This is a genomic window from Paraburkholderia sp. GAS38 (genome assembly GCF_050434965.1).
Taxonomy (GTDB): domain Bacteria; phylum Pseudomonadota; class Gammaproteobacteria; order Burkholderiales; family Burkholderiaceae; genus Paraburkholderia; species Paraburkholderia phenazinium_A.
This window is the reverse complement of the sequence record NZ_JBNDJO010000008.1, coordinates 282,715-326,238: the sequence shown is the minus strand read 5'-3', so window position 1 is coordinate 326,238 and position 43,524 is coordinate 282,715. Positions and strand designations below refer to the sequence as shown.

The following is a 43,524-nucleotide window of genomic DNA, read 5'->3' as shown; positions in this document are numbered from 1 at the left end:
TTCCCCGGAGCAAACCGGGATGGCTCACTACGGGCTAGCGGTGGCAGCCCGCTTTCTTTGCTTACTTTCTTTGCGGCGGCAAAGAAAGTAAGTGCTGCCCCGCACAGGGGCGAAGCTAATAGACCGATAAGAAAACAAGGAGAGGCCAACACCGCAGGAACAACGCCAAAACCAAGGCGCCGCAGGCAAAATCAGCCAGAGAATGGCAAAGAATCGCTAAGCTAAGCTAACCCTGCACTTGCCGAAGGCAATACAGAGCAACAGCATCAATCACAGACTCATCCTCCCCAACAGCGATAGCACAATGAATATCCACCCCAGGATGCGCACAGCGACAAACATCAAGCACCGCAGGTAAATCCCGCCTGACATGCCCACCTTGCCCAAAAAAAACAGGCACAACGGTAACAGCATCACACCCTTGATCAACTTGCTCGGCAACAGCCGTAGGCAAATCCGGCTCCATCAACTCGAGAAACGCCAGCGAAACAGGCCCGGCGGAGCCATGAGACGCCCGCACCTTCTCAACAAGCCGAAAAAAAGGCTCACCCCACCGAGCGTCCCGAGCCCCATGTCCAAACAGCACGATCCCATGCAACGCCATGGCACAACCCCTAATGCCGATCCACCCACTTCAACCCAACCAACCCAAGCACCAGATACACTAACCCAGGCGTAGCCGCAGTCAAAGGCGCAGGCCAGGTATTCAACATCCCCATGTGCGAGAACAAGGTATTAAAGAGCTGGAAGCTCATCCCCAACATGATCCCGCCAAACACCTTCACCCCCACCACGCCCGCGCGCGTATGCAGATACGCAAACGGCAACGACAGCACCAGCATCACCAGCACCGCAAACGGATACAGCAGCTTGCGCCACAACGCAATTTCATACCGCTGCGTGTCCTGATGGTTCTGCTGCAAATGCTGGATGTAGCGGAACAGGTTGAACATCGACATATTGTCCGGCGACACCAGTAGCACCGACAGAATCTGCGGCGTCAGCTCCGAACGCAACGAGTACTCCGGCACGGTCGTCTGGCTCGCCCGGTAGACCGGATTGAGCGCATCCTTCGGCGTTCCCGCCAGCGGCGGCACGTCGAGCAATTGCGTATCCGTCACGTCCTTCAGCAACCAGTGGCCCGGCGGCTGATACTTGCCGCTCTCCGCAATCCGTACGTTCGACAGGCGGAACTTCGAATCGAATTCGTAGATGCGCACATTGGTGATCGACGCGTCCGGTTGCAGCTTGCCCACGTTCACAAAACGCGTCACCTGCTCGCCGTCCGCCCGCGCCGTCAACGTGTCCTTCACCCACACGCCCGACTCGAAGTTGGTCGACACCGCCGAACCTAACGCCTCCAGCCGCACCCGTTCGGACAACTGATCCGTATAAGGCCCGACCACTTCGCCGATCACGTAAGTGAGGAACACCAACGGAATGCCGATCTTCAGCAGCGAACGCAGCGCCTGATTCGTCGCGAGACCCGATACCCGGAAAATCGTGTACTCCGAGTTCGCCGCCATCTGCGCAAACACGTAGATCGAGCTGATCAGCGCGGCCACCGGAATGATTTCGTAGAAGCGCGACGGCGTCTGCAGCGCCACCCGCAGCACCGCATACTGGAACTTGTAGTTGCCGTGACCCACCGAGTTCAGTTCGTTGATCAGGTCGAAAAAGAAGAACAGACCCGAAAACGCAAACAGGACGAAGAGAAACGTAAGGTAGACCTGACTCGCGAAGTACTTTTCATAGATCCGCATCGGTCAGGCTCCCTGCGACGAACGGTGGAACATCGCCCGCGAAAACAGCGGCCGATTGCGCACGCGCAGCCAGAAAATAAACGCCACAATCCCCGCCACGATGACGTGCAGCCCAATCAGCCCCACCGGGAACGACATCTTGCCTTGCTCGACCCACGACTGCACCACGTTCAGAAGATTCGAATACGTCAGATAAATCAGCACCGCCATCACCAGATTGAGGGTGCGGCCGCGCCGCGGGTTCTGGTGGGCGAGGGGGATGGCCAGCAGCATCAGGTTGATCGCAATCAGCGGCAAGCCCGCGCGCCACGCGAATTCGGCGAGGTTGTCCTTGGTCGGGTTGCGCAGCAGTTCCAGCGTCGGCGTGCCGGTAGTGGTCGGGACGTTGACCACCGGCTGGCTCTGGATCTTCACGCCGTACCGTTCGAATTCCATGATGCGGAAATCCGGCTTGCCCGGCTCGCCGTCGTAACGGCGGCCGTTTTCAAGCACGACGAAGCGGTCGCCGTTCTTGTGCGTCTCGGTATGGCCCGTCTTCGACACCACCACGTTGACCTTGCCGTTTTCCGTGCTGGTCACGAACACGTTCTCGACGCGCGACTGGTCAGGCGACATCTTCTCGATGAAGAAGACCCGGTGGCTCACGGCCGATTCGCGGAACTGGCCCGGCGCGAGCAGCGAGACCTCGTCGCGCTGCTGGAAGCGCGCGCGGATCAGCTTGCTCTGCTGGTTCGACCACGGCCAGCCGACGAACACGAAGAACATGATGAGGATGATGATAGGCGTCGCAAACACGCCGATCGGCCGGATAAAGCGCGTGAGACTCACGCCCGAGGCCAGCCAGACGACCATTTCCGAGTCTTTGTACCAGCGCGTCAGAACGAACAGGATCGACACGAACAGGGTCGCGACCAGCATGATGGCCAGATAGCCGATCACCGTCAGGCCGATCAGGACCAGCACGTCGCGTGGATCGATTTCCCCGGAGGCCGCGAAGCCGACGATCCGGATCATCATCGTCGTCAGCACGAGCGTGAGGAGAACCATGAACACGGCACCAGCCGTGTACGCGAGTTCGCGCTGGAGGGAGCGTTCAAAGATCATTGTTGATGAAGAGAGTGCGTGCCTTGAGAGTGCCGCCCAACCTGCCGCTTCGCGCCAGGCCCCTCGAGAGGGCGAAATACTTGGGGCGGCCCGGCCTTTTATTAGGCGCCGGGTTGGTCCCGCCAGCTTACCGTGCAGCCGCCGCGGGAAAAATAGCGGATAATTGCGGCTTTCATCCTAAGCCCAGATTTTATCCGAGGACAAGCGCGATGGACTTTAGCATAAAAGCCTGTGATTGGAGCAAAGGCTCGTCAAACGGGTTCCTGACTGGAAAGTCCGATTGCATCGTGATCGGCATTTTCGAGTCGCAAACGCTGTCGGGTGCCGCACTGGAGATCGATGCGGCCACCAAAGGTCTGTTGACCCGCATCATCAAAGCCGGTGACATGGACGGCAAGAGCGGTACCACCCTGTTCCTGCACGAAGTGTCCGGTATCGGCGCTTCGCGCGTGCTGCTGGTTGGCCTCGGCAAGCAGGACGCCTTCAACCAGAAAGCCTACGGCGACGCCGTGCGGGCCGCCTGGCGCGCCATTCTCGCCACCAAGATCGTTCAGGTCACGTTCACGCTCGCCCAGTTGCCGGTGCTCGAGCGCTCGGCCGACTGGGGTGTGCGCACGGCCATCCTCGCGCTGCGCGAACTGTCGTACAAGTTTACCCAGATGAAGAGCAAGCCGGACACGACCCCGCGCGCCCTCAAGCGCGTCGTGTTCAGCGTCGACACCGGCGACGAGAAAACCGCCAAGGTCGCCGCCAAGCAAGGCGCGGCGCTCGCCAACGGCATGGACCTGACGCGCGACCTCGGCAATCTGCCGGGCAACGTCTGCACCCCGACTTACCTCGCCAATACGGCCAGGAAGCTCGCCAAAGACTGGAAGCTGAAGGTCGAAGTGCTGGGCCAGAAGCAGCTCGAAGCGCTGCGCATGGGTTCGTTCCTGTCCGTCACGCGCGGCTCGGTCGAACCGCCCCAGTTCATCGTGCTGCAGTACCAGGGCGCCGCCGCCAAGGCCGCTCCCGTGGTGCTGGTCGGCAAGGGCATCACCTTCGACACCGGCGGCATTTCGCTGAAGCCGGGCGAGGGCATGGACGAGATGAAGTACGACATGCTCGGCGCCGGTTCGGTGCTCGGCACGCTGCGTGCGGTCGCGGAAATGGGCCTGAAGATCAACCTGGTGGTCATCGTCCCGACCTGCGAAAACATGCCGGCCGGCAACGCCACCAAGCCGGGCGACATCGTCACCAGCATGAAGGGCCTGACGATCGAAGTGCTGAACACCGACGCCGAAGGCCGTCTGATCCTGTGCGACGCGCTGACCTATGCCGAGCGTTTCAAGCCGGCTGCGGTGATCGATGTGGCAACCCTGACCGGCGCTGTTGTGATTGCGCTGGGCCACCACAACAGCGGCCTGTACTCGAAAGACGACGCGCTGGCGGGCGAGCTGCTCGACGCTTCGCGCGAAGCGTCCGATCCGGCATGGCGCATGCCGCTCGACGAGGAATACCATGATCAGTTGAAGTCGAACTTCGCGGACCTCGCCAACATCGGCGGCCGTCCGGGTGGCAGCATCACGGCGGCGTGCTTCCTGTCGCGCTTCACCGAGGCCTATCCGTGGGCCCACCTCGACATCGCCGGCACGGCATGGAAGAGCGGTGCAGCGAAGGGCGCAACCGGCCGTCCGGTGCCGTTGCTGTCGCAGTTCTTGATCGATCGCGCTGCACAATGATCCATCGCAGGACCGACGCGCGGATCGTTGCGCCGAGGCGGAGCCGCCGATGACGAGAATCGATTTTCACTCGAACGTCGGCGATTCGCTGTTGTACGCGTGCCGCCTGGTCCGCAAGGCGTACCAGGCCGGCCAGCCCACCATCGTGCTGGCCGAGCCGGCGCGCCTGCGTGTTTTCGATGAGCAGTTGTGGACCTTCGCGCCGCTCGAGTTCGTGCCGCACTGCATGGCGGACAGCGCGCTCGCCGCGCAAACGCCGATCGTGCTGGCCGCGAATCTCGACAACGTGCCGCACTACCAGGTGCTGCTGAATCTCGGCGCCGAGGTGCCGGCGCAGTTCGCGCGTTTCGAGAGATTGCTGGAAGTGGTCGGTAACGCACCAGACGAACTGAGTGCGGGCCGCGAACGCTATCGCTTCTACCGCGATCGCGGCTATGCTCTCAACAACTACAAGCAGGGCGGCTAGCGTTGCCGTGCCGCCGTGCGAGGACGCCGCCAACCGGCGCGGTTCGCGCCGGTTGGCGAGGCGGCGTTGCCTCATCGCCCGATTCATCGACGGAGTCTATTCGTGCCCGATTCGTCCGATACATCCTTCGATACTTCAATACCGGTTCTGAACGAGATCCTCGTGCCAGGCAAGCCCGCGCACGCGCGGCCGGGCCATGGCGCGGATGAGGCGCTGGCTGCGGCTGCGGCTGAGCCAGCGGGTGCAGAAGAAGCGCCGGCCGCTGTCGCTGCGGAGCCGGCCGATGGCGTCACCGTGCACTCGGTCACGCCGGCCCAGGTGCAGGCTTTCGAGCTGCCCGAGCCGCCGGCGCCGTTCGAGCTGGCCTCGGCGCCGCAACCGTTCGAACTCGCGGCTCCGCCTGAACCCGTTGAGCCCGTTGAGCCCGCCGAGGCGTTCGAACCCAGCTCAGCTTTCCACTTTGGACGCGCTCCCGTTCCGGTCGCGCCGGTTCACAACCTCGATGCCGACGTGCTGGCCGATCGTCTGCGCGGACGTTTTGCCAGTTATCTGACGGGCGAAGGGCGCGCAGTGATCGAAGCGCGCTGCCGTGATGCACTGCAAGATCACACCACGTGGCTCGTCAACCAGATCACACGCGAAGTCGCGCTGGCGCTCGAAACGGAAATGACCGGCTGGGTGCGTGAAGCGGTCAACGAAGAAATGGCGCGGCGTTCGACCGAGCATTGAACGCGCGGGGTGGTGAAGGAGGCGCGCGGCTTATTTCAGCGTCAGGATCCAGCCGGCCAGCACGGCGGCCTGATCGGGCGTGAGCTGGGTGTTCGCGGGCATCGGCACCTGACCCCAGACCCCCGTGCTGCCGTCGATGATCTTATGGGCGAGGTAAGTTTCCGCGTCGGCGCGCGACGCGTATTTCGCGGCGACGTCATGCAGCGCCGGTCCCATGAACGGACGGTTCACCGAGTGACAGCTCATGCAGTTCTGCTGCTGCGCGAGCGCGAGGCCGGGAGCCGATTCCGCCTGCGCCGAAGCGCTGATTGCGAGCGTGCCCGCCAACGCTATTGCTGCATACGACATTGATTTCATTCTGGTCTCCGTCGGTGCAGGTGCCCGACTTGTGGTGCAGGCATTATAAAAGGAAAGGGGCGCACGGTTTTTCGTGCGCCCCCTTCGGCTTTTTGTGGCGGTGCGGACGTGGTCCGCTCAAGCTCACCCCGTGACCGCCCCCTTGTTGGCCGGCAGCGCCAACGCCGAATACTTCGCCAGCACGCCGCGCGTGTAACGCGGCTTCGGCTGTTGCCATGCAGCACGGCGGCGCGCGAGTTCGGCGTCGTCGATATTCAGTTGCAGGAGCAGCGTGTGGGCGTCGATGGTGATCGAATCGCCTTCCTGAACGAACGCAATCGTGCCACCCACAAACGCTTCCGGCGCGACGTGCCCCACCACCATGCCCCATGTGCCGCCGGAGAAGCGGCCGTCGGTGATCAGACCCACGCTTTCGCCCAACCCCTTGCCGATGATCGCCGAAGTCGGCGCGAGCATTTCCGGCATGCCGGGGCCGCCTTTCGGGCCGAGGTAGCGCAGCACGACCACGTCGCCGGCCTTGATCTTGTCGGCGAGAATCGCTTCCAGCGCGCTTTGCTCGTCGTCGAACACGCGGGCCGGTCCGGTGATGACCGGGTTCTTCAGGCCGGTGATCTTGGCGACGGCGCCGTCGACCGCAAGATTGCCCTTGAGGATCGCGAGGTGGCCTTCCTTGTACAGCGCTTTCTCGATCGGGAAGATCACCTGCTGATCCGCACGCGGTTTGGCCGGCACGTCCTTCAGTTCTTCGGCAAGCGTCTTGCCGGTGATGGTGATGCAATCGCCGTGCAGCATGCCCGCGTCGAGCAGGATCTTCATGACTTGCGGAATGCCGCCGGCCTTGTGCAGATCGGTCGCCACGTACTGACCCGACGGCTTCAGGTTGCAGATCACCGGCACCTTCTTGCGCATGCGCTCGAAGTCTTCGATGCTCCATTCCACCTCCGCCGCATGCGCGATGGCGAGGTAGTGCAGCACAGCGTTGGTCGAGCCGCCCGTGGCCATGATCACGGCCACGGCGTTTTCGATCGACTGCTTCGTGATGATGTCGCGCGGCTTCAGGTCTTGCCTGACCGCTTCGACCAGCACGCGTGCCGATTCGGCCGCCGAATCCACTTTCTCCTGATCGGGATTGGCCATCGTCGACGAGTACAGCAGCGACATGCCGAGCGCTTCGAACGACGAGCTCATGGTGTTGGCGGTGTACATGCCGCCGCACGAACCCGTCGACGGGCAGGCGTTCTGTTCGATCCCGTCAAAATCTTCCTGCGACATCCGGCCCGCCGTGAACTCGCCCACCGCTTCGAACGACGACACGATGGTCAGATCGACGCCCTTCCAGTTGCCCGGCCGGATCGTGCCGCCGTACACGTAGATGCCCGGCACGTTCATGCGCGCGAGGCCGATCATGCCGCCCGGCATGTTCTTGTCGCAGCCGCCGATCACCACCACGCCGTCCATCCACTGACCCTGCACGCAGGTCTCGATGCAGTCGGCGATCACCTCGCGCGAGACGAGCGAGTACTTCATGCCTTCGGTGCCCATCGACATGCCGTCGGAGATCGTCGGCGTGCCGAAGATCTGCGGGTTGGCGTCGGCGCCCCCGACTGCGACGACCGCCGCGTCGGCGAGGCGCTGCAGGCCGGCGTTGCAAGGCGTGATCGTCGAATGGCCGTTGGCGATGCCGATCATCGGCTTGTCGAAGTCTTCCTTTTGATAGCCGATGGCGTAAAACATCGAACGGTTCGGCGAGCGTGCGACGCCTTGCGTGATGTTCTTCGAGCGACGGTTGTGCGGCATGGGGAGCTCCAGTGTGTTTTGATCCGTGGCTCCGGTCCCACAGGTTGGGACCGGACCATCGAGGCAAGCTCAACTCGGTTCATGTCCAGTTTAGGTGGTGGCGCCTCTGGCAAGAACGCCGTTTTTCGCTGGGCGTGTTCAATGTATTATTAGCGGCCTATTAGGTCGTAAAATATATTGATGACACTCCCTGTCACGCCCGATCTGCGCCAGTTGCGCTATTTCATTGCCGTCGCCGAAGAGAAACACTTCGGCCGCGCGGCCACGCGCCTCTCCATGACGCAGCCGCCGTTGTCGCAAGCCATTCGCGCGCTGGAGGAGACGCTGGGCGTCGAACTCTTCGCGCGCACCAAGCGTTCGGTGGAGCTGACCCAGGTGGGCGCCGACCTGCTGCCCGAGGTGCGGCGACTGCTGGCGAGCGCGGAAAGCCTGCGGCCGCTCGCGCAGAGCCTTGCGCGCGGCGAGGCGGGGGTGTTGTCGCTGGCCTTCGTTTCGACTGCGGATTACGGCCTTTTGCCCTCGCTGCTGCGCGACTTCGGCGGGCGTCATCCGCGCGTGCGCCTGCAACTGACCGAAGCCACGAGCGACGTGCAGATCGACGAACTGGTGGCCGGCCGCATCGACGCCGGTCTCGTGATCGCACCGCTGCCGCCGCGTCATGCCGCGCACCTGTCGTGGTTGCCGATTGCCCGCGAGCCGTTGGTGATTGCCATGTCTTCGGAGATGGCCGCGCGGGTCGAAGGGCGGATCAAGGGGCGGGGTTGCGACGCCGACACGCCGGCCGGCGCCGAGTGGCTCGACGCGCCGATCAGCCTGCGCGATGTCGCCGATGCCCCGCTTGTGATCTTCCCGAGGCGTCTCGCGCCAGGCTTTTATGACATCATTATGGATTGCTACGGCGTGGCCGGCCTCACGCCACGCATCGGCCAGGAAGCGATCCAGATGCAGACGATCGTGAGCCTGGTATCGGCGGGCATGGGTGTCGCACTGGTGCCGCAATCGCTGCGTAACCTGCGCCGCACCGGTGTGGTGTACCGGCCGCTGCGCGAATCGGTGCCGGCCATCGAGACGGGGCTGGTGTGGCGCACCGCGCAGGTGAGCCCGGTGTTGGCCGGGTTTATCGACATCGTGCGCGCGCATGCCGCCACCGTCGAAGCGCAGGCCGGCTTGCCCGCCGGGTGAGGGGAGTGAAAGCTACGGGGCTTACACTGCGCCTTTTTGCCTGGCGTGACCCACTTGCGGCGAACCCATCGCGTCGTGGCCCGTCCAATGCCAACAACGCCAATCTGCCTGGCCTTATCGAATCCGCTTTTGAACCTGAACTGCCCATAACAATACGATGCACATTCATCCCAACTTCGACCCGATCGCAATCCATCTAGGGCCGCTCGCCGTGCGCTGGTACGGCCTGATGTACCTGGTGGCCTTCATCATGGCGATCGTCGTCGGCCGGCTGCGCCTGCGTCTGCCGTACGTCGCCGCGCAAGGCTGGACCGCCAAAGATATCGACGACATGCTGTTCTACGGTGTGCTCGGCACGATCTTCGGCGGCCGGCTCGGCTATGTGCTGTTCTACAAGGCCGACTACTACTTCGCGCATCCGCTCGACATCTTCAAGGTCTGGGAAGGCGGCATGTCGTTTCACGGCGGCTTCCTCGGCGTCACGCTCGCGATGGTGCTGTTCGCGTATCAGCGCAAGCGCTCGTGGCTGCAGGTGACCGATTTCGTTGCGCCGATGGTGCCCACCGGGCTCGCGGCGGGCCGGCTCGGCAACTTTATCAACGGCGAGTTGTGGGGCCGCGTGACCGATCCGAACGCACCGTGGGCGATGATGTTCCCGGGCGCCTCGAACGACGACGCCATCTGGCTGACGAAGCACCCGGAACTGGCGGCGAAGTGGCATCTGAACGATATCTTCGCGCAATACCACATGCTGCCGCGTCATCCGTCGGAGCTGTATGAGATCGCGCTCGAAGGCATCACCTTGTTCTTCGTGTTGTGGTTCTTCTCGCGCAAGCCGCGCCCGCTCGGAGCGATCTCCGCGGTGTTTCTGATCGGCTACGGTCTCGCGCGCTTCACGGTGGAATTCGCCCGTGAGCCCGACGATTTCCTCGGCTTGCTGGCGATGGGACTGTCGATGGGGCAGTGGCTGTCGATGCCGATGATCGTCGCCGGCGTGGGCCTGCTGGTGTGGGCGTATCGACGCAAGGGCCGCGAAGCGGCCAAGGCCGTCGGCGCGAACTGAGCGTCATGCCGCGCTGAATGAAGAAACGCCACGGCATGCCGTGGCGTTTCTCTTCGTGCAACGGGTCGTACTGCGCGTTCCGCTCGCGTGTCCGCGCGTTACTTCATCTGCACGGAGCCCGACACGTTCACGGTCACCGTCGAGGTACCGCCTTCGAGCGGCAGCGGTGCGGCCGCTTTTGCATCGGCGCCCATCGCACGCGCGCTCATCATCATCATGGGACGCGGCATCACACCGTTGTGCCCGACGTTGACTTCACGAATCGAATAACCGCTATAGCCGAACGCCTGCGCGCCGGCGCTCGCCTGCTGGCGAAACGAAGCGATGGCTTCGCTGGTGAGCTTCTGCTCCGCCGCGCGCTGCGCTTCCGGCGACAGAGAGAACTGCACGTTGCCAACCTGCATGTTCGAGGCCATCTGACCGGCCAGCTTCGAGGCCGCGGCGAAATCATGCGACTCCAGTACCACTTCCGTACGGCCGCGCCATGCCGAGATGCGCCCATCGCGATCGGTGGACGGATAGATGGAGAACGAACCGGTGCGCGCGGTGACGCCGCTCACGCCCTTGGCCTGGCGCAGGGCGGCATCGGCGCGCTGGTTGAGCGTGCTGGTGAGCGCGGACGGGTCGCTCGCTTCCTGTTCGTAGAACAGGGTGATGTCCACGACATCCTGTGGAACCTCGGCGCTGGCTTGCGCGTTCAGCGACAGCACGCCGGACGGTTCGGCTTGCGTGACGCCCTGCGCGTGGGCAGCGGCCGATGCAAGTGCGAGCGGAGTGGCGAGGGCCATGGCGAATGCGATGGCACGTGCGGTTTTTTGCGTCATTGTTAGACTCCTTGCTTGAGCAGGTTATGCGCGATGACTATATGGGCTGGCTGCGTGCGAAGGCCTTTCATGAGGCGTTCCGCTGCGTGCGCCGCGTGCTCGACATTGGGATTGATCGTTCTACCCGATGGCACGACGCTTGCCGGCCAGGCGCGCGGCTGCCGCTTGCGACCTGCTTGTGCGGTCGATGCGGATGAGCCGCGCTTGCGACCCAATTAGTCGTCGCGCACCCCGCCTTGGTTCCCTGACTTGACAATTGGCTTGTCGCGGCGCGAAGCCGCGGCGCGAAGCGAGTGCGCCGCGCGGCGCACTGCCTGGCTATGCACGCTACGCTAGCCGCTTCGTGATGAAGCGCCACTCGGCTTCGGTGACGGGCGTGATCGACAGCCGGTTACCCTTGGCGAGCACGCGCATGTCCGCGAGTTCCGCATGCTCGCGCAACGCGGCAAGCGGAATCAACGGGATTTTCTTCTTGAAGACAACGTCGACGAGTACCCAGCGTGGTGTCTCAGGTGTCGACTTCGGATCGTAGTAGGGGCTTTTCGCGTCGAACTGCGTGGGGTCGGGGTAGGGTGTCGACACGACCTCGGCGAGGCCGGCAATGCCCGGCTCGGGGCAGCTCGAATGATAGAAGAGCACGCCGTCGCCGATCTGCATCATGTCGCGCATGAAATTACGCGCCTGATAGTTGCGTACGCCGGTCCACGGCAAGGTGTGGTGCGGGGCGTGGGCGAGGTGATCGATGCTCGCTTCGTCCGGTTCGGACTTCATTAGCCAATAGCGCATGAATCGAATTGAACGTTGAAAAGAAAGAGAAAACGCCGCAAATCAAGGCCTAAAAGCGAAACGCACACAGCGGCGACGCAAAGACAGGACCCAAAAGAAAAACGGCACCGGACCCATGTCCGATGCCGTTTGATAAGGTCCCCGCCTTAGCCGCTAGGCCGGCATCCTGAACCGGGAGTTCAGAATTGGTCGCAGTTAGCAGCACTTCGGGTACATCAGACAGAGTGACGCGCACACCCGTGCTGCAAATTTCCACAACCGTGCACATGGCATTGGTTCAAGGAATATATGACCTTGGCGAACCAGGCAGGGAAGCTAAACTGATTGACCTCAAGTGCTTGCTGATGCTTGATCGCGCACTTCGCTTGAATTCCACACTTGAGTCAGAACTTGGCCGTGCAGCTACTTTAAACCTTTTTACTGCATGCTGTACTGTTGAATCACAGTACCTAGCTGTTCGTTCATTTGATGCATTGTACGCCGGATTTCCTCAGCAGGAAATGCTTCTCCGTGCCGCACGCTCGCTTGCAGCTTAAGCAGTTCCGATGCCAGCGACAGCGCAGCCATCACGGCAATGCGATCGACGCCACGTACATTGCTGTGCGCGCGGATCTTCGACATCTCCGCGTCGACGCGTGCCACCGCCTCAAGCAGCGCAGCTTCGGTTTCCGGCGAACAGGCGAGACGATACGGCTGGCCGAGAATCGATACTTCGATCTGCTTGGTGGTCATGCGTTTTCTCCGTGACGGGTGACGGCGCTGCCGGCCTCTTCTTCCTGATGCGCGTCATGCGACTCGTGCGCGGGTGAGAGCAGGTCGAGCTGGTTGTCCGGCTCATTGTGAGCGCGTGCACGCGGCAACTTTTCGAGGATCGCATTCAGGCGCACCTGGGCGTCGTCGATCTTCGCCGACAGCGCGTCGCGCTCCGCTTGCAGCGCATCGCGTTCTTCGCGCATCTGCGCAAGTTCTGCGCGTGTTGCATCGGCCTCGGCGCGCACCTGGGCGAGCTGGGTTTCGAGCGCTTGACGCGCTTCGTTATGACGCTGGCTGATCGAAATCAGCCTGCCGATATTCTGTGAAAGTGTTTCGAGTTCGGTGAGCATGTGCTGCGTCCTCTAAAGACGTGACATTTTAGCGCGGAATGTCGCAGGTTCCGACAATTGTCTCGTTTCGAGACGTAACAGCATCGCTTTGTGCAGACTTCGGTGGCCGAATCGGCCTGTAGGTCCTCCTGAATTTCACATTTATCCGTTTGCAACCGCACAGAACCGGTACGCTTTGACCTTTCTTGACGGGTTTTTCCGGCGCTCATAAACTTGCGGCGCCCTGATGTCCGTACGCGATTTTCCGACTATCGTGTGCTGCTAAACGGCAGACAGGGAACGAGTCCGCCAACGCGACCCCCACCTGTGTTGCCCCGCAACAGTGAGCGTCCGCGTGCTCACGCAGGCCGACCAGGACGTGGGTTTCAAACGCAAACCCGCGAGTGTGCCACTGCGCGAGAGGCGTGTGAAGGTGGGTCGTGCAGCGCGCTACAACACCACAACGTCACGAAGACGTGCTACGTCGCCACAAAAATTCCAGCAGGATCTTTCGAACAAGGACTATGAGCAGGCCTACCTCTGCACTCACCTGCGTGACAGCGACTGCCTCGCGCCGGGCCGGCAACGGCAATCGCGTCATGCCGCCGGCGCTGAGGCTGCGCGGATGAATCGACTGTCCGTGCGCCGCATGCCGGTCATGCACGCGCGCCGCGCGGCGGCGATCTGGTGCGTGCTGGCCGTGCTGGCGTTGGCCGTGCTGATCGCCTCGCTCGCGCTCGGCAGCGTGCCGCTCACGCCCGCGCGCGTGTTGGCTGCGCTCCTGCCGCAGTCCTCCCACAGCGGCGTCCCCGCCGACCTCGCGGGCGAGATCGTCCGCTCGCTGCGTTTGCCGCGCGCGTTGGCCGGCTTCGCATGCGGCGCGTTGCTCGCGGTGGCCGGCGCGTTGCTGCAGGTGTTGCTGCGCAATCCGTTAGCCGAACCGTATGTCCTGGGCGTGTCCGGCGGCGCGGCCAGTTTCGCGCTGTTTGCGATGATGGCCGGTTGCGCGTGGTGGCTCGTCGATGCAAGTGCCTTTGCCGGCGCTTTCGTGTCGATCCTGCTGGTGCTCGGCCTCGCGCGCCGCGAGTTGTGGCGTGGCGAGCCGCAGGACACCTCGCCGCGTTTGCTGTTGACCGGCGCGGTAATTGCAGCAGGCTGGGGCGCGCTGATCACCTTGCTGTTGACGCTCGCGCCGGACGACCGTTTGCGCGGGATGTTGTTCTGGCTGACCGGCGACCTGAACGGCGGCGGTATGCCCTGGCTCGCACTCGCTGCGCTCGTCGTCGTGCTGGTGGCGATGCTGCCCGCGGCGCCGCAACTCAATGTGCTGTTGCGCGGCGATGCGGCCGCGCAGGCTTTGGGCGTATCCGTGATGCGCCTGCGCTTGCGTGTCTATCTCGTGGCTTCACTCGCGGCCGCCGCTGCGGTGACGACCGGTGGGACGATCGGCTTCGTCGGTCTGGTGGTGCCGCATACGTTGCGGCTTGCGTTCGGCAACGATCAGCGCATGTTGTTGCCGGCTGCCGCGCTCGGCGGCGGCATGGCGGTGATGGGCGCGGACCTTGTCGCCCGCACGGTGATCGCGCCGGCGCAATTGCCGGTGGGCGTGATCACGGCGCTGATCGGCGTGCCGGTGTTTCTGTGGATGCTGCTACGCAGGCCGCGATGACGACACGCACGACATCCCCATCCACCGTGGCCACACTCAGCGCGCAACAGATCACGTTGCGCGCGGGCGAGCGCACGCTGCTCGAGCGCTTCACTCATACGTTTTATCCCGGCGAAGTCTGGTGCATCGCCGGGCCGAACGGCGCCGGCAAGACCACGCTGATTTCGGCGCTGGCGGGTTTGCAGCAGCCTGCCGCGGGCCAGGTGGAACTCGATGGCGTGCGCGTGGCCGACTGGCCGCCGGTGCCGCTCGCGCGGCGCCGCGCGTTGATGCCGCAAAGCGCGCACGATGCATTCAGCGCCAGCGTGCTCGATATCGTGATGCTGAACCGCTTTCCGCATCTGGCAGGGTGGGGCTGGGAGGGCGCAGCCGATCGCGCGGCCGCTCATGCCGCGCTCGACTTGCTGGGCCTCGCCAGTTTCGCGAGGCGCGACGTGCTGTCGCTCTCAGGCGGCGAGCGGCAGCGTGTCGCACTGGCCGCCGTGTTGTGCCAGGATGCGCCGCTGTTGCTGCTCGACGAACCGCTGTCGCATCTGGACCTGCATCACCAGATCGATTGCCTCGAGGCGTTGACTGCCTGGGCGAGTGCGCCGAAGCGTACAGTAGTGTTTTCGTGTCACGACCTGAACCTGGCGCGCCGTTTCGCGACGCATGCGCTGCTGCTCGACGGCACGGGCGTGGCCTGCGCCGGCCCGGTGCGCGAAGTGCTGACGCCCACGCTCGCGAGCCGCGCCTTCGGCTATCCGCTGATCCTGCTGCAGGACGGCGGCCACGAGGCGCTGATTCCGGCACCGCGGCTGCCCGATGCGCAGCGTGGGTCGGCCGGACCGGCACCCTGAAGAACGAACAAGAACTGATCTTTTACTCGAAGCCCTATGATTTCGTCCCTCGTTTTACCCGTTGTCGAACCGCTCGATCAGACGCTGCGCAGCACGCTGCAACACCTCATCGATACGAAGACCAAGCCGCCCGGCAGCCTCGGGCGGCTCGAAACGCTGGCGCGGCAGATGGGCCTTATCCAGCGCACCACGCATCCGACGGTGCAGCGCCCGGCCATGATCGTGTTCGCCGGCGACCATGGCATCGCGCAGGAAGGGGTGAGTCCGTATCCGCAGGCCGTGACCGCGCAGATGGTGGCGAACTTTCTGGCCGGCGGCGCGGCCATCAACGCGTTGAGCCGCGTGGCCGACATCACGCTTGAAGTGGTCAATGCGGGGATTGCAACGCCGTTGCCGGGCACCGAGGGGCTCGTCGATATTCCCATTGCGGCCGGTACGCGCAACTTCGCCCATGAACCCGCCATGACGCGCGACCAGGCGCTCGCCGCGATGCGTGCCGGCGCAGAACGCGTGCGCCATCACGCGGCGCTCGGGACCAACGTAATCGGTTTCGGCGAGATGGGGATTGCCAACACGTCGGCGGCGGCCTGTCTGATGAGCCGCCTGTGCGGCGTGCCGATCGACGAATGCGTCGGTCGCGGCACAGGGCTCGACAATGCCGGGCTCGCGAAGAAACGCAACGTGCTTGCCTCGGCGCTTGCGCGTCATCCGCAGGGTGCCGAGGCGCGCGGCGCCATTGTGTCGAGCGCCACCGCATTGGATGTGCTCGCAACCTTCGGCGGCTTCGAAATCGCGATGATGGCCGGTGCGTATCTCGCCGCCGCCGAAGCGCGCATGACGATTCTGGTGGACGGTTTCATCGCCACCTCCGCGCTGCTGGTGGCCGATGCGTTTGCGCCCAGTGTGCGCGAGTATTGCGTATTTGCGCATGCCTCGAACGAAGCAGGGCATCGCCGCATGCTCGATCATTTCGGCGGCATCCCGTTGCTCGCGCTGGACATGCGGCTTGGCGAAGGCACCGGTGCGGCGCTCGCGGTGCCGCTGCTGCGCGCGGCGGTGGCGTTCCTGAACGAGATGGCGAGCTTCGAATCGGCCGGTGTCGCGGACCGCGATGCGTGAGCGGCTCACAGGCGTCGCACGCTGATGAACCCGCTCATGGAGTTGCGCTATTTCTTCACGGCGCTGGGGTATTTCACGCGCGTGCCGGTGCCGCGCTGGGTCGGCTATGAGCCGCACTATCTGAACGCGGCCGCGCGTTATTTTCCGCTGGTCGGTGTGCTGGTAGGCGGACTGGGTGCGCTCGTCTATCTGGCCGCGTTGCGCGTGTTCCCGCCGGGCGTGGCCGTGCTGCTGTCGATGGCCGCGACCCTGCTGGTGACGGGCGCCTTCCACGAGGACGGTCTGGCGGATTGCTGCGATGCGTTCGGCGGCGCCTATACGCGTGAGGACGTGCTGCGCATCATGCACGATTCGCGCATCGGCGCGTTCGGCGCCATTGCTCTCGTGATCGCGTTGGCGCTGAAGTGGCAGACGTTGTCGACGTTGCCGCCGCTGCGGGCGGCAGGTCTGATAATTGCGGCACATGCCGCGAGCCGCACCTGCGCGATCAGTTATCTGGCGACGCTCGACTATGTGCGCGCGGAAGGCAAGGCGAAGCCCGTGGCGCAGCGCCTGAGCGGCGCCGCGTTCGCGTGGGCGGCGCTGTTCGGATTGCCGGCGCTGTTCTGGCCGGATTGGCGCTTCGCGTGTGCGACGCTTATGATGTTGGCAGTACTGCGCTTTGTGCTGGGCCGCTATTTCGTCAGACGCATTGGCGGTTATACCGGCGATTGCCTTGGTTTCGCGCAGCAGATTTTCGAACTGGCTATCTATCTGTTGGGGCTCGCGTGGATCTCGTTCTGATGCGACATCCGGCCGTCGCCGTGGAGCAAGGCGTGTGTTACGGCCAAAGCGACGTAGCGCTCGCCGACGATCCGTCCGCGTCGGCCGCGGCGCTGGCGATGCGCCTCGCCACCTTGCAGGTGCCGCCGCCGCGCGTATTGCTCTCCAGTCCGCTGCTGCGTTGTGCGTCGGTCGCAGGCGCGATGGCCGGTAATTTCGGCTGCGCGCATAGCGTCGACGAACGTCTGAAGGAAATGAATTTCGGCGCGTGGGAGCTACAGCGCTGGGATGCGATCGGTCGCAGCTTGCTGGATGAATGGGCAGCCGATTTCGACCACGCACGCGCCCATGGCGGCGAGAGTGTCGCGCAGTTCGTCGAGCGGGTGCAGTCGTGGCTCGATGGCTTTGGGCTGACGCGCGAATGCTCGCCGGCTTACGTCGTGACGCATGCCGGCGTGATACGGGTGCTTGCGTCGCTGGTGCTGGGCGTGCCGGTGGCACGTTCGACGCAATGGTCGCTCGATATGTCCGGCGTGGTGTGGCTGCGGCGTGACGATGAGCGGCAGGTCTGGTCGCTCGTGCGGTGGAATGCGTGAGCGTGTCGCGTGTCGGGTTGGCTGCGTCGTCTCAATCTTCAACCAATAGCGTGACACGCCATCACGCGAATCTCACTCCTCACTCGCGGGCCTGCGCGAGCGCGCCACCTCCAGGTCCTCGCACAACTGCCTGGCGCCCTGTGCGATTCGCGGCGCGGGCCGGTCGATCAGATCGCCGTCGATCGCAAACAGGTTGTTGCGCGCCACGGCCTTGAGGCTCGGCCACGCGCGCCATTTCTCCAGTTGCGGTAGCGGCGCGTCAGGCTTGGTCGCACCCGCCGATGCGGTCACGATCGCTTCCGGGTTGGCCGCCAGTACGGCTTCAGTGGAAACGGTCGGCACCAGCGGCGCGAGTTTCGCAAACACGTTGCGTCCACCACATAACGTGATCACATCGCTGATCATGTGCGTGCCGTTGAGCGTCATCAGCGGCTGATCCCAGACCTGATAGAACACGCTGACGGGCGGCCGGCTCGCATAGCGGCTGCGCAACTGCGCGATGTCCTGCCGGTAAGCGCTGGCCGCCGCGTCTGCGGTGCCCGATGTGCCGAGCAAGGTGCCGAGCCGGGTCAGCGTCACGGCAACGTCGTCGAGTTGATGCGGTTCGCTGAAGAAGAGCGGAATGTGCAGTTCGCGCAGGCGTTCAAGTTGGGCCTGCGCATTGCCGTGCCGCCAGACGACGATCAGGTCCGGCTTGAGCGCGACGATGCGTTCGAGGTCGAGCGCCTTGTTGTCGCCGACGCGCGGCACCTGCTTCGCTTCGGGCGGATAGTCGCTGTACGAAACCGCGCCGACGAGTTTCGCGCCGCCGCCCGCTGCATAGATCAGCTCGGTCACGTGCGGCGCGAGGCTGATCACGCGTTGCGCCGGTGCGGCGAGCGCGACGGTCGCGCCGGTGTCGTCAGTCGCGGTGACGGTGGCGTGTGCCGACGACGCGTAAGCGCAGGCAAGCAGCATGGCGCCGGCAAGTGAGACGAGGCGGGGCAGTCGGATCATGTGGCGAGACGTGAGTTTTTTGATGGGTGCGCTTTCGATAGGTGCGCGCCGGGCAGGTCAACCTGCGCGCGCCGCTTCGATTACATGAACGCTTTCGCTTAGCGCTTGCTCGAACCGCAGCCACTCGTCCCTGGAGCCTGGCAAGCCAAACCGCACGCTGGCCGACGCGGGAAACAACCGTGTCCAGATACCGCGCAAGGCGAGCTCGCGATGCAACGCGGCGGCACGCGGGTCGTCGGTCCACGCGAAAAGCGGCGTGCTGTGTGGCGAGAAACGTTGTGCCTGCAACAAACCGGTGAGGCGCGCGCTTTGCGCCGCGAGTTGCGCGCGCATCTGGTTTTGCCATGTGAGGTCTGTGAAGGCCGCGCTCACCGCATGTCGTGCGGGACCGCTGACGGTCCATGCGCCGAGTATCTCGCGCAACCTTCCTAGCAGCACCGGATCGCTCAACACGAACCCGGCTCGCACGCCGGCGAGGCCGAAGAACTTGCCGGGCGAGCGCAACACGACAAGGCCGGCGCGGTTCGTACAGGCGGCAAGCGAGGCCCCAGGCATCGCATCCGCGAATGCCTCGTCGACTACCAGCGTGCCACCGCGTGCCGTCAGTTGCGCGTGCCACTGCAGCAGTTTTGCGGCGCTCAGATGATCGGCCGTCGGGTTGTTCGGATTGACGATCACGGCGTGCGTGACATCGTCAGGCAACGCGTCGCATGCGATATCGAGCGGTACGATCCGATGACCCGCCCGCTCGAACGCCGGGGCATATTCGCTATAGGTCAGCGGCGCAATTGCCACCGTCGCATGCGGTATGAGTCCAGGCAACGCGCGAATGGCCGCCTGGCTGCCTGCCACCGGCAGCACATGCCGCGCATCGGGGGCCCCGTAGTAGTGGGCGGCACATGCCGCCAGACCGTCGCCTTCGTCGGGCAGGCGGCGCCATGCGTCGGCGGGCAGCGGCGGCACCGGATAACCTTGCGGATTGATGCCGGTCGAAAGATCGAGCCATTGCGCGTATGGAATGCCGTAGCGCTGCGAGGCTTCGTGCAGATTGCCGCCGTGGACGATGGGATCAGCCATAAAATCAGCCATGAAACGGGACGCTCAGCAACGCAAGCACGATCAGGACTGCGAGCCACAATATCACCGTGCGCTCAACCAGTTGCAGCGCCGCGACGATATGCCCGGCGTTGGCGGGCTGCCCCGCGCCGAGCGTAGGGCGTTGTTCGATCGCGCCGTGATACACCGCAGCACCGCCCAGCAGCACGTTGAGACTGCCCGCGCCGGACGCCATCACGGGCCCTGCATTGGGACTGTCCCAGCGCGGCGCCTGCTCGCGCCAGCAGCGCCAGGCCGTGCGCGTGTCGCCGAGCAGCGCATAGCTCGCGGCGGTCAGGCGCGCGGGAAACCAGTTGAGGCCATCGTCGATGCGTGCGGCGGCCCAACCGAAGCGCAGATAGCGCGGCGTGCGATAGCCCCACATGGCGTCGAGCGTGTTGGCAAGGCGAAACGCGAGCGCGCCCGGACCACCCGCCACGGCGAACCAGAAGAGCGCGCCGAAGATCGCATCGTTGCCGTTTTCGAGCGCCGATTCGACGGCGGCGCGCGAGAGTGCGGCTTCGTCGGCGCTGCCGGTCTCGCGCGACACGATGCGCGCGGTCAGCGTGCGGGCCTCGGCAAGATTGCGCTGGGCGAGCGCGCGGGCGATGGGTGCAATGTGGTCGTTGAGACTGCGCGCGCCGAGCGCGAACCAAAGCAACACGACATGTACGGCGCAGGCCAAGGCGAACGGCAGGACCGCGACGAGCCACGTGGCGACGAGGACCGGCGGCAACACGGCGAGTCCCCATGCGACGATGCCGAGCAATCGTCCGCGCCGCCCGGTGTTCAGCCGCGCTTCGATGCGCATGGCGAGCTTGCCGAAGCCGACGAGTGGATGCGCCGTGCGCGGTTCGCCGAACCAGCGGTCCACGGCGACGCCGGCGGTTGCCAGCGCGGCGATCAGGGGCAGCGACAGCATGGTTAGCGGACCGCCGTCTTGAGTGCGAGCGGCAGGCCCGCGACCATCATCGTGACCTGGGTGCTCAAGGCCGCGATGCGTTGATTGAGCCGCCCGAGTTCGTCGACGTAGAGACGCGTGGCGGCGCCCAGCGGCACCACGCCGAGACCGATCTCATTGCTGACCACGATGATCTTGCCGGCGGCCGCGCCAAGCGCCGCCTCGAAGGCCGCAAAGCGCGCGAGGTAATCGTCGCTCGCGGCGGCGCAGTCGGGTGGGCAAAGGAGATTGGCGAGCCACAAGGTCAGGCAGTCGATCAGGATGCAGTGCCCCGGCGCGTCGGCTTGTGCAACCGCGCCGGCGAGATCCACGGACGCCTCGATCAGTTGCCAGTGGGCCGGACGCCGCGCGCGATGATGGGCGATGCGGGCGGCGAATTCCGCGTCGTCGGCGCGACGCGCGGTGGCGATATAGGTGACGGGCCGCGCGCTGTCGCTCGCGAGCTGTTCGGCATGCAGGCTTTTGCCCGAGCGGGCGCCGCCGAGAACGAAGGTGAGGTCGCGAGGAATCATGGCGTGATTGTACCGGGGCGTCCTGGCGCGATGGGATAATGCCCGCTTCGGATAACCAGCGGGACCTTCTGTTTCGTGACGATGCCAGAGACTTCGAACTTGCCTGACGCAGTGCGTATCCCGCGTGGCACGCTGATGATCCAGGGGACGACCTCCGACGCGGGCAAGAGCACGCTCGTCGCGGGCCTGTGCCGCCTCGCGCTTCGCGCCGGCGTGCGGGTGGCGCCGTTCAAGCCGCAGAACATGGCGCTCAACAGCGCGGTGACGGTCGACGGCGGCGAGATCGGCCGCGCCCAGGCATTGCAGGCGGTGGCGGCGGGCATCGCCGCGCACACCGACCTGAACCCCGTGCTGCTCAAGCCCACCAGCGATCGCGGCGCGCAGGTGATCATCCACGGCAAGGCGCGCATGAATCTGGATGCGCGCGCGTATCACGACTACAAGCCCGTGGCCTTCGAAGCGGTGCTGGAGTCGTATGCGCGTCTGCAGGCGGGCTACGACACGATCTTCGTCGAAGGGGCGGGGAGTCCCGCGGAAATCAATCTGCGCGATCGCGATATCGCCAACATGGGTTTTGCGGAGGCGGTCGATTGTCCGGTCGTGCTGGTCGCGGATATCGATCGAGGCGGGGTGTTCGCCCATCTGACCGGGACGCTCGCGTGCCTGTCGGAGAGCGAGCAGGCGCGTGTGTGCGGCTTCATCATCAACCGCTTTCGCGGCGACATCAGTCTGCTCAAGCCGGGTCTGGACTGGCTCGAAGCGCGGACCGGCAAGCCGGTGCTCGGCGTGGTGCCGTACCTGCATGGCCTCACGCTCGACGCCGAAGACATGCTGCCGCGCGAATTGCGCGCCGCGCAGGTGGCGGGCGCCGCAGCACACACGACGCTGCGCGTGGTCGTGCCGGTGCTGCCGCATATCAGCAACCACACGGATTTCGACGCATTGCGTGCGCATCCGCAGGTCGATTTTCACTACGTGCGCAGCGGGACGCCACCGCCCGCCGCCGATCTGATCATTCTGCCCGGCTCGAAGAACGTGCAGGGCGACCTCGCGTTTCTGCGCGCCCAGGGCTGGGACCAGGTGCTGCAACGCCATTTGCGCTATGGCGGCAAGGTCATCGGCATTTGCGGCGGCATGCAGATGCTTGGGCGCGAAGTGGCCGATCCGCATGGCGTCGAAGGGACGCCGGGGAGCGTCGCGGGTCTCGGCTGGCTCGATTACTCGACCACCTTGACGCGCGAGAAGACGCTGAAGAACGTGACGGGTTGCCTCGCGCTGCCGGGCGCGGCCGATGTGGCCGGCTACGAGATTCACATGGGCGAGACCGCGGGTCCGGCGCTGGCTGTGCCGGCGTTGCGGCTGGCGACGCCGGAAGGGGGCGAGCGTCCGGACGGCGCGCGCTCGGCGGATGGGCAGATTCTCGCCACTTACGTGCATAGCCTGTTCGACACGCCGGCCGCGTGCGCCTCGCTGCTGCAATGGGCCGGCCTGAGCGACGCCGAGGCGGTCGATTATCCGGCGCTGCGCGAAGCCTCGCTCGACCGGCTGGCCGATACGCTGGCCGGGCATCTCGACCTGGCGCGCCTGTTTGGGGCCATTCGCTGATCTGTCCTGTCCCGGTCTTTCTGATCGGGGGGATTAACGCCTGCGAGGAAATAATCTAAGCCTGAGCGGCGGTTTTTCCCTTCCCATGGTTCGAATACAGTCCGGTCTATCGACGGCGCGCGCGTAGGCGTCGTCCCACTCAACTGACAAGGACTCTTGATGAACTCGAACCGTTCGGCCGATCTGGCCGCCACGCTCCTGCGCCTCGCGCTGGGCGTTCTGTATCTCGCGCACAGCCTGCAGAAGATTTTCGTTTTCACGCTGCCGGGCACGGCGCATTTCTTCGAATCGCTCGGTTTGCCGGGTTGGCTCGGCTATGTGACGGCTTTTGTCGAACTGGCGGGCGGGATCGCGTTGCTGCTTGGCGTGCAGGTGCGCTGGGTGGCGCTGGTGCTGCTGCCGTTCATGCTGGGCGCCATGTCGGCTCACTTGCACAACGGTTGGGGCTTCGCTTCGCCGAACGGCGGCTGGGAATATCCGGCTTTCTGGGCAGTGACGCTGGTGGTGCAGTCGCTGCTGGGCAGCGGTGTGGCGGCGCTGGGCGGGGCGAAGGCGCCGCGGGCGGTGGCGGCTTGAAGATGCTTGAGGCGGCGGGGCTGAGTTAGTGGGTTGTGGAAACCCCTTCGGACGTGGGTCCGAAGGGGTTTGTGGTTTCAGTAGGGCGCTGAGCCGTTACTTCAACAACTGCGCTTGCTCCCGTTTTACCCACGCACTGGTCGCTTCGAGATACTTGCGTGCCGTCTCGATGGCGTCCCCCACATCACGCTCGTTGGCCGAGAAGAACCCCTGATACTTGCGGTTGCGCCACTCCCGCAACGCGTCTGCCTCGTCGGTCAACATGGCGGGGAGCTTCATCACCGCTGCAGCGGCCTCGAGCGCAATTGCATGATGTCCCGGGCGTGAGGTAACACGCACGGCCTGACTCGTCAGGACCGCAAGGGCGCAGAAAAATACCGCGTCGTACGCCGCGTCCATACGCGTACTCTCGCTGTTGGGATGGCGGTTCGCGTCCTCGTACTTGCGGACAGCCTCCTTGAGCCATCCCTGAAACTGCGCCTTGTTGACCGTGCGTTGTTTTTCGAGGGGTGTAGCCGGCGTATTCAGCCAATGTTCAAGTCCCGGCATCCAGATCCCCTATCAACAGGATGCGCGGTTGCGCCATGACCTCAGTCGCGAATCCATCGCCCTGTGCAAGCAGTTCCCTGAACTGCTCCGCAGCAAACACGGACGCGTTAAAGGCCCGCCCGTGCTTGCGCGCCAGCGGCCGAAGCCTTGCGTTGGTTTTGAGCTCCGACACGTCCCCGAGGACGAGCACGTCGATGTCGCTCTCTGCCTTTTCCCCGTGTCGCGCAAACGACCCGAAGATCACAGCCGAACGCACGCCCTCGATGTCAGCGAGCGCATCACGGAGATCCGCCACCAGCTCGCTGCTCTGCCGGAACAAGGTGACCAACGGAGCGAGCGCGGGGTCGGCGGAGGCCTGAAAATTCGTCGCCGTGACGATACCTCGCCTGACGAGGCCGGCTTCTTCCCAGCGCTTCAGCCAGCGGTGCGTGTTGCCGCGATCAGTGTGGGCGGCGGCCGCGAGCTCGCGCGAGCTGTATTCCTGGTCGGCATGTTCGAAAAGTTCTCGGAGCGCCTTGAGCCGCTCGGCGCCACCGAACAGCTCGGCAAACATTTTCTCGTTCATCTGGGCAACCCTCCAGATTGTTGTCCAACCCGGTTCGTGTGTTCGTAAAAAGGTATTGCTGTCTATTGTACAGCAGTTGCTGTATTTCATACAGCAACTGACGCGATGAAGTGCAGTTGCTGTATATTCAACAGCAAATGCTGTCTAATATACAGCGACCCTTAAAACCTCACACCAACACCATCTGCGTACACCGGAACAACGCGATCGTCTTGCCGTTCGGATCGAACACCGTCGCGTCCCACACCTGCGTCGTCCGTCCCAGATGTACGCCCTTGGCGACCGCGCGCACCGTACCCTCGATGCACGTGCCGAGAAAGTTGCTCTTCAGCTCGATGGTGGTAAAACTACGGGCCGTCTCCGGCAGATGCGCGATGCAGGCGTAGCCGCACGCCGTGTCCGCCAGACCGATGACGGTGGCCGCATGCAGAAAGCCGTTGGGCGCCAGCAGCTCGGGGCGCACGGTCAGCTCGGCGGTGAGCGAGCCCTGCTCCAGCGCGATCACCCGCACGCCCAGCAGGTCCGGGAGCGTGCCCCGCTGGCGCTCGTGAAGACTGTCGATCGTGCAGTTCGCGCGCAGTTTGCTCATGGTATTTCGCTCCTTTCTGTAAGAATGACGCCTTAAATCGCGTTTCGGGGGTTTCGGCCAGGCTGATTTTGTCGATATTATCAACGGCTGGATCGACGGGGTCGACGCAACACCAGGCTAGATAGAAGCAGAAGCGGCAAACCGGCTGGCTGTGCCAGCCTTCTTCCCGGGAGTATTCATGACGGTAATCGTGGTGGCCAATCCTAAGGGCGGCGTGGGCAAGAGCACGCTGTCGACCAATCTGGCCGGCTATTTCGCAGCCGCCGGCGAGTGGGTGGCGCTGGCGGATCTGGACAAGCAGCAGTCGGCCCATGCCTGGCTGGAATTGCGGCCCGCCACGCTGCCGGCGATCGAAGTCTGGGAAGTCGACCCGGAGACGCCCACGAAGCCGCCCAAAGGGCTGGAACACGCCGTGATCGACACGCCCGCCGGCTTGCACGGCAATCGCCTCGGCATCGCGCTGGAACTGGCCGACAAGGTGATCGTGCCGCTCCAGCCGTCGCTGTTCGATATTCTCGCCACCCAGGAATTTCTCGAGCGCCTCGCCAAGGAAAAGGCGGTGAGGAAAGGCGGCATCGAAATCGGCGTGGTGGGGATGCGGGTGGATGCGCGCACGCGCTCGGCCGAGCAGTTGCACCGCTTCGTCGAGGGCCTGGAGTTGCCGGTGCTGGGCTACCTGCGCGATACGCAGAACTACGTGCAACTGGCCGCGCACGGCCTGACGCTGTGGGATGTGGCGAAAAGCCGGGTCGAAAAGGATCTGGAGCAGTGGCAGCCGATCGTAGAATGGCTGGAACGTAAGCCGAAAGCTTAAGCGTCAAGCGGGCCGTGGCAGGGCGGCCCACCCGAATCCAACGCCCGCCGCGTCAGGTCCAGCTTTGCGTGGGCACGTGATCGCGGCTGCCCTTGATCCTGTTGTTATCGTCGACGAACACCAGGTCCGGCTTCCAGCCGGCTTTCAGTTCGGCCTCATCCACCGTCGCGAACGCCGCGATGATCACCAGGTCGCCCAGTTGCGCGCGCCGCGCCGCCGAACCGTTCAGCGAAATCATCCCGCTGCCGCGTTCGCCCTTGATCGCGTAGGTCGAGAAACGCTCGCCGTTGTTGATGTTCCAGATGTCGATGCGTTCGTTCTCGACGATATTCGCGGCTTCCAGCAGATCTTCGTCGATCGCGCACGAGCCTTCGTAGTGCAGTTCGCAATGCGTGACGGCGACGCGATGGATCTTCGATTTCAGCATGTGACGTTGCATTGACCGGTCCCTTAGGGTGCTTTTCTGGTTCGGTGCGCTTGAGAAAGCGTCAGATTTCGAGGTTGTCGATGAGCCGCGTGGCGCCCAGCTTGGCCGCCGCGAGCACGACGAGCGGCGCGTCGATGTCCTGCGCCGTGGGCGGCAGCAGGTCGACGCGCTTGCGCACGGCGATATAGTCCGGCTGCCAGCCGCGCGCGGCGAGCGCCGCCATGGCTTCGCGCTCGATGGCGGCGAAATCGCGGTTGCCGGCCAGCACGGCGTCGCGCACGCGGTTCAGCTCGATGGCGAGCTTCGGCGCTTCGGCGCGCTCGGCCGCCTGCAGATAGCGGTTGCGCGAGCTGAGCGCGAGGCCGTCGGCGTCGCGCACGGTTTCGGCGGCGACGATTTCGGTCGGCAGCGCGAACTGGTGGCACATCTGGCGCACGATCATCAACTGCTGGTAATCCTTCTTGCCGAACACGGCGACGCGCGGCTGCACGCACGACATCAGCTTCATCACGACGGTACACACGCCCTGGAAGAAGCCCGGGCGGAATTCGCCTTCGAGGATGTCGCCCAGATCGTGCGGCGGATGCACGCGGTATTGCTGCGGCTCCGGGTACAGATCGCGCTCGGTCGGTGCGAACAGCACGTAGACGTTCTCTTTTTGCAGCTTCTCGATGTCGGCTTCGAGCGTGCGCGGATACTTGTCGAAATCCTCGTTCGGCCCGAATTGCAGCCGGTTGACGAAGATGCTCGCCACCACCGGGTCGCCGTGCTGGCGCGCGAGGCGCATCAGCGAGAGGTGGCCTTCGTGCAGATTGCCCATCGTCGGGACGAACGCAGTGCGGTTCTGGCCGCGCAACTGGTCGCGCAATTCGTGGATCGAGCTGATGACTTTCATGATCGGACGGTGTTTTCCTCGCGCGGCGCAGGATCCGGCAGACACAGAAAGGGTGCATTCACCCCACTTGGCCCTGCCGGGCTCCCGTTCCGGTGATGACGGGTTCGGAGCGCGGGATTGTAGTGGATTTGCGCGTGGGGCGCACCGAAACGAGGCGTGCCTCTAGTGTGCTCCGGCGGACGGACTGCAGCATCAGCGCCGCCGCGACCGCCGGCAAAGGCCTGTGGACCGCTTATGCCGGCAGGTAGGCCAGCCGCACGTAGATCGGCGCGAAGGGTTCGGCCTGGGTGATCTCGATCAGCGATTCGCGCGACAACTCCAGCATGGCGATGAAGTTCACCACCACCACCGGCACGCCGCGCGTCGTGTCGAACAGTTCCGAAAACTCCATGAAGCGTGTGTTCTGCAGACGCCGCAGGATCACGCTCATGTGTTCGCGCACCGACAGCTCCTCGCGCGAGATGCGGTGATGCTGCACGAGCTTGGCGCGCTTGATCACGTCGGCCCAAGCGGCGCGCAGATCTTCGCTGTTCACGTCCGGAAAACGCGGCGTGATGCTTTGCTCGATGTAGACGTCGGCGCGCAGGAAGTCGCGGCCCAGTTGCGGCAAATGGTCGATCCGTTGCGCCGCGAGCTTCATCTGCTCGTATTCGAGCAGACGCCGCACGAGTTCGGCGCGCGGGTCTTCGGCTTCCTCGCCGGTGTCCGCCTTCTTGACCGGCAGCAGCATGCGCGACTTGATCTCGATCAGCATCGCCGCCATCAGCAGGTATTCGGACGCGAGCTCGAGGTTGGTTTCCCGCAGTTGCTCGACGTAGCCCAGATACTGCGTGGTGACGTCCGCCATCGGGATGTCGAGTACGTTGAAGTTCTGCTTGCGGATCAGGTACAGCAACAGATCCAGCGGGCCTTCGAACGTTTCAAGGAAGACTTCGAGCGCGTCCGGCGGGATGTACAGGTCCGTCGGCAGCTTGAAGAGCGGCTCGCCGTACAGGCGCGCGAACGCAATACCGTCGACGGTATCGGGCGTCGAGTCGGTCTTGGGCGCGGCGAGCGCAGCGTCGGGCTGCGCCTTCGCGGCGCGGGCCTCGTCGGCGGTGCTCACGCTCAGAAGTTCTGGTAGTACTGGTAGGAGGTCTGTTGCACGCGCGAGGCTTGCTGCTCGGCGCGCTCTTCGAGGTCGATCGGCTGCTTGTCCCACAGCAGCGAGCGGCCGCGGCGCTGCTCCGCCTCCAGAGTGGGCTTTTGTTGCTTCAGCTGATTCAGGAACTGCGTGATGTCCGATTGATACATGGCTCAACGTCCGTATAGGGAAGTGGCGGCAGCCGTTGCGACCGTCGCGCGTGTCAATCGCAATTTTACCGCAAGCGCCGCCCGCGGTCGAAAACTCGCGGAACATCGGCCCGGCCGCCACGTCCAAGGCGGGCGCGCTGCGCCAAAGGGCCCGCGCCGATGTCGGCCGGCAAGCGCATGCACAGGGCATCGGCGGGGCGTCTGCCGGGTCTCCGAGGGGGCTGCGCCGCCAATTTCGAGATGATCGCGAGGCGGCGCCGATGTGGTCAAATAGCGAGCTTCAGGCCGCCGCGGTGGCCGGCAAGTCGAATCATTCATCAACAACGGCCGCGGAGGTCCTGTTTGGCGGGTTGTGCGATCGAACCGTCGTGGGTGCGCAAGGGCAAACCGGATAGGCGGCAGGGGCGGCTCGCGCGCCGCGCGCCGGCCGCGTCGCGGTTGCTGCGCGCCTGGCTGGTGTTCGGCATCGTCTGGCTGGCGTGCGCCGGCGGGGAGGCGCGCGCGGCCTACAAGGTGGACATCGAGGCCAAGCCCCGCGCCGTGCGCAAGCTGCTCGAAGAGCATCTGGATATCGCCCGCTTCGCCAAACGCGACGATATCAGCGACGACCAGTTCGGCTTTCTCGTCACTGCAACGCCGCAGCAGGTGCGCGACCTGACCGCGACCGCCGGCTATTTCTCGCCGGTGGTGCGCACCGACGTGCGCACCGTGGACGGCAAGAAGCGCGTCACCGTGAGCGTGGATCCCGGTCCGCAAACCACCATTTCTTCGATTGCGCTGTCGTTTCACGGGCCGGTGCTGACCGAAGACCCGGCCCAGGAAAACGCCACGCGCTTTGCCTTTTCGCTGCACGAGGGCGACGCCTTCTCGCAAGGGGGCTGGGACGACGCCAAGAACGCCGCGTTGAAAGCCCTGCAGGCGCGCCGCTACGTGGCCGCGAAGATTTCCCGCTCCGAGGCGCGCATCGACCCGCGTACGCATCAGGCGAAGCTGACGGTGGTGTTCGACAGCGGGCCGACGTTCACGATGGGCAAGCTCGAAGTGTCCGGCACGCGCCGCTACCCCGAGCAGATCGTCGACAACGTGAATCCGATTTCGGTCGGCGCGATCTACGACGTGCAGCGCGTCGCCGAATTGCAGCGCCAGTTGCAGAACACGCCGTATTACGCGAGCGTCGCCATCGACGTCGGCGACGACCCCACCAAGCCGCTCGAGACGCCGGTGCGGGTGAAGGTCAGCGAGTATCCGTACAACAGCATCCGCGGCGGGGTGGGCTATGCGACCGACACCGGTCCGCAGGTCCAGGGCAATTACTCGTACCTCGACACCTTCGGCAAGGCCTACCCGTTCACGGTGGGCGGCCGGATCGACCAGATCGAGCAGTTCGGCCAGATCCAGCTTTCCATGCCGCCGGGCGAACGCGCGTGGACCAACAGCGTGCTGGCGTCCTACACGACCACCGACGTCTCGGACACGCGCATCTACAGCATTCGCGCCGGGGTGCAGACTACCCGCACCTCGCAGTACCTCGACTACGGCTATTCGATCCTGTATTACCAGGACCGGCTCGACCAGAACGCGGTGGGGCCGACCACCAGCCGCGCGCTGGTGCCGGCATGGACATGGACGCGCCGCAACACCGACGACCCGCTGTTCCCGCGCTCCGGCAATCTGATTCACGTCGAAGCGGGATTCGCGGTCAAGGGCGTGGCGACCGACCAGACCTTCGGCCGCATCTACGCACGTGGCCAGCAGTACATCCCGATCGGCAAGGAAGACCTGGTGCTGTTCCGCGCCGAACTGGGCGGCGTGTTCACGGCCGGCAGTTCGAACGGCGTACCGGCTTCGCTGCTGTTCCGCGCGGGTGGCTCGAATTCGGTGCGCGGCTATGGTTATCAGAGCATCGGTAACAGCGTCGACGGCTCGGTGCTGCCCACCAAGTACCTCGTCACCGGCACGACGGAATATCAGCACTGGTTCACCCATGACTGGGGCGGCGCGCTGTTCTTCGATGTCGGCACCGCCACCGATACCTGGCACGAGAAAGTGTTCTACCCGGGCGTCGGGTTCGGTGCGCGCTGGCGCAGTCCGGTCGGCCCGGTGAACGTCGACCTGGCCTACGGGATTCGCGACAAGGACTTCCGGCCTTACCTGACGCTGGGCATTGCCTTCTGACCTTTGACCTTATTTTGACTTGACTGGCCTGATTCGCATGGTTCGAGTATGACGACGGATGCTTCCGCCAACCCCGCTTCGCAGACGCCCGGTGACGCCACGCCGGGCGGTCCCGACACGCCGCCGCCCGCCCGTCGCGGGCGGCGGCTGTGGACGGCGCTCGCATGGGCGATGGGCGTGCCGGTGCTGCTCGTCGCGCTGGCGGCCGGGGTGTTGTACGGCGCGGTAGCAACCGAACGCGGCACGGCGTACGCCTGGCAGGCGGCCGTCAAGCTGCTGGGCGGCCGCCTCTCCGGCGAGCTGAAGGGCGGTGCGCTCGCAACCGGCGTGCGGCTGCAGCGGGTCGAGTGGCGCAGTTTCGACGGCAGCGGCACCGACATCAAGGTGGACAGCATCGACGGGCGTTGGGCGCTGACGGGGCATCCGTGGCGCTTTGCGGTCGACTACCTGCATATCGGCACGATCGACGCGCGCATCGGTTCATCCTCGTCGCCGAGCAGCGGCCCGATGAGCTTGCCGCAGGATCTGCGCTTGCCGATGCAGCTCGAAGTGCGCGATCTGCGGATCGACGCGCTGCTGTTGCATGAAGGCGGGTCGACCACGGAGTTTTCGCGTTTCCTGTTCCATGGCCGCAGCGACGGGGTGCATCACGAGGCCTCCATCGACCGGCTGGAGACGCCGTTCGGCTCGGTGACGGCGGCGGCGAAACTCGACGGCGTGCGGCCGTTCGCGCTGACGGGCGACATCGGTTATTCGGGCAAGGTCAACGCAGAGCCGGTGCAGGTGGGCGGCCATCTGACGGGGTCGCTCGAAGCCCTGGTGGGCGAACTGGACGCGAGCGGCATGAAGCTCGCCGGACACGCGCGCATCGAGGCGGCGCCGTTTGCCGCCGTGCCGCTGCAACGCGCGACGCTGACCTTCGACCACATCAATCCGCAGGCGTTTGCGCCCGGCGCGCCGCTCGCCGATCTGGCGGTGCGGGCGGAGTTGCAGCCAGTGGTCGGGGAGACGGCAGGCGCCGGCGCCGCGGCGAGTGCCGCCAGCGCGCCCGCGGCCCCCCACGGATCGGCAGCGCCCGCTGGCTTCGTGGTTGGCGGCCAGGTGTCGATCGTCAATGCGAAACCGGGCGCGGTCGACCAGAACCTGTTGCCGCTCATCGATGCGCATGCCGACGTACGGCTCGACGCGCACGCGCAGAGCCTCTCGAACCTCAACCTGCGGCTCGTGAGGAACGCCACCGTCACCGGCGCCGGCACGCTGTCCGGCAAGCATGGCCAGCTCGACCTGCAGGTGGCCGGACTGGACCTGAACGCGCTGCAAGCGAGCGTGCGGCCCACCCAGCTCGCCGGCCCCATCGCCATTCGCCTGAACGACGACGTGCAGAGCATCACGCTCGATCTCGCCGATCCGAAGGCGGCGCTGCGCGCGCAAGGCAAAGTGACGTTCGATCCGGCGCGCATGAGCTTTAACGACGTGAAGATCACCTCGGGACGCGGCCACATCGATCTGTCCGGCGCGATCAAGCACGACGCGAGTTCGACCTATAACCTGAAAGCACAACTGACCGATTTCGATCCGCTCGGGCTGACCTCGCGGATGCCGTCGCGCGCGCCGGTTGCCGGCCCCGCCACCGCAACGCCGAATGCGCCAGCCAAGGTGGCGGCCAAGGCCGCGGAGGCGAAACGCGCAGCGAAGCAGGCAAGCGCCGCGCCGTCGCGCAAGATCGAAGCGCGCGTCAACGGTACGATCAACGCAGCCGGTGTGCTCGGTCTTACCTTTACGACCAAGGCCGATTTCAAGCTCGGCGAGAGCGTCTATGACGGCTTGCCGCTGACGGGCGGCGGCACGGTCCAACTGGCCGGCTCGCGCATTCTGCCGAGCAAGGCGAGCCTCTCGGTGGCGGGCAACCAGGTGAGTTTGCAAGGCAGTTTCGGCGCGCCCGGCGACCGTTTGCGCTTCAACGTCGACGCGCCGCAACTCGAGCGGCTCGGTTTTGGACTGGCAGGCATTGTGGCAGCCGACGGCGACGTCACAGGCTCGTTCGCTCACCCGAACGTCACGCTGAACTACAAGGCCGACAGCGTCGTGTTCGGCGCGAACCGGCTCGGTCACGCGGAAGGCCACGCCGAATTGCGCGACGGCGCGAACGGCGCGCTCGTCTTCACGACCGACGCGCGCGACCTGAGCGCCGAAGGGGTCGAGCTCGCGACACTCAGCGCGCGCCTGAACGGCACCCGCGCGAAGCACACGCTGGAAGCGGAGGCGAGCGGCAAGGTGTACCAGCGTCCACTCGACGTGTCTCTCGCGGCCCACGGCGGCCTCTCCGATACCCGCGACGGCACGCGCTGGGACGGCACGGTGACGCAGTTGCAGAATCGCGGCACGCCCGCGCTCAATCTCGAGGCGCCGCTCACCATCAGTGCCGCGCCCAATCACGTGACGCTCGGCGCAACCCGGCTCACGCTGGAAGGCGCGGTGCTCGATCTGAAGTCGTTCGCACTGGACCACGGGCGCATCCAGTCCACCGGATCGCTGACCGATATCTCGCTCACACGGCTCCTCGCGCTGCGTCAGGAAATCACCGGCGAGCCGCCGCCGGTGAAGACCGATCTCGTATTCGACGGCGACTGGGACTTCGCGCTCGGCAACACGGCGAGCGGCCACATCCAGTTGAAGCGCCGCGGCGGCGACGTGACGGTCGAGATCGGCCGCGGACTGGCGGCGCTCGGCATCACCGATCTGGCCGCCCGCGCCGACTTCAGCGCCGGCAACCGGCTGAACGCCACGGTCCACGCCCAGGCGAGCCGGCTCGGCGTGATCGACGCGGATGCCCATACGACGCTGGCGATGAACGACGGCGTGCTGGGCGTGAACGAAGAAGCGCCGGTGACCGGCAACGTCAACGCGAACATCCCGTCGCTGAAAACCACCGGTGGCCTGTTCGGCCCGAGCTATGTGCTCGACGGCCACCTCGCGCTGAAGCTCGCGCTCGGCGGCACGGTGGCCAAGCCGAATCTGTCGGGCTCGCTGTTGGGCGACGGCCTGTCGGCCACCATGGTCGATCAGGGCGTGCAACTGAAGGACGGTGTGATCCGGATTGCGCTGTCGCAGAATCTGGTGGACTTCCAGCAGGTCGAATTCCACGGCGCGAGCGGTACGCTGCGCGCCTCCGGCCGGGTGCGCCTCGACGGCGCGGAACCCGACCTGACCGCGAGCATCGTCGCCGACAAGCTCGAAGTGTTTGCCGCGCCGGACCGCAAGCTGTCGCTGTCGGGCAGCGCCACGGTGGCGAACGGCGGCCACCTGGGCGCCATGGATATCAACGGCAAGTTCACGGTCGATCGCGCGCTCTTCGACATGCCGGAGCAGGCCGCGCCGAAGCTCGGCGACGACGTGGTGATCGTGCGCCCCGACGGCACGATCCCCGGCGAGACGGCGCCGGGCGTGGCGGCCACCGACAAGCCGGTCGGCCGCTTCGCGCCGCATGCCAGCATCGACATCGACCTGGGCAAGAATTTCCGTTTCCGCGGTCAGGGCGCGGACCTCGGCCTGACCGGCACCATCACCGCGCTAAGCGCGCCGGATCTGCCGCTGCGCGCCGTCGGCAATGTGCGCGTGACCGAAGGCTCGACCTACACGGCGTTCGGCCGCAAGCTCGGTATCGAAAACGGCTTCTTCACGTTCAACGGTCCGGTGGCGAACCCCGGCATCAACATTCTCGCCATGCGGCGCAACCAGCAGATCGAGGCCGGCGTGCAGGTGACCGGTACGGTCGACGCGCCGGTCGCCAAGCTCGTCTCCGAGCCGAACGTGCCCGACAACGAAAAGCTCTCCTGGCTGCTGTTCGGCCACGGCACCGACCAGGGCAACAACCTCGGGCAGCAGAGCAGCATGACGACCGCGCTCGCGTTGCTCGGCAATTCTCAGGGCAAGCGGATTGCGCAGACCTTCGGGCTCGACGAGTTTTCGATCGGCACGAGCGATGTGGGGTTGACCGATCCGCAGGTGGTGATGGTGTCGAAGGCGCTCAGCCAGTGGCTCGTGCTCGGGTATGAACAGGGTCTGCAGTCGGCCAGCAACGCGATCAAGGCGACCGTCAACCTGACGCGCTACTGGTCGGTGGTGGCGTATGGCGGCACCTTCCAGGGCGGTACGCTGTTCTACACGCGGCGTTTCGACCGGATCAGGTGGTGAGCGCGGCACGCCGCGTTCCGCTTGCGGAGAACGCGGTGTGCGGGCGCGGGCCTGGGTTCAATATTGATTGATTTTGAAGACGCGCCGTTGCCGGCGCGCCGAAACCTGCTGCAGCTTACTTCACCCGCATGCCCGGCTTCGCGCCGCTGTGCGGTTCGAGGATGTAGAGACCCGGTTCGGCTTTCTCGTCAGTGGCGGACGCCGCCAGCACCATCCCTTCGGACAGGCCGAACTTCATCTTGCGCGGCGCGAGGTTCGCCACCATCACCGTTAGCTTGCCGATCAGTTGTTCCGGCTGATACGCCGACTTGATGCCGGAGAACACGTTGCGGGTTTTTTCCTCGCCGACGTCGAGTGTCAGTTGCAGCAGCTTGTCCGAGCCTTCCACCGCACGGCAGTCGACGATCTTCGCAATGCGCAGGTCGATCTTCGCAAAGTCGTCGATCGAGATGATGCCGGAGCCGTCGTCTTCAGCGCCGGCTGTAGCTGCCGGAGCCGCCGCCTTCGCTTTGGACTTGGCGTTAGCCTTGGTTGTCGCGTCCGCAGGCGCCGCAGCGTCAGTGGCCTGCAGCGAATCGCGGTTCGCGGCCAGCAGCGCTTCGATCTGCTTCGGATCGACGCGCGTCATCAGATGCTTGTACGCGTTGATCGGATGCGCGGAGCTGAGCGGCACCGCGACGTCGGACCACCTGAGCGGCTCGATGCCGAGGAATCCTTCGACGGCTTCCGCGAGCTTCGGCAGCACCGGCTTCAGCGCGAGCGACAGCAGGCGGAACGCCTCGACGCTGACGCTGCAGGTTTCATGCAGGGCGACCGAGTTGGCCGGGTCTTTCGCCTGATCCCACGGCTTGGCCGTGTCGACGTAGGCGTTCACCGTGTCGGCCAGTTCCATGGTCTGGCGCAGCGCGCGGTTGTACTCGCGTGCTTCGTAGTTGGCCGCGATCTGCGGAACCGCCTCGCGCAGCGTACCGAGCAGCGGATGCTGCATCGCGCTGTCCTGGACGCGGCCGTCGAAACGCTTGATCAGGAAGCCCGCCGCACGGCTCGCGATGTTCACGTACTTACCGACCAGATCGCTGTTCACGCGCGCCTGGAAGTCGTCGAGGTTCAGGTCGAGGTCTTCCATCGTGCTGTTGAGCTTGGCCGCGAAGTAGTAGCGCAGCCATTCCGGGTTCAGGCCGGTGTCGATCACGCTTTGCGCCGTGATGAAGGTGCCGCGCGACTTCGACATCTTCGCGCCGTCCACGGTCAGGAAGCCGTGCGCGAACACGTTGGTCGGCGTGCGATGACCCGAGAATTCGAGCATGGCCGGCCAGAACAGCGTGTGGAAGTACAGGATGTCTTTGCCGATGAAGTGGTACTGCTCCGCTGTCGAGCCTTTGCGGATCCACGCGTCGAAATCGATGCCGCGTTTTTCGGCAAGGTTCTTGAAGCTCGCGTAATAGCCGACCGGCGCATCCAGCCACACGTAGAAGTACTTGCCCGGCGCGCCCGGAATCTCGAAGCCGAAGTAAGGCGCGTCGCGCGAGATATCCCAGTCGGCGAGCCTGGCTTCGCCGGCGTCGCCGAGCCATTCGCGCATCTTGTTGGTGGCTTCGGGCTGCGCCAGACCGCCGACCCAGCCGCGCAGGAAATTCTCGCAACGCGGATCCGAGAGACGGAAGAAATAGTGCGTCGAAGTCTTGCGGATCGGCGTGGCGCCCGACACCACCGAGTACGGGTTGATCAGCTCGGTGGGCTGGTAGGTCGAACCGCACACTTCGCAATTGTCGCCGTACTGGTCTTTCGCGCCGCACTTCGGGCACTCGCCCTTGATGAAGCGATCCGGCAGGAACATTTCCTTGACCGGGTCGTAGGCCTGTTCGATGTCGCGTGCCTCGATCAGGCCCGCATCCCGGAGCGCCGTATAGACGGATTCGCTCAGAAGCCGGTTCTCTTCGGAGTCGGTCGAATAGTAATTGTCGAAGGAAATGCCGAAGCTGTCGAAGTCGCGCTTGTGCTCTTGCCAGACGCGGTCGATCAGTTGCTTCGGCGTGATGCCTTCCTTTTCCGCCCGCAGCATGATCGGCGTGCCGTGCGTGTCGTCGGCGCCGACGTAGTAGACCTCGTGCCCGTGCATTCGCAGCGTCCGGACCCAGATGTCCGTCTGGATATATTCGACCAGATGGCCGATATGGATTTGCCCGTTCGCATACGGAAGGGCCGACGTGACGAGAATCTGGCGACGGCCGGACGGCGCGCCTGCGGGAAGACCGGTTGCGGGTGCTGACATAGGGAGTGTGAGGGCTTGCGAGAGACGAAACTTCGATTCTAGCAGGGCGGGCGCGGCGAGCAGCCCAGCTTGACCGGCTCTGGCGCGCGGAGCCGGCACCAAAAAAAACCGGGGCTATGGGCCCCGGAGCAACAACGACAAGAGGAGAATGGTGCCGCGGCGGCATAGCCACGCACGTACCGTAAAGACAGACAGCGGATTTTCCGGAGAGTTCGAAATTTTTTTCGACTCGCGGATGGAGACAGCGGGAAACCCGCGGGGACTCTCCATGCAACCTGCTACGACCCTTTCGGGCGGTTTTTACCGGCCGGGAAGGTCTACCCCGGCCGTCCTGCCCGCCAGCCCATTCCCATCTTGGTTAGCTGTTACTGAGCGTGCTGAGCGGTGGCGCGCAGATAGATTTCCACACGACGGTTCGCGGCACGGCCGGCATCCGTGTTGTTGTCGGCAACCGGATTGTTCTGACCCATGCCTTCTGCCGACAGGCGCTGCGGATTGATGCCGCGCTGACCGAGGTAGCCGGTCACGCTTTGCGCACGGTTGACCGACAGCGTCTGGTTATACGCCGGCGAACCGGTGCTGTCCGTATAGCCCACCACTTGCGCGATGATTTCCGGATTCTGCGTCAAGGTCTGCGACAGTTGATCGAGCACCGGTGCGAACGACGGCTTGATTGCGTAGCTGTTCGTGTCGAACGTGACCGAGCTCGGGATGTTCAGCTTGAGCGAACCGTCCGGCTGTTCGGTGATCTGCGTGCCCGTGCCCTTGGTGGCGCCCGACAGCTTGTTGTGGATGGCCTGCCAGTTGTAGCCGGTGATGCCGCCCACCGCAGCGCCGACGCCGGCGCCGATGGCCGCGCCCTTACCGCCGCCGAAGATTGCGCCGAGCGCGGCGCCCGTGCCGGCACCCACGCCTGTACCGACGGCGGTGTTGGTGCCTTGCTGGGTTGCGCAGCCTGCCAGCAGCGAGCCGGCTACTGCGAATACTGCGAAGCGAGTCATGACTTTTGCGTTCATTTTGAATCCTCTTGATTATTAAAGCGGGTCGACCGCAATGGAGACCGGACAGCAACTGCACGAAGAAGGGTCTTCCGGCACGGCTTGGCGCCAGCCACTACAATGATGTCTGAAGCGAGCAGCGATGCGACCCTCTAGCCTGCTGCTGCCGAAGGGTGCCCGGCAAGGCCGATTTTCGCAATGCCGCATAACAATTTCTTTCAATTTCCGGACGGTGGCCGAAACTTCGATTCGGCCGCGCCCCAAGTGTTCCCCACGGAGTCTCAATGAGCATTGATCGGGCATTGGTCGACGCCGCCCTCGCGAGCGTCGCTGACCCCAACACGGGCCGCCCGTTTGCGGCGGCGAAAAATCTCAAGAACACCGCTATTGATGGTGCCACGGTTAGCGTCGACCTGGTACTCGGCTATCCGGCCAAACGTCAGTTTGAAGCGCTCCGCACGCTGGTTGAAGACGCCTTGCGCGCCGTGCCGGGCGTCGCCGAAGCGCGTGTGCAGGTGTCGCAGCAGATCGCGGCGCACACCGTGCAGCGCGGCGTGAAACTGTTGCCGAATGTGAAGAATATCGTCGCGGTGGCGTCGGGCAAGGGCGGGGTCGGCAAGAGCACGACCGCGGTGAACCTGGCGCTGGCGCTCGCGAGCGACGGCGCCTCGGTAGGCATTCTGGATGCCGACATCTACGGTCCTTCGCTGCCCATGATGCTCGGCATCGAGGGCCGCCCCGAATCGCAGGACGGCCAGTCCATGAATCCGATGCGCGGCCACGGCATGCAGGCCAATTCGATCGGCTTTCTGATCGAGCAGGACAATCCGATGGTGTGGCGCGGCCCGATGGCGACTTCCGCACTCGAACAACTGCTGCGGCAGACGAACTGGGAAGATCTCGACTACCTGATCGTCGACATGCCGCCGGGCACCGGCGACATCCAGCTCACGCTCTCGCAGCGCGTGCCGGTGACGGGCGCGGTGATCGTCACCACGCCGCAGGACATCGCGCTGCTCGACGCGAAGAAAGGCCTCAAGATGTTCGAGAAGGTCGGCATTCCGATCCTCGGCATCGTCGAGAACATGGGCACGCATATCTGCTCGAACTGCGGTCACGAAGAGCACATCTTCGGCGCGGGCGGAGGCGACCGGATGGCTAAGGAATATGGTGTGGAGGTGCTCGGGAGTTTGCCGCTCGACATCGGCATCCGCGAGCAGGCCGACTCCGGCCGGCCGACCGTGGTGGCCGATCCGGACGGGCGCATCGCCGGGATTTACCGCTCGATCGCGCGCAAGGTGGCGATCCATATCGCCGAGCGGGCCCGCGACATGACCTCGAAGTTTCCCAATATCGTTGTCCAGAACACCTGAAACGCCTTATGCGGGGCAGGTGAGGCGGGCGGAAGGCGTAAAACGCACCTCCGCTCGCGGTATCATGTCGACTTCATCAGGTTCGGCTCGGCGACCGCAGGGGCGGCCGGCGGTCGACAAGAGGATCGCATGGGAAAACGAATCGACGGGCAGGCGGTGCATGCGTTCATCGTCCTGGCTGCCAGCAGTCTGCTGTTATGCGGCTGCACTGCATTCCTGAGACCACAGGAAAAACGCGCCGAGGCACAACTGGTGCCGGCCGTGGGAAGCCAGACGCGCGGTCTGGTGACTTTCATCGAGCGTTCGGACGGCGTACAGGTGACCTACAACCTTTCCGGCTTGCCGCCCGATAGCGACCACGCCCTGCAGGTGCACGAGCGCGGCGACTGCAATTCGGTAGACGGTTCGAGCGCGGGCGCGGTATTCGCCCCGGCGGCCGAGCGGTTGAAGATGGGCGCGCGCGTCGAAGGCGATCTCGGCAATATTCATGCGGATTCGAACGGTGTGGCCACGGGCTTTATCGTGGCGCCGGACGTATCGCTCGACGGCATCCGCTCGGTGCTGCAGCGCGCGGTCGTCGTGCATCGCGACGCCTCCGATCCCTACGCCTGGCCGCAACACGGCGCGGGCGCGCCGCTCGCCTGCGGCGTGATTCGCCAGTAATGCCGGCCTGCCGCTTCATGTTCATGGCGCAGAGTGCGCGCCAGACCAGGCTGACGACGCGGCTTGTTGCGTCGCAGCAGAATTGTGTCAAGATGCCGTCCAACGCCCGCGTAGCCGGGTTGCGCGGCGACCGGCGGCCGGTCTGCGGTCGCGCGGCCGCACACTGAGCGGCGCGCGCTCGTACGCTGGCAGAGCAGATTTGCCGCAGTTGCGGCAGCATCGCGCCGATCGCGTAAAATAAGCGCCTTTCGTCCGGCAGCACGTGGCCCCACGGGACCTTCGCCGGATTTCACTCCGCATTCACCCCGAATTTATCCGTCACGCAGCGTTCAACTATGACCATCAAATCCGACAAGTGGATCCGCCGCATGGCCGCGTCGCACAACATGATCGAGCCGTTCGCGCCCGACCAGGTGCGCGTTTCCGAGGACGGCCGGAAGATCGTCAGCTACGGCACGTCGAGCTACGGCTACGACATTCGCTGCGCGGACGAATTCAAGATCTTCACGAATATCAACTCAACCATCGTCGATCCGAAGAACTTCGACGAGAAGTCGTTTGTCGATTTCAAGGGCGATGTCTGCATCATCCCGCCGAACTCGTTCGCTCTCGCGCGCACGGTCGAGTATTTCCGCATTCCGCGCAGCGTCCTGACCGTGTGTCTGGGCAAATCCACTTATGCGCGCTGCGGCATCATCGTCAACGTCACGCCGTTCGAACCGGAATGGGAAGGGCACGTGACGCTCGAATTCTCAAATACGACACCTTTGCCTGCGAAAATCTACGCGAACGAAGGCGTCGCCCAGGTGCTGTTTTTCGAAAGCGACGAAATTTGTGAGACGTCGTACGCGGATCGCGGCGGCAAATATCAAGGTCAGCACGGCGTGACGTTGCCCAAAACGTGACGCCCGCAGCGTACTGACCCACCCGGAAATACAGGTGACCGCTGCTCTTTACCCAGGAAAGCAGCGGTCGTTCCTTTTGGAGAATCGCCCATGAAGTTTCGTTTTCCCGTCGTCATCATTGACGAAGATTTCCGCTCCGAGAACATCTCGGGTTCCGGCATCCGGGCTCTCGCCGAAGCAATCGAGAAAGAAGGCGCGGAAGTGCTCGGGCTGACGAGCTATGGCGATCTGACCTCCTTCGCGCAGCAGTCGAGCCGTGCGTCGTGCTTCATCCTGTCGATCGACGACGATGAACTGCTGCCGTATGTCGACAACGTCGCGGTCGAGGGCGAGACGCCCGAGCTGGCCGCCGCGATCGTCGCCCTGCGCGCGTTCGTGACCGAAGTGCGCCGCCGCAACGCCGACATTCCGATCTTCCTGTACGGCGAAACGCGTACCTCGCGCCACCTGCCCAACGACATCCTGCGCGAGCTGCACGGCTTCATCCACATGTTCGAGGACACGCCGGAGTTCGTCGCGCGCCATATCATCCGCGAGACCAAGGTGTACCTGGATTCGCTCGCGCCGCCGTTCTTCAAGGAACTGGTGCAGTACGCGGACGAAGGCTCCTATTCGTGGCACTGCCCGGGGCACTCGGGCGGCGTGGCGTTCCTGAAGAGCCCGCTTGGCCAGATGTTCCACCAGTTCTTCGGCGAGAACATGCTGCGCGCGGACGTGTGCAATGCCGTCGACGAACTCGGCCAACTGCTCGATCACACCGGCCCGGTGGCCGCGTCCGAGCGCAACGCCGCGCGCATTTTCAGCGCCGACCACGTGTTCTTCGTGACCAACGGCACGTCGACTTCGAACAAGATCGTCTGGCACGGCACGGTGGCGCCGGGCGACATCGTGCTGGTGGACCGCAATTGCCACAAGTCGATCCTGCACGCCATCACGATGACCGGCTCGATTCCGGTGTTCCTCACGCCGACGCGCAACAACTTCGGCATCATCGGCCCGATTCCGCGCAGCGAGTTCGAGCCGGAGAACATCAAGAAGAAGATCCTCGCGAATCCGTTCGCCCGCGAAGCACTGGCGAAGAATCCGGATCTCAAGCCGCGCATCCTGACCATTACGCAGAGTACCTACGACGGCGTGATCTACAACGTCGAAATGATCAAGGAGATGCTCGGCGACTGGCTCGACACGCTGCACTTCGACGAAGCGTGGCTGCCGCACGCCGAGTTCCACGAGTTCTATCAGGACATGCATGCGATCGGCGCGGGCCGTCCGCGCATCGGCGCGCTGGTGTTCGCGACGCACTCGACGCACAAGCTGCTGGCCGGCATTTCGCAGGCGTCGCAGATCGTCGTGCAGGACTCGAAGAACAGCCGCTTCGACAAGCACCGCTTCAACGAAGCGTATCTGATGCACACTTCGACGAGCCCGCAGTACGCCATCATCGCCTCGTGCGACGTGGCCGCGGCGATGATGGAAGCGCCGGGCGGCACCGCGCTGGTGGAGGAGTCGATCGCCGAGGCGCTCGATTTCCGCCGCGCGATGCGCAAGGTCGACGACGAATACGTCGACGACTGGTTCTTCAAGGTGTGGGGGCCGGAGGCGTTTGCGGAAGAGGGCATCGGTTCGCGCGAAGACTGGATGCTGCGCCCGAACGACGCGTGGCACGGCTTCGGCCCGCTCGCCGAAGGCTTCAACATGCTCGACCCGATCAAGGCGACCATCGTCACGCCGGGTCTGGACATGGACGGCGGTTTCGGTCAGACCGGCATTCCGGCGGCGATCGTCACGAAGTACCTGGCCGAGCACGGCATCATCGTCGAGAAGACCGGCTTGTATTCGTTCTTCATCATGTTCACGATCGGCATTACGAAGGGCCGCTGGAACTCGATGGTGACCGAGCTGCAGCAGTTCAAGGACGATTACGACAACAACCAGCCGCTGTGGCGCGTGTTGCCGGAGTTCGTCTCGCATCATCCGATGTACGAGCGCGTGGGTCTGCGCGATCTGTGCCAGCAGATCCACATGGTCTACCGCGCCAACGACATTGCCCGCCTGACCACCGAGATGTACCTGTCGAGCATGGAGCCGGCCATGAAGCCGTCCGACGCGTTCGCCAAGCTCGCGCACCGCGAGATCGACCGGGTACCGATCGACGAACTCGAAGGCCGCGTCACGTCGATTCTGCTCACGCCGTATCCGCCGGGCATC

The 43,524-nt window shown here is 64.6% G+C and carries 41 protein-coding genes and 1 other RNA gene (1 of these 42 only partly in view); 19 read left to right on the top strand and 23 right to left on the bottom strand.

Annotated elements, in window-relative coordinates:
• Positions 1–226: 226 nt before the first annotated feature.
• The 3 genes from P3T42_RS20985 to lptF are packed head-to-tail and all read right to left on the bottom strand — an operon-like array spanning position 227 to position 2,867.
• Positions 227–604: a sirohydrochlorin chelatase gene (locus tag P3T42_RS20985; protein ID WP_429307115.1), complete on the bottom strand. Its 378-nt coding sequence runs from the start codon at positions 602–604 to the stop codon at positions 227–229.
• Positions 605–614: 10 nt separating this feature from the next.
• A complete protein-coding gene (gene lptG / locus P3T42_RS20980; protein ID WP_074302099.1) occupies positions 615–1,763 on the bottom strand; it encodes an LPS export ABC transporter permease LptG in 1,149 nt (382 codons plus the stop codon).
• Positions 1,764–1,766: 3 nt separating this feature from the next.
• Positions 1,767–2,867, bottom strand: coding sequence for an LPS export ABC transporter permease LptF (gene lptF, locus P3T42_RS20975; protein WP_074302098.1), 1,101 nt, complete (start codon positions 2,865–2,867; stop codon positions 1,767–1,769).
• A 209-nt stretch (positions 2,868–3,076) separates the two neighbouring features.
• Between lptF and P3T42_RS20970 the strand changes: the two genes are divergently transcribed.
• The 3 genes from P3T42_RS20970 (at position 3,077) to P3T42_RS20960 (ending at position 5,783) form a co-directional block, all read left to right on the top strand.
• A complete protein-coding gene (locus tag P3T42_RS20970; protein WP_074302097.1) occupies positions 3,077–4,588 on the top strand; it encodes a leucyl aminopeptidase in 1,512 nt (503 codons plus the stop codon).
• 49 nt (positions 4,589–4,637) lie between these two features.
• Positions 4,638–5,054, top strand: a complete 417-nt coding sequence (locus P3T42_RS20965; RefSeq protein ID WP_074302096.1) for a DNA polymerase III subunit chi — start codon at positions 4,638–4,640, stop codon at positions 5,052–5,054.
• Between the two features lie 102 nt (positions 5,055–5,156).
• Positions 5,157–5,783, top strand: a complete 627-nt coding sequence (locus P3T42_RS20960; RefSeq protein ID WP_429307114.1) for a DUF2486 family protein — start codon at positions 5,157–5,159, stop codon at positions 5,781–5,783.
• A gap of 30 nt (positions 5,784–5,813) precedes the next feature.
• Here P3T42_RS20960 and P3T42_RS20955 read toward each other — a convergent pair whose 3' ends face one another.
• Both P3T42_RS20955 and ilvD read right to left on the bottom strand, forming a co-directional pair.
• Positions 5,814–6,140 carry a c-type cytochrome gene (locus P3T42_RS20955; protein ID WP_074302094.1) on the bottom strand — a complete coding sequence of 109 codons (327 nt, stop codon included), beginning with the start codon at positions 6,138–6,140 and terminating at the stop codon, positions 5,814–5,816.
• A 123-nt stretch (positions 6,141–6,263) separates the two neighbouring features.
• On the bottom strand, positions 6,264–7,937 hold the full coding sequence (gene ilvD / locus P3T42_RS20950; protein WP_429307113.1) for a dihydroxy-acid dehydratase: 1,674 nt from the start codon (positions 7,935–7,937) through the stop codon (positions 6,264–6,266).
• A gap of 180 nt (positions 7,938–8,117) precedes the next feature.
• Here ilvD and P3T42_RS20945 point away from each other — a divergent pair, with 180 nt between their 5' ends.
• Both P3T42_RS20945 and lgt read left to right on the top strand, forming a co-directional pair.
• On the top strand, positions 8,118–9,119 hold the full coding sequence (locus tag P3T42_RS20945) for a LysR family transcriptional regulator (RefSeq protein WP_429307112.1): 1,002 nt from the start codon (positions 8,118–8,120) through the stop codon (positions 9,117–9,119).
• 157 nt (positions 9,120–9,276) lie between these two features.
• On the top strand, positions 9,277–10,182 hold the full coding sequence (gene lgt / locus P3T42_RS20940; protein WP_429307111.1) for a prolipoprotein diacylglyceryl transferase: 906 nt from the start codon (positions 9,277–9,279) through the stop codon (positions 10,180–10,182).
• Positions 10,183–10,280: 98 nt separating this feature from the next.
• On the opposite strand, the gene P3T42_RS20935 is transcribed toward lgt, so the two are convergent.
• The 5 genes from P3T42_RS20935 to P3T42_RS20915 form a co-directional block, all read right to left on the bottom strand.
• Positions 10,281–11,006 carry an SIMPL domain-containing protein gene (locus tag P3T42_RS20935; RefSeq protein WP_074302090.1) on the bottom strand — a complete coding sequence of 242 codons (726 nt, stop codon included), beginning with the start codon at positions 11,004–11,006 and terminating at the stop codon, positions 10,281–10,283.
• Between the two features lie 327 nt (positions 11,007–11,333).
• Positions 11,334–11,792: an EVE domain-containing protein gene (locus P3T42_RS20930; RefSeq protein WP_074302089.1), complete on the bottom strand. Its 459-nt coding sequence runs from the start codon at positions 11,790–11,792 to the stop codon at positions 11,334–11,336.
• 134 nt (positions 11,793–11,926) lie between these two features.
• Positions 11,927–12,108: non-coding RNA, 6S RNA (ssrS, locus tag P3T42_RS20925), on the bottom strand.
• A gap of 101 nt (positions 12,109–12,209) precedes the next feature.
• The gene (locus tag P3T42_RS20920) at positions 12,210–12,524 is read right to left on the bottom strand and encodes a cell division protein ZapA (RefSeq protein ID WP_074302088.1); all 315 of its coding nucleotides are present in this window, start codon (positions 12,522–12,524) and stop codon (positions 12,210–12,212) included.
• Positions 12,521–12,895 carry an ATPase gene (locus P3T42_RS20915; RefSeq protein WP_074302087.1) on the bottom strand — a complete coding sequence of 125 codons (375 nt, stop codon included), beginning with the start codon at positions 12,893–12,895 and terminating at the stop codon, positions 12,521–12,523. Before P3T42_RS20915 ends, P3T42_RS20920 begins: the two co-directional genes overlap by 4 nt.
• Positions 12,896–13,499: 604 nt before the next feature.
• Between P3T42_RS20915 and P3T42_RS20910 the strand changes: the two genes are divergently transcribed.
• Genes P3T42_RS20910 through cobC form a run of 5 tightly spaced genes read left to right on the top strand, consistent with a single transcriptional unit; the run spans position 13,500 to position 17,859 of the window.
• Entirely contained in the window at positions 13,500–14,543 is a 1,044-nt protein-coding gene (locus P3T42_RS20910; protein ID WP_074302749.1) for a FecCD family ABC transporter permease, read from the top strand.
• The gene (locus tag P3T42_RS20905) at positions 14,540–15,382 is read left to right on the top strand and encodes an ABC transporter ATP-binding protein (RefSeq protein WP_074302086.1); all 843 of its coding nucleotides are present in this window, start codon (positions 14,540–14,542) and stop codon (positions 15,380–15,382) included. Before P3T42_RS20910 ends, P3T42_RS20905 begins: the two co-directional genes overlap by 4 nt.
• A 36-nt stretch (positions 15,383–15,418) precedes the next feature.
• On the top strand, positions 15,419–16,501 hold the full coding sequence (gene cobT / locus P3T42_RS20900; RefSeq protein WP_074302085.1) for a nicotinate-nucleotide--dimethylbenzimidazole phosphoribosyltransferase: 1,083 nt from the start codon (positions 15,419–15,421) through the stop codon (positions 16,499–16,501).
• A gap of 24 nt (positions 16,502–16,525) precedes the next feature.
• Entirely contained in the window at positions 16,526–17,284 is a 759-nt protein-coding gene (locus P3T42_RS20895) for an adenosylcobinamide-GDP ribazoletransferase (protein WP_074302084.1), read from the top strand.
• A complete protein-coding gene (cobC, locus tag P3T42_RS20890) occupies positions 17,269–17,859 on the top strand; it encodes an alpha-ribazole phosphatase family protein (protein WP_074302083.1) in 591 nt (196 codons plus the stop codon). Before P3T42_RS20895 ends, cobC begins: the two co-directional genes overlap by 16 nt.
• Before the next feature lie 72 nt (positions 17,860–17,931).
• Here the strand turns inward: cobC and P3T42_RS20885 are convergent, their stop codons facing one another.
• The 4 genes from P3T42_RS20885 to cobU are packed head-to-tail and all read right to left on the bottom strand — an operon-like array spanning position 17,932 to position 21,423.
• Positions 17,932–18,855, bottom strand: a complete 924-nt coding sequence (locus P3T42_RS20885; RefSeq protein WP_429307110.1) for a cobalamin-binding protein — start codon at positions 18,853–18,855, stop codon at positions 17,932–17,934.
• 57 nt (positions 18,856–18,912) lie between these two features.
• Positions 18,913–19,932 carry a threonine-phosphate decarboxylase CobD gene (gene cobD / locus P3T42_RS20880; RefSeq protein ID WP_429307109.1) on the bottom strand — a complete coding sequence of 340 codons (1,020 nt, stop codon included), beginning with the start codon at positions 19,930–19,932 and terminating at the stop codon, positions 18,913–18,915.
• A 4-nt stretch (positions 19,933–19,936) separates the two neighbouring features.
• Entirely contained in the window at positions 19,937–20,872 is a 936-nt protein-coding gene (cbiB, locus tag P3T42_RS20875) for an adenosylcobinamide-phosphate synthase CbiB (RefSeq protein WP_429307108.1), read from the bottom strand.
• A gap of 2 nt (positions 20,873–20,874) precedes the next feature.
• Complete coding sequence (gene cobU, locus P3T42_RS20870; RefSeq protein ID WP_429307107.1) at positions 20,875–21,423, bottom strand: bifunctional adenosylcobinamide kinase/adenosylcobinamide-phosphate guanylyltransferase; 549 nt, start codon at positions 21,421–21,423, stop codon at positions 20,875–20,877.
• Positions 21,424–21,504: 81 nt separating this feature from the next.
• On the opposite strand from cobU, the gene P3T42_RS20865 reads away from it, so the two are divergent.
• Both P3T42_RS20865 and P3T42_RS20860 read left to right on the top strand, forming a co-directional pair.
• Positions 21,505–23,028: a cobyric acid synthase gene (locus P3T42_RS20865; protein ID WP_429307122.1), complete on the top strand. Its 1,524-nt coding sequence runs from the start codon at positions 21,505–21,507 to the stop codon at positions 23,026–23,028.
• A gap of 159 nt (positions 23,029–23,187) precedes the next feature.
• Positions 23,188–23,604 carry a DoxX family protein gene (locus tag P3T42_RS20860; RefSeq protein WP_429307106.1) on the top strand — a complete coding sequence of 139 codons (417 nt, stop codon included), beginning with the start codon at positions 23,188–23,190 and terminating at the stop codon, positions 23,602–23,604.
• Positions 23,605–23,700: 96 nt separating this feature from the next.
• Here P3T42_RS20860 and P3T42_RS20855 read toward each other — a convergent pair whose 3' ends face one another.
• The 3 genes from P3T42_RS20855 to P3T42_RS20845 form a co-directional block, all read right to left on the bottom strand.
• On the bottom strand, positions 23,701–24,153 hold the full coding sequence (locus P3T42_RS20855) for a hypothetical protein (protein ID WP_429307105.1): 453 nt from the start codon (positions 24,151–24,153) through the stop codon (positions 23,701–23,703).
• Positions 24,140–24,718 carry a nucleotidyltransferase domain-containing protein gene (locus tag P3T42_RS20850; RefSeq protein ID WP_429307104.1) on the bottom strand — a complete coding sequence of 193 codons (579 nt, stop codon included), beginning with the start codon at positions 24,716–24,718 and terminating at the stop codon, positions 24,140–24,142. Before P3T42_RS20850 ends, P3T42_RS20855 begins: the two co-directional genes overlap by 14 nt.
• 169 nt (positions 24,719–24,887) lie before the next feature.
• Positions 24,888–25,307, bottom strand: a complete 420-nt coding sequence (locus P3T42_RS20845) for a PaaI family thioesterase (protein WP_429307103.1) — start codon at positions 25,305–25,307, stop codon at positions 24,888–24,890.
• A gap of 178 nt (positions 25,308–25,485) precedes the next feature.
• On the opposite strand from P3T42_RS20845, the gene P3T42_RS20840 reads away from it, so the two are divergent.
• Positions 25,486–26,121, top strand: coding sequence for a ParA family protein (locus P3T42_RS20840; protein WP_074302077.1), 636 nt, complete (start codon positions 25,486–25,488; stop codon positions 26,119–26,121).
• Between the two features lie 52 nt (positions 26,122–26,173).
• Here P3T42_RS20840 and panD read toward each other — a convergent pair whose 3' ends face one another.
• From panD to P3T42_RS20820, 4 genes are all read right to left on the bottom strand, one after another.
• Positions 26,174–26,560 (bottom strand): aspartate 1-decarboxylase, encoded by a 387-nt coding sequence (panD, locus tag P3T42_RS20835; protein ID WP_074302076.1) that lies wholly within the window; start codon positions 26,558–26,560, stop codon positions 26,174–26,176.
• 49 nt (positions 26,561–26,609) lie between these two features.
• Positions 26,610–27,443, bottom strand: coding sequence for a pantoate--beta-alanine ligase (gene panC, locus P3T42_RS20830; protein ID WP_074302075.1), 834 nt, complete (start codon positions 27,441–27,443; stop codon positions 26,610–26,612).
• A 232-nt stretch (positions 27,444–27,675) separates the two neighbouring features.
• Positions 27,676–28,548 carry a segregation and condensation protein A gene (locus P3T42_RS20825; RefSeq protein WP_074302074.1) on the bottom strand — a complete coding sequence of 291 codons (873 nt, stop codon included), beginning with the start codon at positions 28,546–28,548 and terminating at the stop codon, positions 27,676–27,678.
• Positions 28,549–28,550: 2 nt separating this feature from the next.
• Positions 28,551–28,736 (bottom strand): DUF3460 family protein, encoded by a 186-nt coding sequence (locus P3T42_RS20820; RefSeq protein ID WP_074302073.1) that lies wholly within the window; start codon positions 28,734–28,736, stop codon positions 28,551–28,553.
• A gap of 357 nt (positions 28,737–29,093) precedes the next feature.
• Here P3T42_RS20820 and P3T42_RS20815 point away from each other — a divergent pair, with 357 nt between their 5' ends.
• The gene (locus P3T42_RS20815; RefSeq protein WP_429307121.1) at positions 29,094–30,911 is read left to right on the top strand and encodes an autotransporter assembly complex protein TamA; all 1,818 of its coding nucleotides are present in this window, start codon (positions 29,094–29,096) and stop codon (positions 30,909–30,911) included.
• A 48-nt stretch (positions 30,912–30,959) separates the two neighbouring features.
• Positions 30,960–35,105 carry a translocation/assembly module TamB domain-containing protein gene (locus P3T42_RS20810; RefSeq protein WP_429307102.1) on the top strand — a complete coding sequence of 1,382 codons (4,146 nt, stop codon included), beginning with the start codon at positions 30,960–30,962 and terminating at the stop codon, positions 35,103–35,105.
• A 115-nt stretch (positions 35,106–35,220) separates the two neighbouring features.
• On the opposite strand, the gene metG is transcribed toward P3T42_RS20810, so the two are convergent.
• Positions 35,221–37,377, bottom strand: a complete 2,157-nt coding sequence (gene metG, locus P3T42_RS20805; RefSeq protein ID WP_429307101.1) for a methionine--tRNA ligase — start codon at positions 37,375–37,377, stop codon at positions 35,221–35,223.
• A 365-nt stretch (positions 37,378–37,742) separates the two neighbouring features.
• Positions 37,743–38,393, bottom strand: a complete 651-nt coding sequence (locus P3T42_RS20800; RefSeq protein WP_074302070.1) for an OmpA family protein — start codon at positions 38,391–38,393, stop codon at positions 37,743–37,745.
• A gap of 266 nt (positions 38,394–38,659) precedes the next feature.
• On the opposite strand from P3T42_RS20800, the gene apbC reads away from it, so the two are divergent.
• From apbC to P3T42_RS20780, 4 genes are all read left to right on the top strand, one after another.
• Positions 38,660–39,748, top strand: coding sequence for an iron-sulfur cluster carrier protein ApbC (gene apbC, locus P3T42_RS20795; RefSeq protein ID WP_074302069.1), 1,089 nt, complete (start codon positions 38,660–38,662; stop codon positions 39,746–39,748).
• A 129-nt stretch (positions 39,749–39,877) separates the two neighbouring features.
• Positions 39,878–40,411, top strand: coding sequence for a superoxide dismutase family protein (locus P3T42_RS20790; protein ID WP_074302068.1), 534 nt, complete (start codon positions 39,878–39,880; stop codon positions 40,409–40,411).
• Between the two features lie 335 nt (positions 40,412–40,746).
• Positions 40,747–41,316, top strand: coding sequence for a dCTP deaminase (dcd, locus tag P3T42_RS20785; protein ID WP_012432068.1), 570 nt, complete (start codon positions 40,747–40,749; stop codon positions 41,314–41,316).
• A gap of 90 nt (positions 41,317–41,406) precedes the next feature.
• Positions 41,407–43,524, top strand: partial view of an Orn/Lys/Arg decarboxylase N-terminal domain-containing protein gene (locus tag P3T42_RS20780; protein WP_429307100.1) — the 5' portion only. Its footprint extends 168 nt past the window's final position; 2,118 of the gene's 2,286 nt are visible here — the first part of the coding sequence; it begins with the start codon at positions 41,407–41,409; its stop codon lies beyond the right edge, outside the window.

What these genes read in the sequence shown, in the direction of transcription:
- P3T42_RS20985 (WP_429307115.1), bottom strand. Translation starts at nt 604, where the DNA reads ATGGCGTTGCATGGGATCGTGCTGTTTGGACATGGGGCTCGGGACGCT.
- lptG (WP_074302099.1), bottom strand. Translation starts at nt 1,763, where the DNA reads ATGCGGATCTATGAAAAGTACTTCGCGAGTCAGGTCTACCTTACGTTT.
- lptF (WP_074302098.1), bottom strand. Translation starts at nt 2,867, where the DNA reads ATGATCTTTGAACGCTCCCTCCAGCGCGAACTCGCGTACACGGCTGGT.
- P3T42_RS20970 (WP_074302097.1), top strand. Translation starts at nt 3,077, where the DNA reads ATGGACTTTAGCATAAAAGCCTGTGATTGGAGCAAAGGCTCGTCAAAC.
- P3T42_RS20965 (WP_074302096.1), top strand. Translation starts at nt 4,638, where the DNA reads ATGACGAGAATCGATTTTCACTCGAACGTCGGCGATTCGCTGTTGTAC.
- P3T42_RS20955 (WP_074302094.1), bottom strand. Translation starts at nt 6,140, where the DNA reads ATGAAATCAATGTCGTATGCAGCAATAGCGTTGGCGGGCACGCTCGCA.
- ilvD (WP_429307113.1), bottom strand. Translation starts at nt 7,937, where the DNA reads ATGCCGCACAACCGTCGCTCGAAGAACATCACGCAAGGCGTCGCACGC.
- P3T42_RS20945 (WP_429307112.1), top strand. Translation starts at nt 8,118, where the DNA reads ATGACACTCCCTGTCACGCCCGATCTGCGCCAGTTGCGCTATTTCATT.
- lgt (WP_429307111.1), top strand. Translation starts at nt 9,277, where the DNA reads ATGCACATTCATCCCAACTTCGACCCGATCGCAATCCATCTAGGGCCG.
- P3T42_RS20935 (WP_074302090.1), bottom strand. Translation starts at nt 11,006, where the DNA reads ATGACGCAAAAAACCGCACGTGCCATCGCATTCGCCATGGCCCTCGCC.
- P3T42_RS20930 (WP_074302089.1), bottom strand. Translation starts at nt 11,792, where the DNA reads ATGCGCTATTGGCTAATGAAGTCCGAACCGGACGAAGCGAGCATCGAT.
- P3T42_RS20920 (WP_074302088.1), bottom strand. Translation starts at nt 12,524, where the DNA reads ATGACCACCAAGCAGATCGAAGTATCGATTCTCGGCCAGCCGTATCGT.
- P3T42_RS20915 (WP_074302087.1), bottom strand. Translation starts at nt 12,895, where the DNA reads ATGCTCACCGAACTCGAAACACTTTCACAGAATATCGGCAGGCTGATT.
- P3T42_RS20910 (WP_074302749.1), top strand. Translation starts at nt 13,500, where the DNA reads ATGAATCGACTGTCCGTGCGCCGCATGCCGGTCATGCACGCGCGCCGC.
- P3T42_RS20905 (WP_074302086.1), top strand. Translation starts at nt 14,540, where the DNA reads ATGACGACACGCACGACATCCCCATCCACCGTGGCCACACTCAGCGCG.
- cobT (WP_074302085.1), top strand. Translation starts at nt 15,419, where the DNA reads ATGATTTCGTCCCTCGTTTTACCCGTTGTCGAACCGCTCGATCAGACG.
- P3T42_RS20895 (WP_074302084.1), top strand. Translation starts at nt 16,526, where the DNA reads ATGAACCCGCTCATGGAGTTGCGCTATTTCTTCACGGCGCTGGGGTAT.
- P3T42_RS20885 (WP_429307110.1), bottom strand. Translation starts at nt 18,855, where the DNA reads ATGATCCGACTGCCCCGCCTCGTCTCACTTGCCGGCGCCATGCTGCTT.
- cobD (WP_429307109.1), bottom strand. Translation starts at nt 19,932, where the DNA reads ATGGCTGATCCCATCGTCCACGGCGGCAATCTGCACGAAGCCTCGCAG.
- cbiB (WP_429307108.1), bottom strand. Translation starts at nt 20,872, where the DNA reads ATGCTGTCGCTGCCCCTGATCGCCGCGCTGGCAACCGCCGGCGTCGCC.
- cobU (WP_429307107.1), bottom strand. Translation starts at nt 21,423, where the DNA reads ATGATTCCTCGCGACCTCACCTTCGTTCTCGGCGGCGCCCGCTCGGGC.
- P3T42_RS20865 (WP_429307122.1), top strand. Translation starts at nt 21,505, where the DNA reads ATGCCAGAGACTTCGAACTTGCCTGACGCAGTGCGTATCCCGCGTGGC.
- P3T42_RS20860 (WP_429307106.1), top strand. Translation starts at nt 23,188, where the DNA reads ATGAACTCGAACCGTTCGGCCGATCTGGCCGCCACGCTCCTGCGCCTC.
- P3T42_RS20855 (WP_429307105.1), bottom strand. Translation starts at nt 24,153, where the DNA reads ATGCCGGGACTTGAACATTGGCTGAATACGCCGGCTACACCCCTCGAA.
- P3T42_RS20850 (WP_429307104.1), bottom strand. Translation starts at nt 24,718, where the DNA reads ATGAACGAGAAAATGTTTGCCGAGCTGTTCGGTGGCGCCGAGCGGCTC.
- P3T42_RS20845 (WP_429307103.1), bottom strand. Translation starts at nt 25,307, where the DNA reads ATGAGCAAACTGCGCGCGAACTGCACGATCGACAGTCTTCACGAGCGC.
- P3T42_RS20840 (WP_074302077.1), top strand. Translation starts at nt 25,486, where the DNA reads ATGACGGTAATCGTGGTGGCCAATCCTAAGGGCGGCGTGGGCAAGAGC.
- panD (WP_074302076.1), bottom strand. Translation starts at nt 26,560, where the DNA reads ATGCAACGTCACATGCTGAAATCGAAGATCCATCGCGTCGCCGTCACG.
- panC (WP_074302075.1), bottom strand. Translation starts at nt 27,443, where the DNA reads ATGAAAGTCATCAGCTCGATCCACGAATTGCGCGACCAGTTGCGCGGC.
- P3T42_RS20820 (WP_074302073.1), bottom strand. Translation starts at nt 28,736, where the DNA reads ATGTATCAATCGGACATCACGCAGTTCCTGAATCAGCTGAAGCAACAA.
- P3T42_RS20810 (WP_429307102.1), top strand. Translation starts at nt 30,960, where the DNA reads ATGACGACGGATGCTTCCGCCAACCCCGCTTCGCAGACGCCCGGTGAC.
- metG (WP_429307101.1), bottom strand. Translation starts at nt 37,377, where the DNA reads ATGTCAGCACCCGCAACCGGTCTTCCCGCAGGCGCGCCGTCCGGCCGT.
- P3T42_RS20800 (WP_074302070.1), bottom strand. Translation starts at nt 38,393, where the DNA reads ATGAACGCAAAAGTCATGACTCGCTTCGCAGTATTCGCAGTAGCCGGC.
- apbC (WP_074302069.1), top strand. Translation starts at nt 38,660, where the DNA reads ATGAGCATTGATCGGGCATTGGTCGACGCCGCCCTCGCGAGCGTCGCT.
- P3T42_RS20790 (WP_074302068.1), top strand. Translation starts at nt 39,878, where the DNA reads ATGGGAAAACGAATCGACGGGCAGGCGGTGCATGCGTTCATCGTCCTG.
- dcd (WP_012432068.1), top strand. Translation starts at nt 40,747, where the DNA reads ATGACCATCAAATCCGACAAGTGGATCCGCCGCATGGCCGCGTCGCAC.